Source organism: Photorhabdus sp. CRCIA-P01 (assembly GCF_003545805.1).
GTDB lineage: Bacteria > Pseudomonadota > Gammaproteobacteria > Enterobacterales > Enterobacteriaceae > Photorhabdus > Photorhabdus antumapuensis.
The window spans coordinates 57,672-115,342 of sequence record NZ_NMQR01000006.1 but is presented as its reverse complement, the minus strand read 5'-3'; the positions used below and the strand labels follow the sequence as shown (position 1 = coordinate 115,342).

The window sequence follows — 57,671 nt, the reverse complement described above, 5'->3', positions numbered from 1 at the left end:
CCAATGCTAATAGCCAGATGGTACAAGCTACCCGTGATATTATTTTCAGCCGTGGAGAACAGTTACAGGGAGATATTGCTGAAAAAGGGCAATTTTTTGGCTGGCAGAGTCTTATTTTATTTCTACTGAGTGCGTTATTGGTCGCGTTATTTACTCGCATGATTATCGGGCCGGTTAAAGGGATTGAACGCATGATTAACCGATTGGGAGAAGGGCAATCATTGGGCGTTCGCATAGATTCTTTTCAGGGGCCGCGGGAACTCCGCTCTTTGGCGCAACGAATTATCTGGCTCAGTGAACGCTTGGCCTGGTTGGAATCACAACGCCATGAGTTTTTGCGTCATATTTCTCATGAACTGAAAACACCGCTGGCAAGTATGCGGGAAGGGACAGAATTACTGGCTGATGAAGTGGCAGGGCCATTAACGGCTGATCAGCAAGAAGTGGTTGCTATTCTTGATAATAGTAGTAAACATTTACAGCAATTGATCGAGCAATTACTGGATTATAACCGTAAACTGGCGGATGGCCCGACGGAGCAACAGCAGGTTTCTCTGCGGGAAATTGTTAATGAGGTAGTTTTATCACACAGTTTACCTGCGAGATCGAAAAATATTCAGACGGAAATCCAGCTTGATGCTGATATTTTATGGGCAGAGCCTACACTATTAATGCGGGTTATTGATAATCTCTACTCTAATGCGGTGCACTATGGCGCCGAATCCGGTAACATCTGGGTTTCAAGTCGTCAGATCGGCAAATATGTTCAAATTAATGTTGCTAATACAGGTACACCAATCCCTGAATCAGAACGCAGTATGATTTTTGAACCGTTCTATCAAGGGACGCTCCAGCGTAAAGGTGCAGTGAAAGGTAGCGGCCTTGGGCTAAGTATTGCGCAGGATTGTATTAAGCGTATGGGGGGCGAACTGATATTAATTCAGAGCGAATTTGCTGACGTATGTTTTCGTATTAAATTGCCATTAGCTGCTGAGAATGAATAAATAATGCATAACAGGTCTATTTACCGTTTTGTACAAAAAACGGATCGGCAGAATATTGCAGTACAACCTGGGAAAAACGTGTTGGTTGCCAGATTGTTATTACCACGAGTTTCAGTTTGGGGTTTTGGCATGATTCTGCTGATCTTCGTCGTTTTTTTATTGGCGGGTTGCGTTAAAAATCCGGTTAATAATAATTTAGCGACAGTTACGCAAATGGTAATACCGGAGCAACGGGTGACGGATTACCGTATTGCCGAGTGTGAGTTAATGTGGGATTTAGAGACGCCGCCATCGATTGAGAATGCGCTTTACTGGCTGCGACTGATGGATTGTTCAGATCGTCTGACATCAGCGAAAGCACGTAATATGGCGAAATACACGCTCCCGACTACTTGGGATATGGCTTTTAAACAAAGTATTTTACTTAACAGTGCCGGGCCTACGTTGTCTGAGCGTCGGAAAATAATTGAAAACTTCAACAAATACCGGTTGAAATTCCCAGACCCGTTGCGACCGTTATTACAGTTATGGCGCGAACAGCAGGTTCAGCAAATTGCAGTTGCTGAGGAGCGGGCAAAATTCCAAAAATTACAGGCAGATACGGATAATAAACTTGATCGTCTGCGAGAAAGTCGTTCGCGGTTGGAATTTGAGCTACAGCAAACTTCTCGTAAACTGGAAAACCTGACAGATATTGAACGTCAGCTTTCTTCCCGTAAACAAAATCAGGGGAGTGTTGGATCAGGCAATTCGGATGAACATGTTGCAACGCCAGCGACCACGACATTACCTAACAAAAACAGTACGTCAAACAATACCTCTGAATCAGATAAAGGAGCAGCACAATGACAGCGCGTAAGCCAGCCCATCTTCTTCTGGTTGATGACGATCCTGGTTTGTTGAAATTGTTGGGAATGCGTCTTACTAGCGAAGGTTTTCGTGTCACAACCGCAGAAAGTGGCTGTGAAGCACTGAAACTGTTAGCGAAAGAAAAGATCGATTTGGTGATCAGCGATTTGCGTATGGATGAGATGGATGGTATGGCGCTGTTTGCTGAAATTCAGAAGCAGCAACCGGGTATGCCGGTCATTATTCTGACGGCTCATGGCTCCATTCCGGACGCAGTAGCGGCAACTCAGCAAGGCGTCTTTAGTTTTCTGACTAAACCGGTTGACCGGGATGCGCTTTATAAGGCGATTGATGGCGCATTGGCGTTATCCACGCCCGCCAGTGATGAACAGTGGCGGGAGCAGATAGTTACCCGCAGTCCTGCTATGTTGCGCTTGTTGGAGCAGGCGCGAATGGTTGCTCAATCTGATGTCAGTGTACTGATAAACGGTCAGAGTGGTACCGGGAAGGAAGTGTTAGCCCAGGCAATTCACCGCGCCAGTCCACGGGCGAAAAAACCATTTATCGCGATTAACTGTGGTGCTTTGCCGGAACAACTGCTTGAATCAGAACTGTTTGGTCATGCCAAAGGGGCATTTACCGGTGCGGTTAGCAGCCGAGAAGGGTTGTTTCTTGCCGCACAGGGGGGGACGCTGTTTCTTGATGAAATTGGTGATATGCCGTTGGCTTTGCAGGTTAAATTATTGCGGGTATTGCAGGAGCGTAAAATACGCCCGTTAGGAAACAACCGTGATCTGGATATTGATGTACGGATTATCTCAGCGACTCACCGTGATTTGCCGAAGGCAATGGCAAAAAATGAATTCCGTGAAGATCTCTATTACCGCCTGAATGTTGTTAACTTGAAAATTCCTGCTTTGAATGGCCGGGTTGAAGATATTCCTTTATTGGCGAACCATCTGTTGCGTGAATCAGCGAAGCGCCATAAACCTTTTGTCCGTAGTTTCTCTGCTGATGCAATGAAATGTTTGATGGCGGCAAGTTGGCCGGGAAATGTGCGCCAGCTTGTGAACGTAATCGAGCAATGCGTCGCGTTGACTACCGCCCCGGTTATTAGTGAAGCGCTGGTTACACAGGCGCTGGAAGGGGAAAACACGGCGTTACCCACTTTTGCCGAAGCCAGAAATCAGTTTGAGTTGAATTACCTGCGTAAGTTATTGCAAATGACCAAAGGTAATGTGACTCATGCTGCGCGTATGGCGGGGCGTAACCGGACTGAATTCTACAAATTACTGGCGCGTCATGAATTAGATGCGAGTGATTTTAAAGAATAACTTCTCTGCTGCTCAGGAAGTTTTTACACTGGTATAAAAATTGGTGGCTTGGGAGAGCCAAATTGTATGAGCCGTACTCTTAATATTGTCCTTGCACAGCTTAATTGGATGATTGGTGACATTGAAGGCAACTGTGAACGTATGTTGCGGACAGTACAGGAACAACAGCAACAAAGTGCTGATTTGGTGATGTTTTCTGAACTGGCGATATCCGGTTATTCTCCAGAAGATCTATTATTCCGCGCTGATTTTCATCAGCGTTGTTGCGAGCAGCTTACACGTTTACAAGCTGCCAGTTGCCAAACCGCTATTCTGGTTGGTCATCCTTGGGAGCAGGATGGGGAAATTTACAACGCGCTTTCCTTATTCTGGCAAGGGGAAATCCTGGCCCGTTATTTTAAACAGCGGTTGCCGAATTATGGCGTTTTCGATGAAAAACGCTATTTCAAAGCGGGCGATCAAAGCTGCGTGGTGCCATTCAAGGGATATAACCTTGGGCTGCTAATTTGTGAAGATTTATGGTTTAACGAACCGGTTGATACTTTGAAACAGGCTGGTGCGGATTTAATTCTTTCTATCAATGCTTCTCCATATAATCGTGAAAAGCCTTATATCCGTTATGAATTAATTAAAGAACATTGCCAGCGTACAGATTTACCGATGATTTACCTTAATCAGGTTGGTGGTCAGGATGAGCTGATTTTCGATGGCTGTTCTAAAGTTTTTAATGCAAGTGGTGAAATGACTCATCGGTTAGCCGCATTTAATGAACAAATCCAACAATGCCGCTTTAATGGATTAAAGATTGACCCTATGGTTAATCCGGCACCTGAATTACCGCCATTGCAGCAGGTATATCAGGCATTAGTCCTTTCAGTACATGATTACGTTCGCAAAAATGGCTTTCAAGGCGTGTTGTTAGGCTTATCTGGGGGGATTGACTCTGGCCTGACGTTGGCAATTGCTGTTGATGCATTGGGTAAAGATCATGTTCAGGCTGTTATGATGCCATTCCGCTATACATCTGAAATGAGTATAGAAGATGCTAAACAACAAGCTGATATGTTGGGTGTTGAGTTTAATGTGGTGTCGATCGAACCGATGTTTGATGCATTCATGGCACAATTTGAACCTCTGTTTGCCGGTATGACCAAAGATACCACCGAAGAGAATTTACAGGCGCGTTGCCGTGCCGTTATTCTGATGGCGATGTCTAATAAACGCCATCGTCTCGTGCTGACGACCAGTAATAAGAGTGAATCAGCGGTGGGGTATTCCACATTATATGGGGATATGGCGGGTGGTTTTAATGCGTTGAAAGATGTACCGAAAACATTGGTATTTGAATTAGCAAAATATCGTAATACCGTTTCGCCGGCGATACCTCAAAGAGTCATTGATCGTCCGCCATCGGCAGAGTTGGCGCCTGGACAGCTTGATCAGGACAGTTTACCGCCTTATGACATTCTGGATGATATTCTGGAAGGTTATGTGGAACAGGATAAGTCGGTTGATGAGCTGGTGGCGGCAGGGTTTGATGAACAGATTGTACGTAAAGTGGTTCGTTTGGTTGATATTAACGAATATAAACGTCGTCAGGCTCCGGTGGGGCCGCGTATTACGCCACGTAATTTTGGTAAAGACAGACGCTACCCGATTACCTCTGGTTTCGGCCGTAAAAACTGGTAACAACAGGAAAACTTCATGAAAAAGATTGATGCGATTATCAAACCTTTCAAACTAGATGATGTGCGTGAAGCTCTGGCGGAAGTGGGTATCACCGGAATGACGGTAACCGAGGTGAAAGGTTTTGGGCGCCAGAAAGGTCATACCGAGCTGTATCGCGGTGCAGAATATATGGTGGATTTTCTGCCAAAAGTGAAAATCGAAATTGTCGTGCCAGATGATATTGTCGATACCTGTGTTGAAACCATTATGCAGACGGCACAGACCGGGAAAATTGGTGATGGTAAAATATTTGTATTCGATGTGGCGCGTGTTGTGCGTATTCGTACCGGTGAACAGGACGAAGAGGCGATTTAGATAATTCAACTTTGGGGGGTGGTAACAGGCAGATGAAAGAGCCACCCTCGATAAGTGTGAAGTTGTTCGCAAGATGAGAATTGCACCCCGACTGAGGTTGGATGAAATTCATTCAGCAATGAAGAAGGCTGCAAAAATTTATTCCAGTGAGAATGTCGCCGGGCTTTCTCCAGCAGAATATGTGCAATTGACACACCGTGTCATTGGGCTGCCAGCGGGCATGATCGAAAGGTCCCTGATTGAAACGTCAGAAGTGCTTATGATGATGCCTGAGATAATCAAAGCTTCCATGCCACATGGTGCTATTTGGGATGTGGATGATAGCAGAGTTGCGGAAGGATGTGCTTTATTCAGCCGACGAGCGGATGTGCTGGCTGTTCTGACGGGTGGCAATGGGCCGGGAGCGCATGCTTTATGGCCACAATCCCTTGCTTTTGGTTATCGAATCTTAATTAAGCCTTCTGTTCGCGAACCATTCACAGCTCAACGATTAGTTTCTTCACTGATGCAGGCTGGACTCGGAAACTACGTTGCGCTGATACCAACAGATCATCAAGGTGCTGACGAAATAGTTTTTGCGGCAGACCTGTCTATTATTTATGGCGGGCAAGATGTCGTTAATAAATATCATTCGAATCCTAAAGTTTTAATACAAGGACCGGGGCATTCGAAAATTGTGGTGGGTTCAGATGTCAATATTGATGAAGCGGTTTCACTTGTTGCATAATCGGTTACTTCTCTTGGTGGTGCTGCATGTGTTTCTGCCAGCGCGGTATTAGTAGAAGGGGACCCTGTTGATTTTGGTAAACGTTTATTGGAAGCGTTTAATCAGATGAATGCCGAAGAGGTATTTCCATTAGGGTCATCGAATACCACGGCTTTATTACAGAAGTCGCTTTATCCTGAAAAGAATGAAGATCTTCGGCTGTTTGGTGAGCAAATATCATCAGGATATACCCTTAGACCTTACATTACTGTTGTCGATAATCCAATAGATCCTTTAATTCAACGCGAACTGCCATTTCCATGCGTCACTGTTGCACCTTATGACCGTTTGAAGAGTTCACAAATGCTATCAAATTCGTTAGTTGTCACTGTATTTTCGAAAAAGCCAGAAATTCTGGACGCTATTCTGAGTGATACGACTATCAGTAATGTTTATGTAGGAGATATTCCGACAACCTGGATGGCACCGCTTGTACCGCATGATGGATATTTGTCAGAATTTTTGATGCATAGCCGAGGGGTTCGTATTCAGAAGAATTGGCTTACTTAAAATGATAAAGGAAAATATGACGATATAAATCTATGCCAAAGACCAGTGACTGAATTGATCCACACTGAAAGATGAAGGGTATATACAAATACCGCGCCATGAATGACTTATAGTGCGGTGCTTTATTAAGTAGTAATGAGTAACCCAATGTCTTGAAATTAAAAACATGTCAAAATAAAATACATCTATTATTTAAAAATTAAACTTCTAGACGATATTCATCATTATTTTATTTCCCAAAATATACCAATGTATAGCTTATAATTAACCTGACTAATGTTAATGATGAGATTTAATGTATTCCAGAAAACATTCTACCTACTAATCATTTAATACTGATATGACCATGAGATTATCTTATTATTTTTACATCACTGATAAAGTTAAATATTTAACTGTTCGGAGTAAATGCTAATTTAAATTTTACCGATAAAATCATCTGCTATATAGACAGTCAAATAACCGTAATAATAAGGAAACAATAAAATGGCGCGAGTATATATAAACCCTAATCAGACTATTGATATTTATAAGAATGGCAGTATATTAGTTCCTGCTCATCAATCTCATATAACTATAAAAAACGTTAGCTTAGCGCTAGTTAAAGTGAGTGGCTACTGGGCATCCTTAGTTGGAGATTATACTCTGTATAATTCTATAGAGATCTACCCCGGCAGAAGTGAAATACTTGTACCGCCTCCTAACCTTATTTACTACTATAAAGTTACAGCCACCAATCTCGCCAGTTATTTAAACGCAGAAATTGAAGTGAAGGTTGGGTCGAATAATAATCCTCTCTTGTAATTACACCCAAATGGGACTTAAGAGTTAACCATATAAAAAGGCTTAGCTTAAAATTAGCGGAGAATGTCGTAAGATATTCTCTGCTAATATCCAATGTGAGATAACCGGTCTGAATTTAAGACTATTGGCTTTATATCTCAGATATAATCATTTATTTTCAACGTGATACCAAACCGCTCATTTTGTCATCCTGAAAATTCTACTCTATCTGCATCTTGCGGCTACAGGAAGATCGTAACGAGCCATAACATAGTTTTTTGAAAAGAGAGAGCCAGATGATTATCTTATTTCAATCTATTGCGGGACACAGCCTAGTATTAATAGTGATAACAATAAAATAAGAGAAAAATAATTCCCGTATGTTAAATATAAATTTTTGAGATATTTTATATTCCAAAATGTTGAACTGCTTATTTCTGCTAATGATACAAAAACGGTTAACCTTATAATTAATAAGAACACAGTATTATTTTTTCCCTGGGCTAGACTTTGATTTGCATGAATTGCAGGAGACTATTTCTACAATAATTCAATATGTTGATTATAAAATAACATTATTTAATTTAAGGAAAGTATATGAGTCACAAGAATGATTTTAAGGCTTTTTCTATTAGTAATAATGCAAATGTCATTAGCCAAGAAAAATATGAACAAAACCAGGGTTTGCAGACAGGATTCTCTCCGGAGAATGTTCCCATCCACTTGTTAAATAAGGTGTTACGTCAATCGTCAACCATATCATCTGTCGTCGCTGATTTTATCGCGACAGGATCTGGCAATGATGTTCTGGATGATGGAAATGTAGCCAAACTTACCGATCAATTAAATAAAGCGATAGAACAAAAAATTACAACAGATATTCCCAGTGCTTCATTAACACAAAAGGGGGTTGTTCAGCTTACAAATGTGATTGGTAATAGTGACACATTGGCGGCTACACAAAAGCTTGTTCAGGAGGTAATAAATTCATTACGTGAAGAGATTAATATACCCGTGGGTTCTCCTATTCCCTGGCCGTTACCTCATCCACCTTTCGGTTATTTCATTTGTAATGGTTCACCTTTTAATAAATTACAGTATCCGAAGTTAGCGGAGGCTTATCCTGGCGGTAGATTACCTGATTTAAGAGGAGAATTTATCCGCGGATGGGATGATAATCGAGGTGTTGATGGTGGTCGTGGGCTTTTATCTTGGCAGGGAGATGCAATCAGAAATATTACAGGGTCAACTCAAGCTATACACGCTCAGATGGGCGGTGCACCACAGACACCTATTTTGAGTGGAGTCATGGCATCGTCGCGATATGCTACGGCTGATACACGTTCAGCAAATAGCGGCAGTAGTACTGATCTTACATATTTTGACATTGATGCATCAAGACAAGTCCCAACCGCTAACGAAAATAGGCCCCGCAACGTAGCATTTAACTACATCGTAAGGGCAGCATAATTCTAGTGGCTGTAGCCGTTTGTAGTAAGAATAAAGCCGGTTATTCCGGCTTTATTTTTTTACTCTGAAATCAGAGAAAATATAATGTGCCGTATTTATGCCATTAAATGCCATTTTTTAGCTTTATGAATGCTGATTGATATTCTATTAAATAATTTATTTCATGGCTTTATTATTCATGTTTTTCATGATTTAACTGGTTTATAAAAAATTTATTCCTTGGTTGAAAATGTTATTAAAGCTAGTTATTTATGGAAAATAGATTGTCTGATTAACTATTCATATTTTTATTTGTCTTTTTTGGGATATATAAGCATTAACAAAGTCAATTTTTATTTCTCATTTTTCACTGATGGGTTTATGATGGATGGGTTTTAAGCGATTGTTAAAAGTCATGGTTTTAACTCCTGGATTTAATCGGTATAAGGTTTTAATAGTTGTTTTACCATTTTTTACGTCTGCTTTTTATTGATTTTAATCATTATGGTATATCGTGTTTTCTGTTTTCTGTTTTCTGTTTTCTGTTTTCTGTTTTCTGTTTTCTGTTTTCTGTTTTCTGTTTTCTGTTTTCTGTTTAGCCATCACCGACAAAATATTCCGCGATAAACTGCTATAAATTGGTTATTTTGTTTAGTATATTAAACAAATGTGCGCAAATTTTCGGACTAAAAACCAAAATTTTTGTTTTTTAAAACCATATACTAAACAGAGAGTCAGAACAATGAACCAGTATATTGATTTTAATTCAACCATTTATCCCTTCCCACCCAAACCTGCTTTTCTCAGTAAGGATGAAAAAAAACATTGCCGTGAAAAAATTAAACGCCTTCTGAAACAGCAGGATGCCGTTATGGTCGCGCATTATTACACCGATCCAGAGATCCAGGCTTTAGCAGAAGAGACCGGCGGGTGCGTCGCGGATTCATTGGAAATGGCGCGTTTTGGTAATCATCATCCAGCTTCTACTTTATTCGTTGCCGGTGTGCGATTTATGGGAGAAACTGCTAAAATTCTCAATCCTGAAAAGCGTGTTTTAATGCCAACGTTGGAAGCCGAGTGTTCGCTAGATCTGGGTTGCCCTGAAAGAGAATTCACTAAGTTTTGTGATGACAATCCTGATCGTACCGTGGTGGTTTATGCAAATACATCGGCAGCAGTTAAAGCACGAGCGGATTGGGTGGTGACTTCAAGTATTGCTGTTGAATTGATCGATTATCTGGATAGTCAGGGGAAGAAGATAATTTGGGCACCCGATCGCCACTTGGGGAATTATGTCCGCAAGCAAACAGGTGCTGATATTCTTTGTTGGCAAGGGGCTTGTATTGTCCATGATGAATTTAAAACTCAGGCTTTGATAAGGATGAAAGGTCTGCATCCCGATGCTGCGGTATTAGTTCATCCTGAATCCCCGCAAGCCGTGATTGATCTGGCTGATGCTGTTGGTTCAACCAGTCAATTAATCAAAGCAGCACAATCTTTGCCGCATCAGAAACTGATTGTGGCAACAGATAAAGGCATCTTTTATAAAATGCAGCAAGCCTGTCCTGAGAAGCAGTTATTTGAAGCCCCTACGGCTGGAGAAGGCGCAAGTTGCCGTAGTTGTGCTCATTGCCCGTGGATGGCAATGAATGGTTTACAAGCCATCGTTCAGGGATTGGAACGGGGAGGGGTTCAGCATGAAATATTAGTTGAAAAAGAATTGCGGGAAAAGGCACTTATTCCTTTAAATAGGATGCTTGATTTTGCAACTCAGTTAAAATAGATAATTGAATAGTGAGAGTAATATTTTGTTGTAGATAATAATAGGATATAACAGATGGATTTTTTCAGTATTAACAATATATTAGTCAATATACCTCTGGGAAAGGGAGGATATGATTTATCGTGGATTGAAGCGATAGGTACGATCGCGGGTTTGTTATGTATTTGGTTTGCCAGTCAGGAGAAGATAATTAATTATTTGTTTGGACTAATTAATGTCACATTATTTGCTGTGATTTTCTTCCAAATTCAACTTTATGCCAGTTTATTGCTGCAATTATTCTTCTTTGCGGCAAATATTTATGGTTGGTATGCCTGGAGCAGGGTTAATGATCAGCAGCAGATTGAACTTAAAATACGTTGGCTAAGTTTGAATAAGGCGGTAATGATTAGTCTAATTTCTGTGCTATTGATTGCCATTATGACTTTTAATATTGATCGGGTCTTTGGTTATCTGACTCAGATTGCCGTGACGGTTATGCAAAAGTTTGGCTTTAATGTTCAGATGCCGATATTGGAACCTGATGCATTCCCATTCTGGGATTCGACAATGACGGTGCTATCTATTGTGGCAATGATTCTGATGACCCGTAAATATGTTGAAAACTGGCTGGTATGGATGGTTATCAATGTGATAAGCGTTGTTATCTATTTCCATCAAGGCGTTCTGGCAATGTCGTTGCAGTATGTGATTCTCTTGGGCATTGCATTTAATGGCTCCCGTTTGTGGATTCAGGCGGCTAAGGAGAACCGTTCTTTGCCATTATCTCGTGTGAAATAGTTTCCTAACTATGCCAGAGAATTGTTTTGTTGATTTCTGGCATATTTTTAGGTATTTACTTTGATAATTCTCATTTCTAAAGATATTTCAACCATAAGAATAGAACTGACCACATTTGACTATATCTTGCTATGTCTTAAGTTAAGCATTGATTTATTTATTCTCTACAAAGAATATTTACAGTTTGGCTTATAACAGTTAGATTAAAATCACAAGATTGTTTTAATTAAATATACAAAGATGTTAGATGAGAGAGGGCTATGAATTATCAGAATGATGATATAAGAATTAAAGAGATAAAAGAATTATTACCTCCCGTGGCACTACTTGAAAAATTTCCAGCAACTGAAAAGGCTGCATTTACAGTACGTAAGGCGCGCAAAACGATTCATCAAATTCTGACGGGTGAAGATGATCGTCTGTTGGTTGTGATTGGGCCATGTTCTATTCATGATCCTAAAGCCGCAATGGAATATGCAGGGCGGCTGAATGAATTGCGTGAGGAGCTGAAAGAGGATCTGGAAGTTGTCATGCGAGTTTATTTTGAAAAACCGCGTACAACTATTGGCTGGAAAGGATTAATTAATGATCCTCATATGAATCATAGTTTTGATATTAATGATGGTTTGCGTTTAGCTCGCCAGTTGTTACGGGATATTAATGACATGGGGCTACCGGCCGCGGGTGAATATCTGGATATGATTTCTCCCCAGTATTTAGCCGATTTGATGAGTTGGGGAGCCATTGGCGCTCGTACAACGGAATCTCAGGTCCATCGTGAGTTGGCTTCTGGCCTTTCCTGTCCGGTTGGTTTTAAAAATGGCACCGATGGTGCGATAAAAGTTGCCATTGATGCGATTAATGCAGCGGGCTCCCCTCACAGTTTCCTTTCCGTCACTAAGTGGGGACATTCCGCGATTGTCAATACCAGCGGAAACAACGATTGTCATATTATCTTGCGTGGTGGTAAAGAGCCGAATTACAGTTCTGAACATGTCTCTGCCGTGAAGCAAGGCTTGGAAAAAGCCGGTTTGCCGACAAGAATTATGATTGATTTCAGTCATGCCAATAGTTCTAAGCAATTTAAAAAGCAGATGGATGTGTGTTCAGATGTGAGTCAGCAGATTATTGCTGGGGAGAAAGCCATTATCGGGGTGATGGTAGAAAGTCATTTGGAAGAAGGAAATCAGAATCCGGATAGCGGTCTGCCGTTGGTATATGGTAAAAGTATTACTGATGCTTGCATTGGTTGGGCTGACACTGAAATTTTGTTACGTCAATTGTCGTCGGCAATAAAAGCGCGTCGTGGCTGATAACATTTTTCCAATGTAAAAAAACCGGAATCGACAACTCCGGTTTTTTATGTTTGCTGGAAAATAGAGTGTCAGCAATTTTCTATAGGCAATGAATTATTTCGCCTTACCTTGGTTTGCCACTGCGGCGGCTTTTGCTGCAATTTCATCAGCGTTACCCAGATAGTAATGTTTGATTGGTTTCATGTTTTCGTCGAATTCATAAACCAAAGGTACTGCTGTTGGGATATTCAGCTCAAGAATAGCTTCTTCGCTCCTATTATCCAGATATTTAACTAAAGCACGCAAAGAATTACCATGCGCTGCGATAATCACTTTCTCACCTTGAGCAACCCGCGGTTTGATAACGTCTTCCCAATAAGGGATCACGCGTTCAATAGTCGTTGCCAGGCTTTCAGTCACGGGTAACTCTTCTGGTTTCAGATTCGCATAACGTGGATCATGGCCTGGGAAACGTTCATCATCTTTAGTTAAATCTGGTGGGGTGATAGCAAAACCACGACGCCACAGTTTAACCTGATCATCGCCGTATTTAGCTGCGGTTTCTGATTTGTCCAGACCTTGCAGAGCACCATAATGACGTTCATTCAGTTTCCAACTTTTTTCAACAGGTAACCACTGTTGATCAACTTGATCCAGAATGTTCCACAGCGTATGGATAGCGCGTTTTAGGACGGAGGTGTAGGCAAAATCAAAAACAAAACCTTCTTCTTTCAACAGTTGCCCTGCTTGTTGAGCTTCGGCGCGACCTTTTTCAGATAACGCGACGTCAGTCCAGCCAGTGAAACGGTTTTCTTTGTTCCACTCGCTTTCGCCATGTCTTACCAGAACCAGTTTAGTGACAGCCATAGCTTAAACTCCTTAAAAATCAAACTTAATGATAACTGAGCGCATTATATTGCCCTATGCACCAGAACCGCAATCTATACCCGTTATCTTTCAAGTTGCCTCTTTGTTGACTGCACTCACTCACCCCGATCACATAGTTATCTATGCTCCCGGGGATTCGCTCCCTTGCCGCCTCGATGCATCTTGAAATCCATAGGGTATATAGTCTTGTTCCAAACTTTATTTGTTTGAAGATCTGAATTTTTTGCAGATTGCTGAAATAGATACCGTGCAAGTTTGACACGTTATAGTACGGTTACCAACTTGATTGGGTAAGTAAAGAACAGCAAATGAACCAAATTGAGCGCGAAGTGGAACCCAACAGCAACCCAAAGACGGCCACTCCACATCCATGCCAGCCCGTATATTAATCCTGCCAGAGTAGCAAAAATCATCAGTAATGGGCCGCCGACGAAGTGTGCGCCACCAAAAATCAAGGCAGTGATGATCAGGGCAAAATAGGGGTTAATCCACTGACTTAACCTCTGTTGGATATAGCCACGGAATAGCGCTTCTTCTGCCAGAGAAACGAAGAAAATATTTGCCAGTATAAACATCGGTAACCATTGTGGCATATGCAGTTCAACCGCGAGCCCGCCTAGAGCTGTTGCTATGCTTAACAATACAGGAATAGCAATAGCTAAGATTATCCATGCATAAGGCCGAATTTTGGTCAGAGGCTTTGTTGTAAACAGGCCAGGCATGCAACATAGCAGCAGGAAAGGAATGAGTGCTTTATCAAAGTTGAAATACATTGAGAATGGGGCGCTATGAGGTCCTACCTGAACTTTATCGAGATATTTCAGGTTGTGAAAACCTGGGATCAGATGCAGGAATAACGCGATACCAAAAGCGAGCAATAGCAGCTCAGTGGTTATTTTAATGACGTTATTTTGCTGAAAATAGAGACGTAGCGCACCTAACAAAAAAATAATCGCAATAGTGGCAATTGCCGGATAAATCATAACTTGCGTGACGAATCCGGTAATAACCGCAACCAGTAGAACAATAAGTGCAGTAGTGCGGTGTATAGCTAATAACGCTAGTGATGTAGCAAGTAAACCCCAAATCATGTAATTTCCCTTTATTTTTAACAAATTAAAAAATGATCTGAAAAGCAGACCAAAAATCGATGATGGATGTTATTTAGTGAGCAAAAAATAATAATGTATGGTAATTAAATTGCGATGATTTTTTCACTGGTCGGAGAAGTTCTTCTGCTGGTAATAATCGTTCCTTAATTCAGATTATTTGGTTAATAATTGACCGGCTCATTAAGGTTACTGATAGAAATGGCTGTGATAATAATGTTGATGAAAATTGGCTAGACTCATGAGTAGATCCCCGCATAACGGGGAACTATCAGAAATCAATCAGAAACTTTCTCCGTTTTGTAGCAGTATAGATCACCATCAGGAATAAATATCAGTCGGTGAGTAATGCATTGCGGCGCATCTTCCTGATGATGAGAAACAAACAGTAGCTGAGTATCACCGTCAGCAATCATGATATCAATAAAACGTAATATTAACTGGCGGTTGAGGGGATCAAGCCCTTGCAGAGGTTCATCAAGGATTAATAAAGCCGGATGTTTAACCAGTGCGCGAGCTATCAGAACAAGTCGTTGTTGTCCCCATGAAAGGCTGTGAAACGGGCCGTTGGCAATCTGAGCCGATAATCCCAGTAAAGTTAGCCATTCATCAGCAAGTTGCTGCTGGTGATCCGATACTGTTTGATAAAGACCAATTGAATCGAAGAAACCGGATAGAATCACATTACGAACGCTGATACTGACACGATATTCCAGATGAATACTGTTGCTGATATAACCAATATGGCGTTTGATATCCCAAATGGTTTCGCCACTACCGCGTTGGCGGCCAAAAAGGATCAGCTCATTACTGTAGCCTTGAGGATGATCTCCGGTAATCAGACTCAAAAGCGTTGATTTTCCGGCACCATTTGGGCCAATAATCTGCCAATGTTCACCTGAATTTACTTGCCAATCTAGTCCATGCAAAATTGGCTGATCATTATACTGAACGATACCGTTACGTAGGATAATCAGCGGTTGATCGGGCGGTAGCTGATTATCGACAGGAAGTTCATCTGTTTCAGGTAAATCAATACCGTTCAGTTTTTCACTGTGTGCCAGTTGAGACACCAGTGAATCTGCCATCACTTTTTCTTTGATGCCAACAGAGGTTAGCTGGCAACCCGCTAGTACGCCAATCTGATCAACAAAATCTGGGATTTCACTGAACCGGTTAAGGATAAGTACCAAAACGATTCCTTTTGATGACAATTTTTCCAGTAATTCAGCGAGTTGACCACGGGCGAATGGATCAAGGCCATTAAAAGGTTCATCAAGAATCAGCAAATCAGGTGAAGCCATTAGTGCCTGGCAAAGTAATGTCTTGTGGGTTTCACCGGTAGAAAGATATTTAAAGCGACGGGAAAGTAAATCCATAATACCGAACTGTTTTGCTAGCTCTAGGCAAAGTTCATTATCTTTATGATAAATCTGGATAATTTCTGCCGCAGTGTGACCGGTATCATCTTCATCATCACTGAGCATATCAGTATTATTACGTTGCCATTCTTCTTCTGTCAGTTTTTGTAATTGTTCTTGAGAGACGCGGGCGCACCTGCGAAATGAGCAATTTCGTTCACCGGAAAGTAGGACTAATTCATTTGAAAGCGCACGGGCCAATGATGATTTTCCGCTACCATTAGCACCAATAAAAGCCCAATTTTCGCCGGAGGCTATTTTTAGTGATGATAACTGCAAGGTACGAGTATCACTTAAACGGAAGCAGCCTTGCGTTATTTGCAATTCAGACATCTTTTATTCCTTTTTAAGTAACGCAAATCTCTTCCCACAAATAAGCGGAATACCGCAGAATGTCAATATTAACTTTTAATTAACATTTAATATCGGACACTAGGGGATATGTAAGGTATGTAATACTATAATATTCCTGGATATTCCGAATTGCTCAGTGATAATAGGGTCAATTCTTAACATAGAGTTGCAATAATGACTTGGTCAGCATTAAAAAGTGCAGTGATTTTATCTCCAGCATGTAGTTTCAGGTTATTTGCTTCTTGATTGGGCAGAGTAGAGCAGAGGATTTCACCGCCATCAAGAACAATAATAATTTCTGTGTTCTCTTCGCCCGTTTCAATTTTACTGATCAGCCCTGTCAGGGCATTGTCGAAATGACTGATATAGAACTGCTCTTTAGTGAGTTTCACCCAAGGCGCTTTAATGAGTGCCAATACCTCCTTACCTGTTACCAAACCGAGACGGTTAGCGCTTTGTTCTGTTAATGCCGCATTCAGTGATGTTTGACCATCTGCCAGCAAGATGCGGATATGTTGTTGCACCTGATTATGGTCACGGTCAGTAATTGTGCCAAAGAATTGGTTACGGGCGCTGGTTTGCAGAGAAAAACGGGAAATTGCCGCTAACAGACTGTCGAGGGGAAGTTGGTCATCTTTTAGCACATCAAAGGCTTTTTGCTGAATTTGTGTCAGTAGATCGTAAAGTTGCAATAGACGTTCGCCATAATGGGTAAGATTTGTCCCGCCGCCTCCCTTACCACCTGTAGCACGGTCTACCAGTATTTCATCTGCCAACTGATTCATTTCGTTAATTGCGTCCCAAGCACTTTTATAACTGATGCCAGCCAGTTTTGCTCCCTGACTGATAGAACCCGTTGCTTTAATCTGTTTTAGTAATAATATTCGCCGTGGATCTGCGAATAACCGTTGTTGTAATTTCAGTGTCAGTAGAATTTCGGCTTGCATGATAGTTTTTTTTAGTAAATATAATCGTAAATTTTTATAGGCTAACCCGAAAAACGCACGTTTAGCCGGTTACAGTTGTCTGTCTTTGTCTAGAATGGTACTAATTATAGCGGTATTACCCGCTATGGTTAAAAATGTGTTATGTTGCTGGCTCATTTAATGAGCCATTGTGTGAGGCTACCATGTTTGAGTTGATTAAAAGTATGGCTTTCGCCCTGGTCATGGTACCGGTAGTGATGGCTGGAATTTTAGGTTTAATTTATGGTCTTGGGGAACTGTTTAATATCGTTTCCCGTATTGGCCGTTCCGAAAAGTAAAACTAATATTTTTTACACCAGATGCTATTCTGATTACCCGGTGATTAACCGGGTAATTTGTCTTAATTAATCATAATCAGTTCAATTTTATTCATTTGGTTTTTCTATTACAGTATTTTACTTCGAATTAAATTAGATATACCTAATAGATTTCGAGTTGCAGCGCGGCGGCAAGTGAATGAATCCCCAGGAGCATAGATAACGATGTGACTGGGGTGAGTGAAAGCAGCCAACAAAGCAGCAGCTTGAAAGATGAAGGGTATAGTAAAAGTTGCTCGCAATTTGCCGATTAATATTGGAACACTCTTCCAATTGACGTTATATCTTGTTATACACAACGAACTGATGGGTAAGAAACAGGTGGAAAACAAATGAAAAAGAGTTTTGGCAAACTGCTAGTCGGCGTTGTCGTTTCTTTTGCTTTGACGTGGCAAGTGTGGGCTACGGAAAAAGTCACGTTATTCGCGGCTGCCTCGTTGACTAATGCACTTGATGATATTGCGGCGCTGTATAAGCGAGAGCAAAAAGGTGAAGTGGTGGCTTCTTATGCTTCATCTTCCACTTTGGCTCGCCAGATTGAGCAAGGTGCGCCGGCGGATATTTTTATTTCTGCTGATCAACAGTGGATGGATTATGTTGCCGAGAAGAAACTGATTATTGATGAAACTCGGTTGACTATGTTGGGAAATCAACTGGTTCTGATCGCACCGAAAGCGAGTAGACTCAATAAAGTTGATATTAATAAAGAAACCAAATGGGAATCCTTATTAGAGGGCGGTCGTTTTGCTGTTGGTGATCCAGATCATGTTCCAGTGGGTATTTACGCTAAAGAGTCTCTGCAATATTTGGGAGCATGGGAGACGGTTAATCCCCTGCTAGCGCGGACCAGTAATGTGCGCAGTGGTTTGGCGCTGGTGGAACGTGCGGAAGTTCCGTTGGGCATTGTTTATGGTTCAGATGTCGTTGCGAGTGATAAAGTCAAAGTGGTAGGGATTTTCCCAGCAGAGAGCCACAAACCTATTGAATACCCAATGGCGATAATCAAAGACCATAGTAATCCCACTGTTCTCGATTTTTATGGATATCTGAAAACCCCTGAAGCCGTTGCAATTTTTAAACGTTACGGTTTTCACCCGCTTTAGGAATGGATTTTTTGGTTATGTTGAGTGAATACGAATGGCAAGCCATTATCCTGAGTCTGGAAGTTTCAGGTATGGCGGTATTACTTAGTCTGCCATTTGGGATTTTAATGGCGTGGATTCTTGCTCGTTTCCAGTTTCCTGGTAAATCATTACTCGACAGTATTATCCATCTGCCACTGGTGTTACCACCCGTGGTAGTGGGTTATTTGCTGTTGATCAGCATGGGGCGTCGAGGATTTATCGGTGAATGGTTATATGACTGGTTTGGGATCAGCTTTACATTCAGTTGGCGTGGTGCTGCATTGGCTTCGGCTATTGTTGCTTTTCCATTGATGGTCAGAGCGATACGTCTGGCGCTGGAAGGTGTCGATCGGCGGCTGGAACAGGCTGCTCGTACTTTGGGAGCGAATCCGTTTAAGGTATTTTTTACTATCACATTGCCGCTCTCTTTGCCTGGGGTTATTGTGGGCACTGTTTTGGCATTTGCCCGTTCATTGGGTGAATTTGGCGCAACTATCACTTTTGTATCCAATATTCCAGGCGAAACGCGGACAATCCCTTTGGCAATGTATACCTTGATTGAAATACCCGGAGCAGAAATGGCTGCGGCTCGTTTGTGTGTCATTGCTATTATTCTGGCGTTGATATCACTGATGATTTCTGAATGGTTAACCCGTTGGGGAAGAAGACGCCTGGGAGCAACATGTTAGAGCTGGATTTTGAGCAACAACTTGGTGATCTTCATTTACAGGTCAGCACACAGCTACCTACAGAGGGGATCACGGCTGTTTTTGGCCTTTCAGGCGCTGGGAAAACGTCACTGATAAATGTTATTGCCGGTTTGATACGCCCACATAAAGGGCGGATTGTCCTTAATGATCATGTGCTGGTCGATATTGCAAAGGGTACCTGCTTGCCACCAGAGCAGCGTCGTATAGGCTATGTTTTTCAGGATGCCCGGCTTTTTCCTCATTATCGAGTAAAAGGTAATCTTCAATACGGAATGTCTCTGGTGATGAAGCCAGAATTTGATAGCATTATTAGTTTGCTAGGAATTGAGCATTTACTATCTCGTTTTCCTCTTACCTTGTCCGGCGGTGAAAAGCAGCGGGTTGCTATCGGTCGTGCTTTATTGACGGCACCTGATCTGCTGTTAATGGATGAACCGTTGGCATCGTTGGATCTCCCTCGTAAAAGAGAACTATTGCCTTATCTTGAAAGGTTATCTGAAGAGGTCAACATACCGATTTTGTATGTCAGTCATAATCTGGATGAGATTCTTCGCCTGGCAGAAAATGTACTCGTCATGGATAGTGGAAAAGTCAGGGCAACAGGAACATTGGAAGAGGTTTGGTCCAGTAGTGCATTACGTCTTTGGTTACAAAAAGACACCCTTAGCAGTATTCTGAATGTTTCAATGGTTGAACATCATAATCGTTATGAAATGACTGCGGTAGCGCTAGCTGACCAGGCTTTATGGTTGCCGAAAATTGATGTTCAACCGGGAACTGATTTGCGTATCAGAATAGATGCTTCAGATGTTTCATTAGTATTGGAACCTCCTCGCGGCAGTAGTATCCGTAATGTTTTAGCTGTGAAAGTGGTTGAATTTTTTGATGATAATGGGCAAGTCGATGTCAAATTGGCACTGAGTGGTCACTATTTATGGGCAAGCATCACTCCGTGGGCAAGGGATGAACTTAATTTGCGGCCTGGGCAGTGGCTTTATGCTCAGATAAAAAGTGTTTCTCTTCATCGACAACTGTAATCTCAATGATATACCCAATGGATTTCAAGATGGATCGCGACGGCAAGGGAGCGAATCCCCGGGAGCATAGATAACGATGTGACCGGGGTGAGTGAGTGCAGCCAACAAAGAGGCAACTTGAAAGAGGACGGGTATAAATGACAACGGGGAGCCTATTGAGGGGGTCCCCGGACGGTGATTTTGTCAGACAAGCGATTAGAGCACGTACTTGCGAATAACTTCGGCAATACCTGGCTGAGTATTATCCAGTGTTACCAGATCGGCTTGTTCTTTAATCGCATCCACACTGTTACCCATAGCGACACCGAGTCCGGCGGTTTTCAGCATGCTCAGGTCATTAAAGTTATCACCAAAGGCAATGACATCTTTCATCCTCATTCCCTGTGATTCAACCCACTGTTTCAAGCGCATACCTTTACTGTTACCTTTCTTGGTAATATCCACCTGATCGAACCATGACCATTCACACGAAAGACCTGTGTCATTTGCGATTTGTGCAGTCACTTCCCGCAGTTTTACTAAATCAGGAGAACAGGTTGCAAATTTCCAGATAGACTGTACTTCGTCAAGAGCATGTTGAAAGCTATTAACATGTCGCATAGTTGGGCGTTGAGATTCAGGTAGGGTTTCAGACCATTTCATGGTACGGACAACTGTGTCATACGGTTCTTCATATAACATGGCATCATCCACATACATCAGACGGTGAATATCTGTGTTTTTTAAGTGGGTGAGAACTTTTATAGCTTCCTGAGTTGACAATGGATCTGAGGCTAACACTTTCTTTTCATGGTAATCATACAGATAAGTACCATTACAACAGATAACAGGAGTATCGAGTCGCAAAGCCTGATAAAAGGGGTGGATAGCGACATGATGACGGCCAGTGGCAATGAGCACCTTAATACCCGCTTTACGTGCTTCATTTAGTACAATGAGTGATTCTGGCAGGATATTCTTTTGAGGATCGAGTAGTGAACCATCCAGATCCAGTGCAATGATACGATATGACATAAATTAGCCTCATAACTATATATAATCTAAAGATATTACATTGGAGCTGAATAAAGCTACACCAATTGTGCGGTGAGTTTAACCGATAAAACCAATACAGCGTCGCGATAGCTCAATAAAATGGTAATGGATAATTAAGGAGTGAAGATGAAACAAGTGGTTTATACGGCGAGTCCAAACAGTTGTCAGATTCATGTTTGGAGCCTGAATAATGAAGGTGAGTTATCACTCATTCAGACAGTTGATGTACCGGGGGAAGTACAACCAATGGTGGTTAGCCCGGATGGTAAACATCTTTATGTTGGCATCCGGCCACAATTCAGTATTGTCACTTACCAGATTGGCTCTAGAGGGGAACTAGCACAACAGGGGATTTCATCAATACCGGGTAGTCCGACTCATATCTCTACTGATAAACAAGGTCGCTTTCTGTTCTCTGCTTCTTATAGTTATAACAATCTGAGTGTCAGTCTAATTGACGAACAGGGTATTGTGGGTGAACCTGTTCAGGTTATTGCAGGCTTGCAAGCACCGCATTCGGCTAATATTGACTGGGATAATAAACAACTATTGGTTCCTTGTCTGAAAGAAGATCGCATCCGAATTTTTGAGATGGCAGAAGAGGGTTATCTGACAGAAAAACGTGCTGAGGAAATCATTACGACAATGGATGCGGGTCCTCGTCATATGGAATTTCATCCAAATCAGCAGGTGATTTATTGTATTAATGAACTGGATTCTACGGTGGATGTTTACCGCAAGTGGGAAAAATACCGGACTGTTCAGACGATTGATTCATTGCCGGCAGATTTAGCGGGTGTTCGTTGGTCTGCGGATATTCATATTACACCGGATGGTCGTCACCTTTATACCAGTGAACGGACTTCAAGTTTGATCAGCCATTTTGTTATTTCGCCAGATGGTTTTAATTTGACTTTGGCTGGTTACTATAAAACCGAAACTCAGCCGCGTGGTTTTGCTATCGATCATAGCGGAAAATATCTGATTGCATCCGGTCAAAAGTCTGACCATATTTCAGTCTCTTCTATTGATAAATATACCGGTAAATTGACTGAATTGGCGCGCTATCCAGTAGGTAAAGGCCCAATGTGGGTAACGGTGTTGGCTTTGGTCGGAGTGTGAAGAGATTTTTCAAAAAAGGCTCCCGATTGGGAGCTTTTTTGATCGAGCTGAAATTCAGCTTTACTAACTGTTCGCAATAAATTCAAAAAAATTTGTTTAATAACAAAAAATTACAAATTAATTGCACTAGAGACGGCCTTTGTCAGACGTGAAAGTTGCTCCGGTTGAATAATATAAGGTGGCATCAAATAAATCAGTTTGCCAAATGGCCTTATCCAGACACCTTGAGAAACAAAATGGTGTTGTAGCGCCGCCATATTCACAGGCTGTTTCATCTCCACGATGCCAATTGCACCTAATATCCGAACATCAGCCACTTTTGCATGGTGTTTTAGTGGCATCAATTCAGTCTTTAATTGGTTTTCAATTGATTTAATACGTTGTTGCCAAGGGCTTTGTAATAACAAGTTCAAACTGGCTTCTGCTACGGCACAAGCTAATGGATTGCCCATAAACGTTGGACCATGCATAAAACAGCCTGCTTCACCATTGCTAATCGTTTCGGCTACCTTACGGGTTGTCAGTGTTGCTGATAGCGTCATATAACCACCCGTCAGTGCTTTTCCTACACATAAAATATCTGGCTCAATTTCAGCATGTTCACAAGCAAACAATTTTCCTGTGCGGCCAAAGCCGGTGGCAATTTCATCTGCAATTAATAGAATCCGGTGCTGATCACAAAGCATTCTGACCTGACGCAAATATTCAGGATGATAAATTCGCATTCCTCCAGCACCCTGTACGATAGGTTCAAGGATCACTGCGGCAATATCAAGGGAATGCTGCTCCAGTAAAGTGCGAAATGGCATGATATCCCGCTCGTCCCATTGAGAATCAAATCCGCACTGAGATGATTCGGCAAACAGATGGGGTGGCAGATAGCCTTTGTAGAGATTATGCATTGAATTGTCGGGATCACAGACAGACATAGCACCGAATGTGTCGCCGTGATAGCCGTGACGTAATGTCAAAATACGCTGACGCTTCTCACCTTTTGCTTGCCAGTATTGCAATGCCATTTTCAGAGCCACTTCCACTGCAACAGAACCTGAATCAGCCAGAAAAACACATTCCAGTGATGGCGGGGAGATTGCCACTAATTGTCTGGAAAGTGCGATTGCGGGTAGATGGGTAATTCCACCAAACATGACATGGGACATCTGATCAATCTGAATTTTAGCGGCTTGGTTCAGTACCGGATGGTTATATCCATGAATGGCAGCCCACCAGGAAGACATGCCATCCACCAGCTTACGGCCATCAGTCAACTCTAGTTCCACACCAGAAGCACTAACAACCGGATAAACCGGAAGAGGGCTAGTCATGGAGGTATAGGGATGCCAAATATGGCGTAGATCAAATTCAATATCAGAAGAAGTCATAAGGCTGATGTAAACTAATATTATTAAAATTGGTTGACAGTATAACGGCATTATTTAAACTGACTAGACTTTTTTCACATTGGAGATGTTATTGTGATTGAGCGTAAGCAATGGACAATTAAGCAGGCGCAAGAGCTGTTTGATAAACCTTTTTTCGAATTATTATTTCAAGCACAACAGATTCATCGTATCTACTTTGACCCACAGCAAGTGCAGGTCAGTACATTACTTTCCATCAAAACGGGGGCTTGTCCGGAAGATTGCAAATATTGTCCGCAAAGCTCCCGTTACAAAACCGGTCTCGAAAAAGAGCGGTTGATGGAAGTGGAACAGGTGATTGATTCTGCTCGTAAGGCTAAAAATGCGGGTTCAACACGTTTTTGTATGGGTGCCGCGTGGAAAAATCCCCATGATAGGGATATGCCTTATCTGGAGAAAATGGTTAAGGAAGTCAAAGCATTGGGAATGGAAACCTGCATGACACTGGGTATGCTCAATGGTTCACAAGCACAGCGACTGGCGAATGCAGGATTAGATTACTACAACCATAACCTTGATACCTCCCCGGAATTTTATGGCAACATCATTACGACTCGGACCTATCAAGACAGATTGAATACCCTTGATAAAATACGGGAGGCCGGAATAAAAGTGTGTTCTGGTGGTATTGTTGGTTTGGGTGAGGCGATCCGTGATCGGGCCGCATTATTGGTACAACTGGCAAATCTGCCAAAACCGCCGGAGAGTGTACCCATCAACATGTTGGTTAAAGTCAAAGGCACGCCATTGGCTGAGAACGAAGATGTAGATCCTTTCGATTTTATCCGCACGATTGCGGTTGCCAGGATCATGATGCCGTCTTCTCATGTTCGGTTATCCGCAGGTCGTGAACAGATGAATGAGCAGACACAGGCAATGTGTTTTATGGCTGGCGCCAATTCTATTTTCTATGGCTGTAAGTTGCTTACTACGCCTAACCCGGCGGAAGATAAAGATTTACAACTATTTCTCAAGTTGGGTATTAATCCTCAGCAGACTCAGACAGCATTCGGTGATAATCAGCAACAGCAGCATTTGGCAGAAGCCATCATCAATGCGGATAACGAACAATTTTATAATGCGGCATTATGATGAATTGGTCATCTTATCTTTCCCGGCAATTGTCTGAGCGTCAGGACACTTCGCTATGGCGTCAGCGGCAGGTCAATCAGAAATCAAATGGGCGTTTCCTGTATACCGCTGATGGCAAATATCTTAATTTTTCCAGTAATGATTACCTTGGGTTAAGCGCTAATCCCGCAATCATTTCCGCATGGCAGCAGGGAGCTGAACAATATGGTGTTGGCAGCGGCGGTTCAGGTCATATTACGGGTTATACAAAGGCTCATCAGCTATTGGAACAACAACTGGCTGACTGGTTGGGTTATCCAAAAGCATTACTGTTTATTTCAGGGTATTCTGCTAATCAGGGGGTTATTGCCGCGTTAATGACGGAACAGGATCGGATTATTGCCGATCGTCTGAGTCATGCTTCATTAATGGAAGCGGCTATGCATTCCCCCGCTCAGCTACGGCGTTTTCTGCATAATCAATCTGAATCACTTGCAAATTTATTGGCAACGCCTTGTGTTGGAAAAACGCTGGTGGTAACCGAAGGTGTGTTTAGTATGGATGGTGACTGTGCCCCGCTAGCCGATATTTATCGGCAAACCAGAACTTCTGGCAGTTGGTTAATGGTGGATGATGCTCACGGTATTGGTGTCTGTGGTAAGCAGGGAAGGGGAAGTTGTTGGCAACAGAAAGTCAAGCCGGAGATCTTGATTGTCACTTTTGGCAAAGCATTTGGATTGAGTGGTGCGGCGGTGCTTTGTGATGAGCAGACGGCAGAATATCTAATTCAGTATGCCCGTCATCTGATCTACAGTACTTCTATGCCCCCTGCACAGGCGCAGGCGCTTTCCGAAGCTGTTCGGCAGATACAATCTGGTGATGAATTGCGCCAACGCTTACAGCAGAATATCAATTATTTCCGCCAGCAAGCTCAGAAGCTGCCATTCGATCTGACAGATTCAACTACCGCAATTCAGCCATTGATTGTGAGTGATAATGAGCTGAGTGTGTCCTTGTCTCAGTATCTGCAACAAAAAGGGATTTGGGTTAAAGCCATCCGTCCACCAACAGTACCACCGGGCAGCGCCAGATTACGTATTACTTTGACGGCCAGACATATGCCACAGGATATTGATATGTTGATGGAGGCGTTGCATGGGTTCCGTAGCTGAATTTGCCAATAAACAGGCGATTGCTGGAGCATTTGGACGAGCGGCCGCCAATTATGATGTGGTGGCGAAATTACAGCAACAAACCGGTGAATTCCTCATGCAACAAGTTGGTGAGCATCCCGGCAAATTAGTATTGGATGCCGGTTGTGGTACGGGTTTTTTTAGTCACCGCTGGCGACAACAAGGGAAGCAGGTTATTGGGTTGGATTTGGCATCGGGTATGCTGGTTCATGCTCGTAAACAGTTGGCGGCTGACTATTATCTACAAGGGGATATTGAACATTTAGGGCTTGCTGACAGCAGTGTTGATATCTGTTTCAGTAATCTGGTTGTTCAGTGGTGTGATAATTTATCCAGTGCTTTAAGAGAACTTTATCGGGTAACCCGTCCTGGTGGATTGATTCTGTTTTCCACCTTGGCTAAAGGTTCATTGCATGAATTGAAGCAAGCTTGGAGTGTGGTTGATAACTACCAGCATGTTAATCAGTTCCTGCCGCAACAGACAATTAAAGATGCCTGTCAAGGGTTTCGGCATTGTCTTATTAGTCAGGTTCATCGTCAGCAATATTCTCATATATTACCGCTATTGGGTTCTCTGAAAGGGATTGGCGCGACCCACCTTCATTATGGGCGACGGCAAGGACTGATGACGCGTAGACGGCTGATTGCTCTGGAGCAGGCTTATCCACGGGAAAATGAACAGTTACCTCTTAGTTATCAGGTTGTTTTTGGAGTGATTCATCGTGACTAAGCGCTGGTTTTTGGCGGGTACAGATACCGAAGTGGGTAAAACAGTTGTAAGTTGTGCTTTGTTACAAGCGGCAACTAAAGCAGGATATAAAACAGCAGGTTATAAACCCGTTGCTTCTGGTAGTAAAATAACACCGGCAGGTGTTCGTAATTCTGATGCATTGGCATTGCTGGCAAATAGTTCTGTGTCTTTGCAATATGAAGAAGTGAATCCGCTAGTATTTGTTGAAGCAACATCACCCCATATTGCCAGTGATGACTTGAATCAACCTATTGATTTTGCTGTTATGTCTACGGGGCTGCATCAGTTAGAAAAGAAAGCAGACTGGGTTTTAGTTGAGGGCGCTGGTGGTTGGTATACCCCTTTATCAGAAGCGGTGACTTTTGCTGACTGGGTGGTTAAAGAGCAATTGCCGGTTATTTTGACCGTGGGGATGAAACTAGGTTGTATTAATCACGCGATCCTTACCGTGGAAGCAATTATAGGTTCAGGATTACATTTTGCAGGCTGGATAGCTAATGAGGTTGAGCCAGCAGGCAAACGCCAGCAAGAATATTTGGCGACACTAGAACGTATGTTACCTGCTCCTTTATTAGGTACGATTCCTCATTTAACGCAAGAATATTTTAATCATTTAGGGGGATATATAGATTTAAAATTACTGAATAATTAATTTCCAGATTTAATCTGGTGAAATATTATTTCAATGTCATAATGAATGATTACACCAATCTACCTTTGGTAAGGAATATATTTTTTTCCTTTTAATTATGTATAGACGGTTATTTAGGGCAACATGCCGGAATGATATTCCGGCATAAAATGATATTTTCTATATTCTGATAAAACTTGATCTCTATTTATACTTCGGCAAGTTTTTTATTCACTGGCGCATCTACTGGCCGGTTTATATAATTTCTGAATATCCTTCTTACCAGATAAATAGGGCCTACACCCAGGATAGAATAAGCCACTTTAATGAGAAACTGGGCAATAATCATTTCTTTTATGATATCTATACCGAGAACACCATAAAAAGCAATTGAGCAGAATATTATGCTATCGAATGCTGAGGCGATGACAGTGCTGGTTATTACTCGTAGGAAAAGATACTTTGAATTGGTGAGAGATTTTATTTTGCAAAGGAGATACGAGTTTATATTCTCAGAGATAAAATAAGCAAGAGATGATGCCAGTAATACAGATACGATGCTATTCACTATTCCATTATAAGTTGCACCAAACTCCCATCCAGGGACACTTGGCATCAGTGCGGTTCCCCAAAGACCTAGGACAAATAATAAGTTCGCTGCAAAAGAGATAATAATCGTTCTTCTTGCCAGACGTAATCCATAGAATTCGTTTAGAATATCGACCAGCAAGAAGGTGATAGGGTAAATGAAAACACCGGGAGGCGTGACAATATTAAGGATCGGGATATGAATGGGCTTCACACCACATATGGTAGAGAAAATATAGATAACACTGAGTGCGATGCTAATGAGTAAATAGGCTTGCCATGAACGCTCATGACGATCTCCAAGTTCATAAGCTGTTACGATATTACTGTGGCTGTATAATTTCCGATATATAGTACTGAGCTCATGTCTGCTCAGATCTTCTGAAATATCACTATCAACTAGCTCTTTTAACCCCATGGTAATAGTTTTACCTGTCGCGAGCACCATGACATTTGCCGATAATTTACCATATCTTGAAAATCCCAATAACTTAAACTTTTGATTTACTGTCATTTATACTCTTTCCCCTACGATATAGCCTAAAAAATGAGCGTCTCTGTAGGGTTTCCTATCGAGACAGTCATCGTTTTTTTCTTGCCGGATAAAGAACCCAATTTCCTTAGAGTAATACAATAATGGCGTATTGGTGACTAATGCAGGGGGACGTTTTATGATGATCACCTCACCGGGTATGAAGGTATCCTCTATTGCCGATTCGACTTTAAGAGCCAGCATGTTTGATTCATCACCAAAGAAATAGGTAAGAGGATACTCGGTAACAAGCTGACCTATTTTCTTCTCGGAAACGGCTAAAAATTCAGATTGTGGAACGATAGGGATAGCCGAAGGATTTTTATTGCCTTCGGTTGAGAGTGTTTCATTGAGGCGCTCTAATTGTTCAAGGTCATAATATTCTATTTCTTCACAGGAAACGCCGAAAAAATCGGAGATCCGAAGAACCGTGGATTGTTGAACGTTATTGACCTGTCCTTCCAGGATTTTATAAATGGTGGTACGGGTCAATCCTGTTCGGTTGGAAAAAGAGCTCTTGGTTTCTCCACGGGTACGTATCAAATATTCTATATTTTTAATGATATTTGTTTTTCGCTGTGCATTAGACGTTTTCATGAGAATCCTTTATGTAAAGATAACCGCATTACTATATATTACTTGATGATATTGTCCAGTGTGAAAAAACCACTCATTGTGATAATTTATTGATTTTACTTTTAATATCTTATTTTTATGATTATCTATATTAGCACATCCTATATTAGAAAATGCTCATGGATTTACCTTTATATTCTAAAAACGAAAGTTAAATCATATAATTAAGTAAAGTTCATTATAAAGTTTACACAAAACTGAACTTTATGTTTATTTTTATGTTGACTTTATGGATTTTATTATAATAATGTTAAGTTGTATTGATGTGTTTTTGGGTCATCAGATAGCATCAAACAAAATATTATTCTTATTATAAACCTCTCGGGGAAGAGCTACTTTATCCTTCGAGTTTGGAAGTGGATTATTTTTTTAGCACTAGGGAATCACCAGGAAAGAGAGGGAAGTAAAATAAACATCAGGACTGAAATTAATAAATCAATAAAATAGTAACACAGTTAACACACCAGGAAATGGCAGTATAAAGATGCTTTGGAACAGCAATCGATTGAAATTGTGAGTGATAGATACAAAGTAAGTTTTTCGATCGAAAATAGTCAGCAGAATATTGGACGTTTTATGAGGGCTATGTCGATTTGATATTTGTGTATCTATCATTTTTTTTGAGCGGGAATCTGCTATTGCTGAAAGCGTAGGAAACAGAGAATCCTATTTCCGCTTTGGTAAAGCACGACGCTCTCTTGAGTAACAGATTTCGTACAGGAAACTGTTCACCCGTTATCTCTTATTGAATAAAAATCCCAATCTAACCCGTATTATTTGCTGTTGCTTGATGCAGAAAAGGCAGTTTTTTTCGCTCAGTCTACAGAAAAAATCGATAATTATCTACCTTTAATGCTGGTAATATTGAACGAATATAATTTATTGATGTTTAATTCCTATGAGAAAATTCTTACTTTTGCAGCAAATTTATTCATTTTTTTGAAATGAATAATTGAGATAAAGGTCAAAAAAATAGTAAAAATTTTTATCGATAGAGGATACCTATTTTGTGGCATGATGTTGCAACCTCGTACAGTTAATAGGGTTTGTAGAGTTATCCACTATTCCTGTGGATAACCTTGTGTATTAGACTTAGAAAAGTTACGCGATGCAAGAAAATACGCGGCTTTCGTCAAGGTTGATGTTATTCTCGTCTTTGTTTTAATTATATTAAAAATCAATAAGATAACTAAAATCAAGCCCTATCTGACCTGTGATGATGTCTCATGTTGTCACCTTTCAGCCGATCATATAAAAAATGGAAAAATCAAGATAATTTTGGGGATAAAATGGTATTTATTTTGATATCAACGGATGTTTAATTGATAGGGAAGTGACCAACTTGAGTCCGTTTTTATAAAACCAACTTGAAGCTGGTTTTATATCCAGTATTATATGCCCTATGGATTTCAGGATGCATCGCGACGGCAAGGGAGCGAATCCCCGGGAGCATAGATAACTATGTGACCGGGGTGAGTGAGTGCAGCCAACAAAGAGGCAACTTGAAAGATGACGGGTATAGATGAATTAATGTTAGGAAAGTGAGATACCGATGAGTAAGGTGTTCAAATTACATTCTGACTTCCAACCGGGGGGTGATCAACCAGAGGCCATCCGTCAATTACAAGAAGGCTTGGAAGACGGGCTTGCCCACCAGACTTTGCTAGGGGTTACGGGGTCGGGTAAGACATTTACTATCGCCAATGTGATAGCCAATTTAAACCGACCAACGATGGTACTTGCTCCGAACAAGACACTGGCGGCTCAACTTTACAGCGAAATGAAGGACTTTTTCCCAGAAAATGCCGTAGAGTACTTTGTTTCCTATTACGATTATTACCAGCCGGAAGCTTATGTGCCGAGTTCCGATACTTTTATCGAAAAAGATGCTTCCGTGAACGAACACATTGAGCAAATGCGCCTGTCCGCCACAAAAGCTTTGCTGGAGCGGCGAGATGTGATTGTTGTTGCGTCTGTATCGGCTATTTATGGTTTGGGTGATCCTGATAGTTACCTGAAAATGATGCTCCACCTGACCAACGGTATGATGATTGATCAACGCTCCATTCTGCGGCGTTTAGCTGAATTGCAATATACCCGTAATGATCAGGCATTTCAGCGGGGGACATTTAGGGTACGCGGTGAAGTGATAGATATCTTTCCGGCTGAATCTGATGAGCATGCCCTGCGCGTTGAACTATTTGATGATGAAGTAGAACGGTTATCACTGTTTGATCCGCTAACAGGACAGATTCAATATCATGTTCCACGATACACCGTTTATCCGAAAACTCACTATGTTACTCCACGTGAGCGTATTATTCAGGCAATGGAAGCGATTAAAATTGAGCTTGAGCAGCGGCGTAAGGTATTGCTGGCAAATGGTAAGCTGCTGGAAGAGCAGCGTATTACGCAGCGTACTCAATTTGATTTGGAAATGATGAATGAATTGGGTTATTGCTCCGGCATTGAAAACTATTCCCGTTACCTCTCTGGCCGAGCTGAAGGGGAGCCGCCGCCGACCCTGTTTGATTATCTCCCTGCTGATGGTTTGCTGGTAGTGGATGAATCGCACGTTACCATCCCGCAAATTGGTGGAATGTACAGAGGGGATCGTTCCCGCAAAGAGACGCTGGTGGAATATGGTTTCCGTATGCCTTCCGCGCTGGATAATCGACCACTTCGGTTTGAAGAGTTTGAAGCACTGGCTCCACAGACAATTTATATTTCCGCCACGCCAGGCAAATATGAATTGGAAAAATCCAGTAGCGATGTGGTGGAACAAGTGGTGCGTCCTACTGGTTTGCTTGATCCGGAAGTGGAGGTGCGTCCTGTGGCGACACAGGTTGATGACTTACTGTCTGAAATCCGTATTCGGGCGGTGAAAAATGAACGGGTGTTGGTCACCACGTTGACTAAGCGAATGGCGGAGGACTTAACGGAGTATTTGGAAGAACACGGTGAACGGGTTCGCTATTTGCACTCGGATATCGATACTGTCGAACGTGTGGAAATTATTCGGGATCTTCGTTTAGGTGAGTTTGATGTATTAGTGGGGATTAACTTGCTGAGGGAAGGGCTGGATATTCCAGAAGTTTCTCTGGTGGCTATTCTTGATGCGGATAAAGAAGGTTTCCTGCGGTCTGAACGTTCATTAATTCAGACGATTGGGCGTGCTGCCCGTAACCTGCATGGTAAAGCGATCCTTTATGGCGATAAGATCACTGATTCAATGGCAAAAGCTATTGGTGAAACGGAACGCCGGCGTGCTAAACAGCAGATATTTAATGAAAAACATGGCATTGTTCCAAAAGGTCTGAATAAGAAGATTGGTGATATTCTGCGAATCGGGCAGCCAACGGGTGGCAAAGGGAAGGGCAGAGGTAAAGCGGTTGTCACGGCGGAAACATTCAGCAACCTGTCTGCCAAAGAGTTGGAAAACAAAATCTGCGAGCTGGAAGCGAAGATGTACCAGCATGCGCAGGATCTTGAATTCGAGCAGGCGGCGAATGTTCGGGATCAGGTTCAGGCATTGCGTGAGCAATTTATTGCCAATTCTTGATTAACGGGGTTTTAAAGTCCAATGGTACGGGTATGAGAAGTTACTCCAAGGTGTTTATTCTCCGGCATTGCGAGCAATTTTGTGTATTGAGAGCATGCCGGTGTGATGTACCGAGTTTTTCAACCGTACCGGCGGAATATCTGAAAATTACAGAGGGATGGAAGTAGTAAAAAAAACAGTCGCTTACTGTCACACTGGCTAAATGGCATCTATGACAAAGGTGTCAACAATCACATTAATATGAAAGAAGTTAAGCCATAGAGCCAAATCTGTGGTAGAAAGAAAATTATTAATGTTGGCGAGCGTTGTAAAATAAACATGACAAGTGCGAATAATAATGTAGAAAAATACTATGATAATGTATCTCGTAAATATGACGATCTTTATCTAGATGCCGTTAGTCGAGCTGAAGATAACATCATTCAAAAAAAACTATTAAAAATTACAAAGCCTGGAGACAATATTTTAGATCTTGGTTGTGGAACAGGATTAGGATATAGCTTATTAAATGGAATTGACTGTAATTATATCGGTATAGATATATCAAAAAACATGATATCAATAGCTCGGGAGAAATTTCCTGAAGTAACATTTCATCATGCAGATATAGTAGATCTTTCGAATTTTTCTAGTGGTAGCATAGATGTGATTATCTCACTAAATGGGGCGGTGTCTCATGTTGAGGATTATAAAAAGACGATTAATGAATGTCACAGGGTGTTAAAGAGAAACGGAAAATTGTTTATAATGCTTTATAATAAAAAGTATTTTCTGAAGCGCCAGAAAAATAGTGAGAAAATTTATTCTATAAGGAATTTTAATAAAGAAGAATCTACATTTGCTAAATTTTGGACAGAAGACGATGTGCAAAATGAATTTTCATCATATTCCAAAGTAAACATAAATGGATTCAATTTCATAGTGGATAAATTAAAAGGGAAGTTAAATTACCATATAGCATCTGCGCTTTTAAATATCGAATATCTGTTGCCTTGTTATTTTAATCGTTTCTGTCATTCATTAATTGTAGAGGCATCAAAGTGATATGGATAATTGTTATTTTAAGTGGTGTACAGTATATACCGTATTTTTTTTGATTTATATACTCAAAAAGTAATGCCTTTTGTAACTGGCTGGCTGGCTGGCTGGCTGGCTTTGTTTTGCTTTGTCTTTACTGGTAACAATAATTGCATCTGTCCAGCTGGGAACATATAGCATATTGTTATCTTGCGGCCTTAGCTTGATTTTTCAACTGGGTATTGTTATTTATGGTATATGAAATAATCTGGCAATTAAGCCGTTAACGTTTGAAAAGATAACTTTTGCTTTTGTCCTTTTGGGTGTCTTTTTATGGTTGTTTAGTGGCAATGCAAAGTGTGCTATATATATAAATATCATCATTGATTGTATTGGAAGTTTTTTTATTTTTAAAAAATTATTAAAAAAACCACTTACAGAGTCATATCTAACGTGGTTTCTAGGTAGTTTAAGTTCAGGTTTGGCTGTTTCAAAATTTTATAATGGATTTGATGCGAATACATTCTATTTGTTAATTGTTTTCGCCTTTAATTTATCAGTTATTTTTCTACTAACATTTCAGTATATTAGTAAAGCTAAGGCTTGCTTATAGTTCAAGCGGAATTTTGGTCTTTTTCGAAGGAAACTCAACAGGCAGGAAGAAAAACTAAATGGATCAAGAGGCCATTTTGGCGCTGTTGTGGGCGGGTTTTATGTACAGACAAATTCTGGTGATCGCCGGATACATGGAAGTATCTGGAAAGCCTGTCTATCGGGTATCTATGTTTCCGCTTCCAGGATAATTATTGTGTAGCACAATAGAAATACCCAGAGGATGTTTGAGTTCGAAATAAGAATAAAAGATGAAGAACGGTATCTTTTTGCTATTGGCTAGGACCTACCTACTTCTCAAAGTATTAAATTCGTACTGATTTTGAAAAAACGAAACGATAATAAAAGGTTTCGTCAAAGCACAAACTAATAATAAAGGACGATTTTCACCACTCAGCCATAAGTATGTCAATATGTTGGGGCACTATTTATTTACTTTGGCTGAGTAAGTTTCTCGTATCGTTGGATTAACCCCTTAACCAACGCCTTAATTAACCAAGGTTTTGCAGGGTATTCTCTAACGCTTGATGCAGTAATTCACGGTCGTGGCGGTAGGGAACATCCTGTGCTTCGAGTATTTGCTGAGTAATAATCCGGTCATTAAGTTCGCTGATATCTGTGCACGGGCCAACGATTACCGCGTCAATTATCCGGCTGCCAATTTTGTTTTCCATTATTTCCAGCTTATCTTTCAGTGTCAGTTTAGCGGCTGCGGCACTTAATTCTTTGCCAAGGTTACCGATATAAATCATATTAGCGTTGCTACGGCGTAGTGCTTGGGTGAGATCTTCAAGCAGAAGCAATGGCATCAGACTGGTGAAGAAGCTGCCTGGGCCGATAATAATCAGATCCGCCTGAGTGATAGCATCCAATGCCTCTTTTGTTGCGGTCGCAGGTGGATAAAGCATCAATTCCTGAGGAATACAATTCAATTGATCAACATTAACTTCGCCATAAATGGTGTTACCTTGATCATCTATCGCCATCAAGTCAACCGGCTGCTCAGACATTGGAATAAGATGAGCATTAACTTTCAGCAAACTGCGGATTAAATTAATCGCCTCAAGGGGTCTGACACTCAGATGATCTAACGCTTTAAGCATCAGATTTCCTAAATTATGCCCTGCCAGTTCGCCATTGCCACTGAAACGGTATTCGAACATTGCCGACGCGACACTGGGTTCGGTAATCAGCTGATTTAAACAATTGCGGGTATCACCCCAGGCAATACCGCCTTCTGAACGCCGGATCCTGCCGGTTGAGCCGCCATTATCCGTCGTGGTGACAATGCCTGTCAGGCGAGAGCCTAGTGATGAAAGAGAGGACATAACGCGCCCAAGGCCATGACCTCCGCCTAAGGCAACTACCCGATCTAAATCGGCTAATGTGCGGTTTCGCATAGAATTCCTATTACTGACTGAGCATATATTCGCTGAATAATTTTAGCGTAATTTATTATAAAACACGATTAACCGAACAAACGTTATGATTGGGTGCAATGTTTTCATTGATCACCAATAGAAATTGTCTGCGATTTATTCTGAACATTGGGTAATTCATTGTATATTCAATTATATAACGAAAGTGGGTATTCGCATTTTTCTTTGTTAAGCGCTAAAATCCATATAGAGAAGGTCGTTTTACATTAAATCATAGATGTTGGAATTAACTCCTAGCCTCTGCATCTAAGTCCCCTTTTACACAGCGATATGATGCTTTGGCCGTGACCACTGAGTCACCAGGATGTAAGGCAGAAATGCCCGCATCTCCCATATTTGGAAGGGCGTTATAGTGGAACAACTCATAGATGCTTTTGCCCGCAAATTTTACTATTTGCGGCTATCAATCACCGATGTATGTAATTTTCGGTGCACTTATTGTTTGCCGGATGGTTATAAACCCCGTGGACATCGCTCCTTTTTGACATTAGCCGAAATCCGTCTTGTTGGCCGGGCGTTTGCCGATCTGGGTACAGAAAAAATCCGGTTGACGGGGGGCGAACCGACCATGCGCCGCGATTTCACCGATATTATTTCCGTTATACGTGAAAATAAGTTGATTAAAACTCTCGCGGTAACCACCAACGGTTATCGAATGGAACGAGATATTGCTAAGTGGAAAGAGGCGGGTTTAACCTCGGTGAATATCAGTATGGATTCGCTCGATCCCCGTCAGTTTCATGCGATTACTGGGCAGGACAAATTTTTTCAGGTGATGCGTGGGATTGATGCCGCATTTACGGCGGGTTTTAATAAAGTGAAAGTCAATGTGGTGCTGATGAAAAATATTAATGATATCAGCCTGCCGGCTTTCCTGAACTGGATAAAGGATCGCCCGATCCAATTAAGGTTCATTGAGTTGATGGAAACTGGTGATGGCGGCGAAATGTTTCGCAAATACCACATTTCTGGCGAAACTATCCGGGAACGCCTGTTGCTCGATGGCTGGCATTTGCTTCAACGTTCACGCAGTGATGGCCCTGCACAGGTTTTTAGTCATCCTGATTATCAGGGAGAAATTGGTCTGATTATGCCTTATGAGAAAGATTTTTGTCGGAGTTGTAATCGGTTACGTGTTTCTTCAATAGGTCATCTTCATTTATGTCTGTTTGGTGAACAGGGGATACCACTGCGTGACTTGTTGGCGAGTGAAGAACAACTCGATGATCTGAAATTGCGTATTCAGGGCGGATTGCGACATAAACGGGAAACCCATTTTCTTCATCAAGGGGACAGTGGTATCACCCCAAATCTTTCTGTCATCGGCGGTTAATTTACCGTCTAGATATTGTTGTTTTTTCAGGAGCTGAGAATGTCTCAATTAACCCACATCAATTCTACCGGTGAAGCGCATATGGTTGATGTTTCCGCTAAAGCTGAAACATCACGCGAGGCACGGGCAGAAGCGTTTGTTGGAATGAAGCCGGAAACACTGGCAATGATTATTGAAGGTCGCCATCACAAAGGTGATGTGTTTGCAACCGCGAGGATTGCCGGTATTCAGGCAGCAAAGCGCACATGGGAATTAATCCCGCTTTGTCATCCATTACAGCTAACTAAAGTAGAAATCCAGTTGGAAGCACAGACAGAATATAACCGGGTGAGAATTGAATCCTGTTGCCGTCTGACTGGGAGAACTGGCGTTGAAATGGAGGCACTGACAGCGGCATCAGTCGCGGCTTTGACAATTTACGATATGTGTAAAGCGGTACAGAAAGATATGGTCATTGGGCCAGTTCGTTTGTTGGAGAAGATAGGTGGGAAATTAGGCCATTTTAAGGTGGATAAATGATTAAGGTACTGTTTTTTGCTCAGGTACGTGAGCTGGTAGGTACTGATTCACTGGATATCGATAATCGTTACACAACCGTTGACGGTTTGAGAAAAGCGTTAATATCAAAGGGAGAACGTTGGGCCTTGGCGTTGGAAGATGGAAAATTGTTGTCAGCGGTAAACCAATCTCTTGTTCATGGCGGGCACCCATTACAGGATGGTGATGAAGTGGCCTTTTTCCCGCCAGTGACTGGGGGATAATAAATGGAAAACACCCGCATTTTCGTTGGGCCGGAAAATTTCAATGTAGGGGAAGAATATCAATGGCTTGCTCAATGTGATGAAGATGGTGCTATCGTCACTTTCACCGGCAAAGTCCGTAATCATAATCTGGGTGACCGAGTGAGTGTCCTGAGACTGGAACACTATCCCGGAATGACGGAAAAAGCGTTACAAAATATTGTCACCGAAGCACGGGATCGCTGGCCATTGCAGCGTATCAGTGTTATCCACCGGATTGGTACGCTTTACCCTGGTGATGAAATTGTGTTTGTTGGCGTGACAAGCTCCCATCGTCATATGGCTTTTGCAGCGGCTGAATTTATTATGGATTATTTGAAAACAAAGGCGCCTTTCTGGAAAAAAGAGTTTTTGCCTGATGGTGAACGTTGGGTTGAATCCCGTGAGAGTGATCAGGAAGCCGCGAAACGTTGGTGATGAAAGTGTTGGCTAAATTCTGCGAAACGCTTCGAAAACTGATCAGATAGATGAACTGCTATACAAGTAATTATTGAATGGTTAATTGTTTTGATTATATTCTGTGATAATGTATATACCCAATAGATTTCGAGTTGCAGCGCGGCGGCAAGTGAACGAATCCCCAAGAGCATAGATAACGATGTGACTGGGGTGAGTGAAAGTCGCCAACAAAGCAGCAGCTTGAAAGATGAAGGATATAAAACTTGAGTGGGTTGTTGATATTAAACAGCCTGAATTTCTAAACACTGTCATAGAAGGTAAGCGCCATGGATCGTTATCCACGCTCAAATGGTTCTATAATCCAGCAAGCTGGAACCGGCTTGCAAACTTATATGGCCCAAGTTTATGGTTGGATGACTTGTGGCCTGTTGTTAACGGCGTTTGTGGCTTGGTATGTGTCACAAAATCAGAATGTTGTTGAATATATTTTCTCAAACTCGGTGGTTTTCTATGGATTAGTTATTGCTCAATTGGGATTGGTTTTCGTCCTCTCTGGCATGATTAACCGCATGGGAGCTTCGTTAGCTACTGGGTTGTTTATGCTCTACTCAGCGCTGACTGGGCTAACGCTTTCCGGTATTTTTAAAATATATACTGGTGGTTCCATTGCCACTACTTTTGTCGTGACGGCGGGGATGTTTGGTGCGTTGAGTTTTTACGGCTATACCACCAAACGTAGCCTGAGTGGCCTTGGTAGCTTCTTGTTTACGGGGCTGATCGGCATCATTTTGGCTTCTCTGGTTAACTTCTGGTTAAAGAGTGAAGCGTTGATGTGGGCGGTAACCTACATTGGTGTAGTTATCTTTGCGGGCTTAACCGCTTATGACACTCAGAAGCTGAAAGAGATGGGTGAAGATCTGGATGTGAATGACAAAGAGAATTTGCGTAAATTCTCTATTGTTGGCGCACTGACCCTGTATCTGGACTTCATTAATATGTTCTTGATGCTGCTGCGTATTTTTGGCGATCGCCGTTAATTGATATTTTCAGTGTAGTTAAATAACTTTAGCTACACTGACGCTTATTTTTATATGACGAAACTTATACCTGTATCCATTGGTCAGAATAAAAATACCACAACAGTATCTTTATTGATTGAGCCAATTACTCATATTAAGAAGACTATTCGTGGGAAAATGAGTTACCATTATTATTGGAATAATAGAACCAAGGAAGTAATTTTCGGATCAGGAACATTGAAAACAAAAGAATTTATATTTTCAGTTGCTCATATATTAAGATATATACCTAATAGATTTCGAGTTGCAGCGCGGCGGCAAGTGAATGAATCCCCAGGAGCATAGATAACTATGTGACTGGGGTGAGTGAAAGCAGCCAACAAAGCAGCAGCTTGAAAGATGAAGGGTATATAGTAAATAGAGCGTTACCTATTGGTGAATTGGCGTTTGTAGATTGTCATAAGATGTTATTTGGAAATATATACAATTGGGCTGGTCAATATAGAAAAGATGTTATTGTAGTCGGTGATAGAGAGAGGCCAACTATGGAACATTATTATGTATCGCAGTCAATGAAAGCTTGTTTACGAACATGTAATCGTAATGAGATGAATAAAATATCAACAAAATATGAACTCGTAGCTAAGTTGGTTATTATTCATAGAGAATTAGCGTGGATACATCCATTCCAAGATGGGAATGGTAGAACTATTAGATTGTATTTACAAATATTATGTTTATCTAAGGGATTTGATTTTAACTCAGAAATACTGGATGGCTCTGTAAAAAACAAACGTGTTTATCATTATGCAGTAAGAAGAGCTATTGATGGAAAGAGTAGAAATCTAACCGCCTTATTTAATAAGGCGGTTAGTGAGATTAGTTGATTTTTGTCAGGAATTGAGCTGCTTTGCTCATTTTCTTCCATGATTCATCACTGACTTTATTACCTTCGAGAGAAAAAGATGCGCGCAAAGAACGACAAATCCGTTCTTCTAGATTAGCATCAGAGATATATTTGGTTGTATTTTCCTTATCCCTAATTTGTATGGCAATTTGTGAGTGTGAGTTTTTCATAATCTTACCCTAATCAAGAGTCGTATTGTTGATATTATACACATTTTTTCTTCTTGGATATAACGACTTTTCATATAAGTTTGTACATGTGTAATCACATCAGGCAATTTTCCGCCGAAACAACCAATAAGCAAGATTACCGGTTGTGGTAGTAATGGCTAAAAGAGGCCATAGACTTCTCCAGATAACCGTGAAATCGGCATCTTTGAGATAAATTTGCTTGGTGATGTCATTAAAGTGCCAGATAGGATTAATCCAGGTGATATCTTGTAACCATCCGGGCATATTTTCAACCGGAGAAATATAACCGGAGATTAAGATGGCGGGCATGATAAAGACAAATACGCCAATAAATGCCTGTTGCTGAGTGTAGCAAAGAGAGGAGATTAACAGGCCAAATCCCACCAGCGATAAACTGTATATCAGCATAGCGCAGTAAAACAGCGCGAGTGAACCAGAAAAGGGGATTTGATAGCAGAAGATACCAATAGCGAGCACCAAAGTTGCCTGAAAGGTCGCGACAATCACCGCAGGAACTGCTTTGCCAATGAAAATCTGCCAGGTGGTCATGGGTGAAACTAGTAATTGGTCCAGCGTTCCCTGTTCCCTTTCGCGCGCAATTGATAGCGCCGTGACCGTCAATATCCCGACGGTGGTAATCAGTGCCACCAAAGAGGGCACGACAAACCATTTATAATCCAAGTTAGGGTTATACCAGTTGCGGATGACCAACTCGCTATTATTGGCTTTAGGCAGATGACCCATTAGTTCTTGTTGATAGTTCAGAATAATTTCTTGGATATAGCCCGCTGCAATTTGAGCGCTGTTAGAGTTGCGTCCATCCAGCAATACTTGGAGGGAAACCGGGTCATGACTGGCAATTTTAGCACTGAAATCTTGTGGGAAACGTACCAATAATAAGGCTTTTTGGTGATCGATTATCGGTTGTATTTCTTGTGAATGGTTCAGCAATATCACATCAGGAAAGGCTTTTGATTTTGCCAGCCGTTGGGTGAGCTCAATAGAGGCTTTGCCTTTGTCTTCATCAAAAATAGCAATAGTTGCATTAGTGACATCAAGGGTTGCTGATAAAGGAAATAAGATCATCTGGAAGATAACCGGCATAACTAGGATAGCCCGGGTTTGCGGATCTCTGAGTAGAGATTGCAATTCTTTAATAATCAGGGTGTAAAGACGATAAAACATGCTAATTCCTTCTTAATCCAGACGCCGCGGGGTTTTCCATGCCGTCAGGCCAATAAACACAATAGCGGAGGCGATCAGTAATAATAGATTTATCATCAGTACCGTACTGATATTTCCCGCCAGAAAGAGCGTATGCAAACTACTGACAAAATAACGAGCCGGGATGAAATAGGTTACTACCTGAATAAAGGCAGGCATGCTATTTATTTCAAAGATGAAGCCGGAAAGCATAATCGCAGGCAGAAAAGCGACATTCAGCGCTATCATGGCGGCATTAAATTGGTTGCGTGTCACCGTAGAGATCAAAAGCCCAATACCAAGGGCCGTAGCCAGATAGAGGCTAGTGATCGCAGACAATATCCACAAAGAACCTCGGTATGGTACATCTAGCACGAATACCGATACCAGCATACAGAGCAGCATAGCGAATGATCCAAGCACTTGATAAGGCAAGAGTTTAGAAAGCAGTAATTCGGTGCGGGTAATTTGAGTAGACAGCAGAGCTTCCATCGTACCGCGTTCCCATTCACGAGCAACCACCAGTGACGTTAGGATGGCGCCAACCACGGTGATGATAATGGTTATTGCGCCGGGAATGATGAAATGCTGGCTAATTGTTGCTGGATTGAACCAATAACGAACCTGCATATCAATTAACGGATTAACAGCGTTGCCCTGATCTTGTCCTCTTTGTTGCAGCCAAACCTGCCATACTCCTTTGGCATAATTTTGTACAAAGCTGGCGGTATTGGGTTCACTGCCATCAGTAATGACCTGAATTTGTGCTTTACCGTCAGGGCGGGCAAGCTGCGCATCGAAATTGACAGGAATGACAATGAGTCCACGTATTGCTCCTGATTGCATCATATTAATTAATTGCTGACGATTATCGCTGATTTTGGGTTCAATATAGGGCGAACCGGCAAAAGCCTGTATTAATTCACGAGCATCTTCACTTTGTTGTTCTACCAGAATCCCAAGACGGACGGTACTGGAGTCGAGATTAATACCGTAACCAAAGATAAACAGCAGAATCAATGGAATGACAATAGAAATTAATCCGCTGGTGGGATCACGCAAGATCTGTTTCGTCTCTTTTACACAAAGTGCTTTCAATCGCCACCAAGAGAAGCGGACAGCTTGCTGTGGAGCATGTTGCTTTGGGCTACTCATTATTGTAGCTCCTCATCATAATTAACGACCAGATCAATAAATGCCTGTTCCATTGATGGGTCAGGATTTTCATCAGTAGCAACCAATTGTTTCAAGTCATCTGGCGTTCCGGCGGCAATCAATTTACCACGGAATACCAGCCCTATTCGGTCACAATATTCTGCTTCATCCATAAAGTGGGTGGTCACCATAACGGTAACGCCTTTATCTACCATGCCATTGATATGTAGCCAGAATTCGCGTCGTATCTGCGGATCGACCCCCGAAGTTGGCTCGTCCAGGAACAGAATATCGGGCTCATGCATCAGTGCGCAGGAAAGGGCAAGGCGCTGTTTATATCCCAGAGGCAATTGGTCGGTGGTTTGATGTAAAACGGATTTGAGATTGAAAGCGTCGATCATGCCATCAATTTTTTCTTTTTGCTTGCGCCCTTGTAGGCCGTAAATGCCGGAAAAAAATTTCAGGTTCTGTTCAATTGTCAGGTTGCCATACAGAGAAAATTTCTGCGCCATATAACCCAAATGTTGGCGGGCTTTCCCGGAGCTGGTTTTCAGATCCATTCCCAATACCAGCGCCTTACCGCCAGTCGGCACCATGAGCCCGCACATCATTTTAAACGTGGTGGATTTACCGGCACCGTTCGGGCCAAGCAGACCAAAGATTTCTCCACGTTTCACCTGAAAATCAACATGGTCAGTGGCGGCAAAATCGCCAAATTTTTTGGTTAAATCTTGTGCTTCAATGACTGTTTCCGTCGGGTTAGCCGCAATCCGTGGCATGATCTCTGCTAGTTCCGAATGGCGGGTGGAACCACCACCGAGTAAATCGATAAAGGCATCTTCAAAGCGAGGAACGGCTTTAACGATTTCAGCATCAGGTAGATCAAGCTGGCTAAGTAATTCTTGCGGAGAGGCATCAGGCTTGAGAATAAGACGAACATATTTCCCCTGAATCACACCATCCGTTACTTGTGGCAAGGTGAGAGCGTGTTGCAGCATTTTTCTACGGGAGTCTTGTTTGGCACCAAGCAGAAAAGAACGCCCGGACATCTTTTGGGTCAGTTTTTGTGGTTGTCCGCTGTAGAGCAGTTTTCCTTGATTAAGTAACAGGACATCACGACATTGCTCGGCTTCATCCAGATAAGAAGTACTCCAGAGGATTAGCATACCATCATCTGCCAGTTCGTGAACCATCCGCCAGAGTTCGCGGCGGGCTATCGGGTCAACGCCAACGCCGGGTTCGTCCAGCAGCAACACTTTGGGTTTACCAAGCAGAGTACAGGCAAGCCCCAGTTTTTGCTTCATGCCGCCTGAAAGTTTGCCCGCCAGTCGCCCGGTAAAACGGGTCAGATCGGTAAACGTAAGTAGTTGCTCATAGGTTTTTTTACGCTCGTCACCCAGTACGCCACGCAGATCTGCATACAGATTCAGGTTTTCTAATACGGTTAAATCTTCATACAGGCCAAATTTCTGTGGCATATAGCCCAGTTCAAAACGCACTTGTACGCCATCTTTTATCGGATCAAGCCCCATGATTTCAATAGAACCGCTATCGGGTTTCAGTAAACCCGCTAACATGCGTATCAGCGTGGTTTTTCCTGCCCCATCCGGCCCTACAAGGCCAGTAACGGAGCCACCGTAGATCTCTGCGGTCAGGCTGGATACCGCGTGATTATTCAGGCCGGGAAAAGTTTTTTCGACTTTTTCTAACCTTATCGTATATGCAGAGCTGCTCATGACAGCCTCTTATTTATCTGAATCGGAAAAATGCAGTGTAACTGGCATACCTTGACGCAGGGCATCATCCGGGTCGGTGACAATGATGCGCAACCGATAGACGAGATCAGTACGTAGATCGGGGGTCTCTACATTCTTTGGTGTAAATTCGGCTGTGGGTGAAACAAAACCAATTTTGCCGTGATAAGGTTTATCTTTGCGGCTGTCGGTATAGAGTAAAATTTCACGTCCGGGCGTTGCCTGTCCGAGATGGCTTTCACTGATATAGGCTCTTACCCAAACCGGGTCAGTTAGAGAAAGTGTGAACACCGTATTGCCGGCTGACAGCATAGTGCCTGGTTCAATGGCACGGGTCAGGATAGTACCGGATGAGGGGGACGTCAGTTGAGTATCTTGTAAATCCAATTCAGCTTGAGCGACAACCGCTTCGGCTTGAGCAAGCTGGCCTCTGGCTTCTGCAATTTCTTCTTTACGATAACCGGTTTCGAACTGGTTCAGTTTATCTTTAGCCGCTTGTAAAGCCGCTAATGCTTGATTGTGATTGGTTTTAGCATCATCTAATTCGTTGGCCGAAATAACTTTACTTTGCCACAAACCTTGTTGGCGTTTGAAGAAACTATCAGCGAAATGCCAGGCAGCCTCGCGTTGTGCAACTTCCGAACGGACTTGGGCAATTTCTTCTGTGCGATAACCCTCTTCCATCATGGCTAAACGTGCTTTAGTGCTATCACGAGTGGCTTTTGCTTTATTGAGAGCGTTAATAAATGGCCCATTGTCCAGTTGGCCGATAACTTGATTGGCCGCAATGGTATCGCCTTCATCAACTTGTAGACTAGCGAGTTTACCCCCAACCCGGAAACTAAGATTAACAGTACGTATATCTACATTGCCATAGAGGGTCAGAATTTTATCATTTTTACCTTGATAATAGTAACTTCCTAAAATAGCACTAAGAATAATCGCGGTCACCAATATTGCCAGAGTGAGTTTTTTGTTGTACATGATATTCCCTGTTATTTTATTTATTCGGATTATGTTTCTTCAGTCCATTCAGTAATAAATCGATATGCTGGATAAGGATCTGATCAATCAATTTATATTCTTCGGGCCCGATATTATTCCAGCCTGTCTGACGTAATAAAGTTTCCCTCGCCATGCGGAAAGTGAGAACTTCTCCCATGAGAGCATGAGTGTGTAGCATGGTGGAAAGCTGATGTTCATCGGCGCCGATATAGCAGGCAATCAGTTTATTTAATCTGCTGTGAAGAGGCACGAGTGCTTGCTCATGGATTAGGGTATAAGCATCGGTTGGTGCAAGTTGTTCTCTGGCCATTATCCGGCTGATATTAATACTCTCTTTTTCAATCATCAGGCGGTTAATTCCAAGGAATCCTTCATGAATCATCCTCAATATATTTTCTGGTGAGTACGGTGCTGATGATGAAAAAAAATCATCAATTTTTTTAAAAAGATGAGTGAACTCAGTCTTAATTGTGTCAGTAATATACTGGGCAACTGCCTGATAAAGCCCCTCTTTAGAGCCAAAATAATAAGCTATGGCGGCAATGTTTTGTTGAGCATGTAATGTAATTTCCCTAGTCGTTGCACCGGTCAGTCCTGATTTACCGAAAATTTCAAGGGCTGCTTCGAGTAGCTGTTGTTTGGCTTGTTCGCCTCTGGCGGTTTGGGTGTTGTTGACTGACATGGACATGAATCCTGTTGCAAATAATCAAAAGACTTAAACAAAATATCAATCATGGGTTAACTCTATACTTATAGTAAATCAATGTAAATTGCATAAAAATGTTATGGATCATGAAAATTACCGGGTAAATAGCTGTTGTTTTAGTTGCATCATCAGAAAGTATATCTGGTATAATAGCCGAGATATGGCGCATTGCAGTTTGTGTTTTTTCCTTTGTGGTATTGACCACGTCTGATTTTCTTCCCATAAAACTGCCCCTGAATAGCGTTCAGGAATGGTGAAGTCTGGAGCATTTCTTATTTATGAATTTTAAATCACTTGGCTTAAGTGCTGATATTTTGCGTGCCGTTGAAGAACAGGGTTATTCAGCGCCGACGCCAATTCAACAACAGGCAATTCCTGTTGTATTAGCGGGTAAAGATTTATTAGCGAGTGCTCAAACAGGCACGGGTAAAACCGCGGGTTTTACCTTACCCATGCTGCAACGGTTAAATGATTCCCCTATTCAGATGAAAGGGCGCCGGCCAGTCAGAGCATTAATCCTGACCCCAACCCGTGAATTGGCTGCTCAAGTGGGTGAAAATGTACGCGACTACGGCAAATACCTCAGACTGCGCTCTCTGGTTGTTTTTGGCGGTGTCAGTATTAACCCTCAGATGATGAAATTGCGTGGTGGTGTGGATATTTTAGTCGCAACACCAGGGCGGTTACTGGATCTTGAACATCAAAATGCGGTTGATTTATCACGGGTAGAAATTCTGGTATTGGATGAAGCTGACCGAATGCTGGATATGGGGTTTATTCATGATATTCGCCGGGTGCTGAATAAATTACCACCGAAACGGCAAAATTTACTGTTTTCTGCAACTTTCTCTGACGATATCAAAAATTTAGCTAATAAGTTATTGCGAGATCCCGTCAGTGTTGAAGTTGCCCGTCGTAACTCTGCTTCTGAACAGATTGAACAGCTTGTTCACTTTGTCGATAAAAAGCGTAAAGGTGAGCTGCTCTCTTTCTTGATCGGCAGCCGTAACTGGCAGCAAGTTCTGGTATTTACCCGAACCAAGCATGGTGCGAACCGCTTGGCGGAACAGTTAAATAAAGATGGTATAACGGCTTCGGCTATTCATGGTAATAAAAGTCAGGGAGCAAGAACCCGTGCACTGGCTGATTTTAAAGATGGCCGGATCAGAGTATTGGTAGCGACAGATATTGCTGCCCGCGGTCTGGACATTGATCAACTGCCTTATGTGGTGAATTTTGAATTGCCTAATGTCGCTGAAGATTATGTTCACCGTATTGGTCGTACTGGTCGAGCAGATGCAACAGGGCAGGCACTTTCTCTGGTCTGTGTTGATGAGCACAAACTGTTGAAAGATATTGAACGTTTGTTAAAACGGGAGATTCCCCGTATGGCAATTCCCGGCTATGAGCCAGATCCAACCATCAAGGCTGAACCTATCCAAAATGGTCGTCAGGCACGTGGCGATAATCGACAGAAAAATAGCCATCGCCGTTCTGGGGCGCCTTCGCGTCAGCGTAGCAGCAGTCATGATGTATCCCATAAATCGTCTAACGTCTGGGGTTAATTAATGCGGGTTTTACTGGCTCCGATGGAAGGTGTGCTGGACTCTTTGGTTAGGGAACTTCTGAGTGAAATCAATGAGTACGATTTGTGCATTACGGAATTTTTACGGGTTGTCGATAGCCTATTGCCGGTAAAATCTTTTTATAAGCTTTGTCCTGAATTACGTAACCAAAGCCGGACACCATCCGGCACATTGGTAAGGGTTCAGCTCTTGGGTCAATATCCGCGATGGCTGGCGGAAAACGCGGCACGAGCGATTGAATTAGGATCTTATGGCGTTGATTTGAATTGCGGTTGTCCATCAAAAACAGTCAATGGTAGCGGTGGCGGAGCAACGTTGCTGAAAGATCCTGAACTGATTTATCAAGGAGCGAAAGCGATACGTGAAGCAGTACCTGCTCATTTGCCTGTGACGGTTAAGGTTCGTTTAGGTTGGGATAGTGTTGATCGGCAATGTGAAATTGCCGATGCGGTACAACAGGCGGGCGCGACGGAAATGACGGTTCATGGGCGGACCAGAGAGGATGGTTACAAAGCGGAGCGTATTAACTGGCAAGCGATTGGTGAAATCCGTCAACGTCTTTCTATTCCGGTTATCGCCAACGGTGAAATTTGGGATTGGCAAAGTGCGCAGGATTGCCTGAGTGTGACAGGTTGTGATGCGGTCATGATTGGGCGGGGCGCGCTTCATGTTCCTAATTTGAGCCGAGTGGTGAAATATAACGAACCAAAAATGTGTTGGCAGGACGTTGTTCAACTATTGCAAAAATATATCCGGTTGGAAAAACAGGGTGATACCGGGCAATATCATGTTGCTCGGATTAAACAGTGGCTTGGTTATTTACGCAAAGAATATGAAGAGGCGACAACGCTGTTTGAAGAGATAAGAAAGTTAAAAACGTCTGCTGATATAGCACATGTTATCTCTTTGGTGTGACCGGTGATGAAGAGCAACTTAGAACTTCCCATTGGGGTTATTATTTTCTTGATCGTATAGCGATATCATTCCTATTATTATTGATGGATCATCCTTCCTTCTTATAGTCCAAAACCATGCGCTTCCTTCTGCCATTGATGGTAGTGCGATCTTATTTATATATTCCAGGGTGCCATCATCTGGGTAGGGCCACGGGGTGTTTGCTGTAAGATAACGAACAATTTCCCACTTAGGAAAAATGTTTTGAATTTGTATATCATCTTTACTTTCTAAAGGAGGTAATATTAATCTTCTGGTTTCTAGCTTTTTTGCTTCCATTTTGGTTTCCTTTTGTCATATTTTGTTTTATAAAACGTCAGATGATAATGAATTTTATTACTATTACGTGATATTTTTGTCAAAAAAAATTTAATTGATGTGATAATGGTCATTATAAATGATTTTGACAGAAGGATGACTTGTCAGAAATAACTTGGTGGGGGGGTAATTATCTGGAATAAACTTTTATTGTAATAAATGGAACCTTTAATCAAGGTTCCATTTTGGTTAAATTATAAAAATAATCAATATGATGAAACTATTAGGTCTGGTCTTCATCTTGAACAATAGATGATAAAAATTCTCTAATATAGCGAGATTGACCATCGTTAATCACAACAATATCATAATCAGTTGGTGGATTAGCGCGATCATTAACGACTGTAAAACTCATGCCGTACTCTTTGGGATAAGCATCAATATGTTGAAGTACGAGTTTTTCAATTAAACCGGTAGAAGGTTTTAAATCAGGTGCAGTAAAAGGTAAATCTGGCGTAAGTTGAGTGTAATTCTTATCCTTCACGACTGAGATAAAACCGTTAACGATTAAAGTTGATATTGGATAGAGAGCCTTAATTTCTTCTAATCCTTTTACACTCCAGGCTAGGGTAACAATATCTTTACGGTTATGGATCCGGAGAAAATTACTTTCATAGCTAGATAGTAATGTTCCATTAAAAACAGATTCACTATAGGATGCGAAAACATCGTTACCCGCAGTTGGGGCAGCAAAGGAGGAAACATGAATACGAATATTATTATTTCCTCTATCAATATAACGTCTCTTTAAATACACACCAAGCGTAGAGGCCATTACACCGCCTAAACTATGCCCTGTAAGAATAATATTATGTACGCCTTCTTCCAGTGCAATTTTATCAATTGCCTCAATCAATGATTCTCCATAACCAGGAGGGTTATTGCTCTTTATTTGGTTGACAATATAGTCTAAAGTTATATGGGTTCCTTTTGAAATTTTAGCATCTTTGGGGGCTTTTGAATCCCAAATTGACCAGTTTTCAGTTGTGCCTACATTGAAATTCTCATCAAACCAGTTAACATTGGACCATGATCCGCGAATAACGATTCGATAATCGTTTGGATTTTTGAGATCTTTTACAATGAATAAAACGTGATCGTCTTTTTTATCTACAGCGCTTGTTTTCTTATTAACACTACCGACACGAAAAACAGCAGGTCCCCAAATGATGGAGAATCTATTTGCGGTAGCCTTACTACTTGCTAATGATTTTTGAATATTTTCTGAAACGATAGCCGGTTCTGATTGATAGGTTATTATACTCCCAGAGTTGATAATAAAGCCTAACGCAAGATTTATTTTTTGATCTTCAAGAGAAATTGTCATTTTTGTTTCCAATTTTTAATATAATGAATGCTGATCTGGTGTGTTAGCTTAAACACTAATGATCAATACTTTGGGTTTTTATTTAAATAACAGAGTCAAAGTTAATAATTATCTTTAAATCTGTTAAATGAGAGTATATAATTTTTTAAAGTTATTTTATTTAACAAAATAAATTATCTATTATGAACTTTAAAATAAATAGTAAAAATTATGTTATGATTTTTTAAGATTATATACCTAATAGATTTCGAGTTGCAGCGAGGCGGCAAGTGAACGAATCCCCAGGAGCATAGATAACTATGTGACTGGGGTGAGTGAAAGCAGCCAACAAAGCAGCAGCTTGAAAGATAACGGGTATATTAGCTATTGGTAATGATAACGTGAAGGGCATAGCTAATTATTAGCTATGGAAAATAATTAGATTTCGAGTTGCAGCGCGGCGGCAAGTGAACGAATCCCCAGGAGCATAGATAATGATGTGACTGGGGTGAGTGAAAGTAGCCAACAAAGCAGCAGCTTGAAAGATGAAGGGTATATATTGGTATCTACAAAAGTGAGTGATAGTGAATTACTGTAATTAGTTATAGGTAGGAAAAATAATTTATTTACTCTATTCAATTGTAATTTATTGCAATGAATGGAACCTTTAATAAAGGTTCCATTACTGATGAATCAGAAAATATATTACAATAGGGTAAGGTTATGTAATATTGCTCTAATCTTTAATTAGAGAGCTGAAACAGTTATGAATATGTTTAGATAAGTTATTATCAATCACAACAATATCGCAGCCAGTCGGTATCGTTGAATTGCCATGAATTTCTTTGTAACTCATTTGATAATATTTTGGATATGCATTGATATGTTGAAACCCTATACTATCAAGTAAGTTTTGATGTTTATTTAACTTCTCTGAAAAAGAGAACTCTGGGGAGAGTTGGGTATAGTTTATATGGCGGGTTTTGTGGATATAAATCTCAACTCCAATTATTAGTATTGGATAGAGTTTCTCAATTTTCTTCAAATCATTTTTAGCCCATGCTAGTGGAACGATGTCATGGTTATTATGAATTCTTAGAAAATTACTTTCATAAGAATCAGGGCTTAATGTACCTTTAAAAACGGAGTCGGAATAGGAGGCGAAAATATCATTACCGGCAGTTGGGGCTGCAAAAGTACATACTTGAATACGAATATTGTCGTTTCCTTCATTAAGGTATTTTCTCTTCAGATATAAGCCAATAGTAGAAGCGAGTACACCGCCCAAACTATGTCCCGTGACGGTAATATTCAGTATCTTATTTTTCCCTTCTTCTTTGATAATTTTATTAATTTTATCGATGAGTGGTTCATTGTCCTCATTAAGAGGACAGCCATTAATAAGAGAGGTTAATGCTAAGTCTGTTCCATGGGAAATTTTAGCGTCTTTAAATTCTTGAGGAATATTTGTGTCCCAGTTAGACCAGTCTACAGTTTTAGATACATGAAGATCTTCATTAATCTCATTAATCCTAGACCAGGTTCCTCGAATGACAATGCGATAGTCACTTGGATTATCGATATCTTTCACAATCATTACAACGTGATCATATTTTTTGTCATGGTGTTTTTCATCAATACGGAATATAGCCGGCCCCCAAACCATAGAGAATTTATCTGCTGTTGCTTTACTGTTCTTAAGTGATTTATGAATATCACATTCAATGACTTTTATTTTGTCTGGTTTGTCAGAAATTTCTCCAGAATTAATAATAAGGCTTAATGCAAGATTTAATTTTTGCTCTTCACAGGATATAGTCATTTTTATCTCTCCCATTTTTAAATGTTGATCTGATTTTTAGGTTAAAACATCAAGGTTTAATTTTTTGAAGCTTACGTTTAAATGGAAAATATAGTTAAAGTTAATAATGAATTTTGAATATGTCAAATGTGTGCAAAGGATTTTTTAATGTTATTTTATTTGGCAACATGTAAATTATTTATTATGAAATTAAAAATAAGTGATAAAGATGATGTGCCAAATAGTTACACGAAATATCATTACATCTTTGAAAGATTATATGAGTTACTTTGTATATCATACTGCTTATGGAAAGTAATTTATTGCAATGAATGGAACCTTTAATAAAGGTCCCATTTATACTCTGAGAGAAATATACATAATAATATAAAATTATGTGATACTGATTTTATCCTTGATTAAAAACTTGAAGAGATCAACAATACTTTCGGATAGGCTATCATTAATGACAACAATATCGTAATCAGTCGGTATGTTTAAATTATCATCAATGGTGATGAAACTCATATCATACTCTTTGGTATAGGCATGAGTATGTTGATTGCCAATATTAACCAGTAAATCATCAAACGACGCTATTGGTGATATTGGGATTTTTGAATGAATAGAGAAATCTGGGAAAATTTGCGTGTAATTCTTATCAAGGACAGAGAGGATAAGAGCATTAATTGTTACAGTTAACACTGGATAGATAGCTTTAACTTCCTCTAAACCTTTTATATGCCAGGCTAAGGGAACGACATCTATACTATTATGAATTCTCAGAAAATTACTTTTATAACCAACAACTGATATATCATTGAAAATAGATTCAGAGTAGGATGCGAAAGTATCGTTGCCAGCAGTTGGGCCGGCAAAAGCACAGACATTAATTCGAATATTGTTGTTTCCCTTATCAAGATACCGTCTCTTTAGATATAAACCAATGGTAGAAGATAGCACGCCTCCTAAACTGTGTCCTGTAATAGTAATGTTTTGTACCCCTTCTTTCTGGGCAATTTTATCAATGGCATCAGTGAGCGATTCTCCATAACCCGGAGGATTGTTGCTTTTCAATTGATTAAGAATATAGCCTAATGCCATGTCGGTTCCATGGGCTATTTTGGCATTTTTGGGTGATCTTGAATCCCATCGTGCCCAATCTTGCGTGTTACAGACAATAACATCTTCATTAAGCCAGTTAATATCGGACCATGATCCCCGAATAACCACGCGATAGTCGTTTGGGTCATGGCGATTTTGCGCAATGAATAGAACATGATCGTCCTTTTTATCTATAACGCTTTTTTTCCCATCAACGTCATCAACGCGAAACACCGCGGGTCCCCAAATGATAGTGAATTTGTTTGCTGTTGCTTTACTGCTTTCCAATGATCTTTGGATATTTTCCGAAACAATGCCCGGTTCTGGTTTGCTAGTTTTTATACCTCCAGAGTTAATAACGAAGCTGAGCGCGAGATTTATTTTTTGATCTTCACGAGAAATAGTCATTTTTACTCCCTATTTTTTCATGTAATAAGTGTTAATGCGAGGTATCGGTCTAAATATCAAGATTTAATTCTTTTGCTCTTCCATTTAGACAAAAACAGAATTTAACTTAAAGTTAATAATAACTTTCAGATCTGTCAAATAAGTACATAGGTTTTTTGATATTATTTTATTTGACGAAAATATAAATTATTTATTTTGAAATTAAAAATAAACGATTGGATTATATATTGAATAATTACATTTAAATATTATTACTATCTTTTTGGATTATGTTTTTGCTCAAGGAAACTAATGTATGAATAACGTTGATATTATCTCTGCGAATAATTTAATCTGGAATGATTATAAATCAGTGATATTCTAGTGATATATGGAGAAAAGTGGTTTTTTATTATGTTTAAATAATTATCGTTCAATGGAGTCTTTATAATAAGGCTCCATTAAGTTTAGATAAAATATAGATGAAGCATAATAAATTTATGCGACATTAATATTGTCATTCAGGCAGCGGTATCTGTAAGAAATAAGCGACGATATCTTGAGATAGATTACTATTAATAACCACAATATCATCAGTAGGTGGTTGAGTGCCGTCATTAACCTCCAATAAATTCATGCCATATTGGTTGGCATAGGCTTTAATATGTTGGAAAACAACTTGCTTATTGAGATCCAGTTCTGCAATAGGTGCTGTAAAAGGTAAATCTGGCGTGAGTTTGGTGTAACCTTTATCTTGCACGAGAAGAACAATCTTTTTAAATCTGTTAATTAATTTTTCATCTAATTTAATTAATGGTTCATAGATTGTTGGGATTTTCTCTAATCCATCCAGATTCCAGATGAGGGAAATAACATCTTTACGATTATATATCCTTAAAAAATGGCTTTTATAGCTGGTTGTTAAGGTGCCGTTAAAAACAGATTTAATATAAGATGCAAAAATATCATTACCGGTATTTGGATTGGCAAAAGAGCAAACATGAATACGAATATTATTGTTCCCTTTATTAAGGTATAAGCGTTTTAAATATAATCCAAGGGTAGAAGAGAGAATACCACCCAAACTGTGCCCGGTGATGGTAATATTATGTATGCCTTTTTCCGAAGCAATTTTATTAATTGCTTCGATGAGTGATTCTCCATATCCAGGAATATTGTTACTTTTTACTTGATTAACAATATAGTTTAATGCTATATGGGTTCCATAAGAAATCTTAGCATCTTTAAATTCTTCAGGAATATTCTGATCCCAAAGTGACCAATTTACTGTTTCATGTACAGCAAAATTTTCAACTTGCCAGTTAACATCAGACCATGATCCTCGGATAACGATGCGATAATCATGGGGAATCTTGCGATTTTTTACAATGAATAAAACGTGGTCGTCCTTATTACCCTTGGTGTTATTGCCGTTATCAACGCGAAAAACGGCGGGGCCCCAAATAATAGAAAATCTGTTGGCTGTCACTCTGCTCTTTTCCAGTGATGTTTGAATATCTTCTGCAACCATAGTCGGCTCTGGTTTTTCAGTTATTATACTCCCTGCACCACTGATAAAGCTGAGTGCGAGATTTATTCTTTGATCTTTAAGAGAAATAGTCATTTTTACTCTCCATTTTTATAATATAAATTTTGATATTATGCTTTGGTAAAAGTATCAATATTCAACTTTTTTATAATCCGTTGCATAAGGGTATTTTATTTTTATTTCTTTGTGGTAAAACGTGGAGCAGGGTAATATTCAAGATAAAAATCAATGGGTTTTAAACCCATCTTGGTGCTGATCTCCTTATGTATTTCCGCTAAAGGCAATCCCTATTGGAATAATATCTTAATCTTATTTACAAATAAAAAACAGAGTTGAATTTTAAGTTGATAATAATAATATTTAAATTTACAAATATGTTCGTTTGATTATTTTATGTAACTATGATTGATAAATGATAATCTTTATTGAGAAATTAATAGATAGAATTATGAAATATAACGATATGGAACTTATTTGATTGGATGCTATTTGATTACTGAAAAATATATCTATACCTAATAGATTTCGAGCCGCAGCGCGGCGGCAAAGGGCATAGAGTGAATATGCCCTATGGTATTTAATTATTTCTCAAGTGGTAGGGTATTGTCTGCTCCCCATTCAGCCCATGATCCATCATATAAATAAACATCTTTCTTGCCGATGATATCTAAACTCAATACTAAAACGGCAGCAGTCATACCCGATCCACAACTGGCGATAACCGGTTTGTTTAAATCGACGCCTTGCTTATGGAAAATATCTGTAATTTCAGTTTTTGATTTAAAGTGACCATTCTCTACCAACATGGTCCACGGAACGTTTTTACTGCCAGGAATATGGCCCATTCTTAATCCAGGACGCGGTTCTGGGGCTTTAGCTTGAAAACGGTCTGTTGCTCTGGCATCAACAATTTGGGTTTGTTGATCATTTAGCACATCCAGAATGTGTTCCAGGGATTTCACTTTGTTGGCATCGAAATCGGTATTAAAGATTTGGGGATTGCGTTTCACTTCACCTGATTCTGTTGGCAATCCTGCCTGTTGCCAGCCTTGTAAACCGCCATCAAGAATACGGACGTTGCGGCTACCGAATATCTTAAATGTCCACCATGCACGAGGGGCGGAGAACATATTGCCTTGGTCATAAATCACGACTAGATGATTTTCACTGATCCCCATTGCGCCAGCGGCCTGACTGAAAGTTTGCGGGTCGGGCAGCATGTGAGGTAATCCACTTTGATGATTGGCAATTTTGTCTAAATCAAAAAATTGGGCGTTGGGGATATGGGTATCCAGCCAAAGTTTATGACAATCAATCTGTTGAGGTGGTGGTGGGGCGGTTGCATCAAGGATGACAAGATTCTTATCATCAAGATGATCTTTTAACCATTGTGGAGTGACAAAGTATGCGTTATTCATGGAATCCCTCACTTGATACGAAAATGAATTAGATACAAAGATAAGTCAATGTCACGGTCCGCTATTGTTATTGTACCGGCGCCGTGGTGGTTTCTTGTTGTTGACTGGTTGGTGATTCTATCGGTGTGGTTGAACGGGTATACATATTAAGGCCCGCCAAGAATACGCCGCCAATTGAACCAAATGCAAAGATAGCGATGAAAATGATAAGGAGCTTTTTCATTATTGTTCTCAGGTGTTGTAGAAAATAGGCAGTATATAGCGTTCTGAATAGCTGACAAGATGCTCACTAATTTAACGAATGTGGAATTAAATTGTGGGTTGACCGATTGTTGTCTCGGTATGAAGCTGATTTCATTTTTGCTCTGTGGGACAATAGCGCTCCGATTTCATGGTAGTAGAATCCAATGGCACTTTCCAATTCAATAAAAAATCAGATAAGTCAGTGGTATAAGACATTACCTCAACATATTAATGGTTTTATTTCTCGTGCTCCGCAGCGACAGATGATTGCCGAAGTTGCAAAAACCCTTGCGGATCAGGAAGGGCGTCATTTGGTTATTGAAGCACCAACGGGAATCGGTAAAACCCTTTCTTACCTGCTACCTGGCATTGCTATCAGCA

The 57,671-nt window shown here is 41.0% G+C and carries 55 protein-coding genes, 1 pseudogene and 1 riboswitch (2 of these 57 cut by a window edge); of the genes and pseudogenes, 33 read left to right on the top strand and 23 right to left on the bottom strand.

Annotated features, from left to right (window positions below; genetic code table 11):
* The 8 genes from D3222_RS06270 to D3222_RS06240 all read left to right on the top strand — a co-directional run.
* Nucleotides 1–1,004, top strand: the 3' portion of a protein-coding gene (locus D3222_RS06270; RefSeq protein WP_198672757.1) for a sensor histidine kinase. The gene continues 436 nt to the left of window position 1, outside the view; 1,004 of the gene's 1,440 nt are visible here — the last part of the coding sequence; the start codon falls outside the window, past its left edge; its stop codon occupies nt 1,002–1,004.
* A 3-nt stretch (nt 1,005–1,007) separates the two neighbouring features.
* Complete coding sequence (qseG, locus tag D3222_RS06265; RefSeq protein WP_232832422.1) at nt 1,008–1,853, top strand: two-component system QseEF-associated lipoprotein QseG; 846 nt, start codon at nt 1,008–1,010, stop codon at nt 1,851–1,853.
* A complete protein-coding gene (glrR, locus tag D3222_RS06260) occupies nt 1,850–3,187 on the top strand; it encodes a two-component system response regulator GlrR (RefSeq protein ID WP_118985391.1) in 1,338 nt (445 codons plus the stop codon). The genes qseG and glrR overlap by 4 nt, the downstream gene beginning before the upstream one ends.
* Nucleotides 3,188–3,253: 66 nt before the next feature.
* Nucleotides 3,254–4,876: an NAD+ synthase gene (locus D3222_RS06255; protein ID WP_118985390.1), complete on the top strand. Its 1,623-nt coding sequence runs from the start codon at nt 3,254–3,256 to the stop codon at nt 4,874–4,876.
* Between the two features lie 15 nt (nt 4,877–4,891).
* Nucleotides 4,892–5,230, top strand: coding sequence for a nitrogen regulatory protein P-II (gene glnB, locus D3222_RS06250; protein WP_011147501.1), 339 nt, complete (start codon nt 4,892–4,894; stop codon nt 5,228–5,230).
* Nucleotides 5,231–5,348: 118 nt separating this feature from the next.
* Nucleotides 5,349–5,957, top strand: a complete 609-nt coding sequence (locus D3222_RS25845) for a hypothetical protein (protein WP_232832421.1) — start codon at nt 5,349–5,351, stop codon at nt 5,955–5,957.
* 87 nt (nt 5,958–6,044) lie between these two features.
* On the top strand, nt 6,045–6,506 hold the full coding sequence (locus D3222_RS25840; protein WP_232832420.1) for a hypothetical protein: 462 nt from the start codon (nt 6,045–6,047) through the stop codon (nt 6,504–6,506).
* A 486-nt stretch (nt 6,507–6,992) separates the two neighbouring features.
* Nucleotides 6,993–7,310, top strand: coding sequence for a hypothetical protein (locus D3222_RS06240; RefSeq protein ID WP_118985389.1), 318 nt, complete (start codon nt 6,993–6,995; stop codon nt 7,308–7,310).
* A 48-nt stretch (nt 7,311–7,358) separates the two neighbouring features.
* Here D3222_RS06240 and D3222_RS26955 read toward each other — a convergent pair.
* A pseudogene (locus D3222_RS26955) lies at nt 7,359–7,478 on the bottom strand (IS4 family transposase); the annotation flags it as partial.
* Nucleotides 7,479–7,886: 408 nt separating this feature from the next.
* Here D3222_RS26955 and D3222_RS06230 point away from each other — a divergent pair.
* The 4 genes from D3222_RS06230 (at nt 7,887) to aroG (ending at nt 12,614) form a co-directional block, all read left to right on the top strand.
* Nucleotides 7,887–8,759 (top strand): phage tail protein, encoded by an 873-nt coding sequence (locus D3222_RS06230; RefSeq protein ID WP_118985388.1) that lies wholly within the window; start codon nt 7,887–7,889, stop codon nt 8,757–8,759.
* A 721-nt stretch (nt 8,760–9,480) separates the two neighbouring features.
* Nucleotides 9,481–10,521 carry a quinolinate synthase NadA gene (gene nadA / locus D3222_RS06225; protein ID WP_118985387.1) on the top strand — a complete coding sequence of 347 codons (1,041 nt, stop codon included), beginning with the start codon at nt 9,481–9,483 and terminating at the stop codon, nt 10,519–10,521.
* 54 nt (nt 10,522–10,575) lie between these two features.
* Complete coding sequence (gene pnuC, locus D3222_RS06220) at nt 10,576–11,301, top strand: nicotinamide riboside transporter PnuC (protein ID WP_118985386.1); 726 nt, start codon at nt 10,576–10,578, stop codon at nt 11,299–11,301.
* Nucleotides 11,302–11,561: 260 nt separating this feature from the next.
* Entirely contained in the window at nt 11,562–12,614 is a 1,053-nt protein-coding gene (gene aroG, locus D3222_RS06215) for a 3-deoxy-7-phosphoheptulonate synthase AroG (protein ID WP_118985385.1), read from the top strand.
* A gap of 96 nt (nt 12,615–12,710) precedes the next feature.
* Here aroG and gpmA read toward each other — a convergent pair whose 3' ends face one another.
* The 4 genes from gpmA to modE form a co-directional block, all read right to left on the bottom strand.
* Nucleotides 12,711–13,463: a 2,3-diphosphoglycerate-dependent phosphoglycerate mutase gene (gpmA, locus tag D3222_RS06210; RefSeq protein ID WP_118985384.1), complete on the bottom strand. Its 753-nt coding sequence runs from the start codon at nt 13,461–13,463 to the stop codon at nt 12,711–12,713.
* Nucleotides 13,464–13,747: 284 nt separating this feature from the next.
* The gene (locus D3222_RS06205) at nt 13,748–14,572 is read right to left on the bottom strand and encodes a CPBP family intramembrane glutamic endopeptidase (protein WP_198672758.1); all 825 of its coding nucleotides are present in this window, start codon (nt 14,570–14,572) and stop codon (nt 13,748–13,750) included.
* Nucleotides 14,573–14,871: 299 nt separating this feature from the next.
* Nucleotides 14,872–16,347, bottom strand: a complete 1,476-nt coding sequence (gene modF / locus D3222_RS06200) for a molybdate ABC transporter ATP-binding protein ModF (RefSeq protein ID WP_118985382.1) — start codon at nt 16,345–16,347, stop codon at nt 14,872–14,874.
* Nucleotides 16,348–16,523: 176 nt separating this feature from the next.
* A complete protein-coding gene (modE, locus tag D3222_RS06195; RefSeq protein ID WP_118985381.1) occupies nt 16,524–17,315 on the bottom strand; it encodes a molybdenum-dependent transcriptional regulator in 792 nt (263 codons plus the stop codon).
* Between the two features lie 182 nt (nt 17,316–17,497).
* On the opposite strand from modE, the gene D3222_RS06190 reads away from it, so the two are divergent.
* The 4 genes from D3222_RS06190 (at nt 17,498) to modC (ending at nt 20,542) form a co-directional block, all read left to right on the top strand.
* Nucleotides 17,498–17,632 carry an AcrZ family multidrug efflux pump-associated protein gene (locus D3222_RS06190; RefSeq protein WP_118985442.1) on the top strand — a complete coding sequence of 45 codons (135 nt, stop codon included), beginning with the start codon at nt 17,498–17,500 and terminating at the stop codon, nt 17,630–17,632.
* 371 nt (nt 17,633–18,003) lie between these two features.
* On the top strand, nt 18,004–18,774 hold the full coding sequence (gene modA / locus D3222_RS06185; RefSeq protein WP_118985380.1) for a molybdate ABC transporter substrate-binding protein: 771 nt from the start codon (nt 18,004–18,006) through the stop codon (nt 18,772–18,774).
* Nucleotides 18,775–18,791: 17 nt separating this feature from the next.
* Nucleotides 18,792–19,484 carry a molybdate ABC transporter permease subunit gene (gene modB, locus D3222_RS06180; protein WP_118985379.1) on the top strand — a complete coding sequence of 231 codons (693 nt, stop codon included), beginning with the start codon at nt 18,792–18,794 and terminating at the stop codon, nt 19,482–19,484.
* Nucleotides 19,478–20,542 carry a molybdenum ABC transporter ATP-binding protein ModC gene (modC, locus tag D3222_RS06175; protein WP_198672756.1) on the top strand — a complete coding sequence of 355 codons (1,065 nt, stop codon included), beginning with the start codon at nt 19,478–19,480 and terminating at the stop codon, nt 20,540–20,542. The genes modB and modC overlap by 7 nt, the downstream gene beginning before the upstream one ends.
* 195 nt (nt 20,543–20,737) lie before the next feature.
* Here the strand turns inward: modC and D3222_RS06170 are convergent, their stop codons facing one another.
* Nucleotides 20,738–21,556 carry a pyridoxal phosphatase gene (locus D3222_RS06170; RefSeq protein ID WP_118985377.1) on the bottom strand — a complete coding sequence of 273 codons (819 nt, stop codon included), beginning with the start codon at nt 21,554–21,556 and terminating at the stop codon, nt 20,738–20,740.
* 147 nt (nt 21,557–21,703) lie between these two features.
* Here D3222_RS06170 and pgl point away from each other — a divergent pair, with 147 nt between their 5' ends.
* The gene (gene pgl, locus D3222_RS06165; protein ID WP_118985376.1) at nt 21,704–22,699 is read left to right on the top strand and encodes a 6-phosphogluconolactonase; all 996 of its coding nucleotides are present in this window, start codon (nt 21,704–21,706) and stop codon (nt 22,697–22,699) included.
* Nucleotides 22,700–22,809: 110 nt separating this feature from the next.
* Here the strand turns inward: pgl and bioA are convergent, their stop codons facing one another.
* Nucleotides 22,810–24,081 carry an adenosylmethionine--8-amino-7-oxononanoate transaminase gene (gene bioA / locus D3222_RS06160; RefSeq protein ID WP_118985375.1) on the bottom strand — a complete coding sequence of 424 codons (1,272 nt, stop codon included), beginning with the start codon at nt 24,079–24,081 and terminating at the stop codon, nt 22,810–22,812.
* Nucleotides 24,082–24,174: 93 nt separating this feature from the next.
* Between bioA and bioB the strand changes: the two genes are divergently transcribed.
* The 4 genes from bioB to bioD are packed head-to-tail and all read left to right on the top strand — an operon-like array spanning nt 24,175 to nt 27,787.
* On the top strand, nt 24,175–25,212 hold the full coding sequence (bioB, locus tag D3222_RS06155) for a biotin synthase BioB (RefSeq protein ID WP_118985374.1): 1,038 nt from the start codon (nt 24,175–24,177) through the stop codon (nt 25,210–25,212).
* A complete protein-coding gene (gene bioF / locus D3222_RS06150) occupies nt 25,212–26,363 on the top strand; it encodes an 8-amino-7-oxononanoate synthase (protein ID WP_118985373.1) in 1,152 nt (383 codons plus the stop codon). Before bioB ends, bioF begins: the two co-directional genes overlap by 1 nt.
* Nucleotides 26,347–27,114 (top strand): malonyl-ACP O-methyltransferase BioC, encoded by a 768-nt coding sequence (gene bioC, locus D3222_RS06145; RefSeq protein WP_118985372.1) that lies wholly within the window; start codon nt 26,347–26,349, stop codon nt 27,112–27,114. The genes bioF and bioC overlap by 17 nt, the downstream gene beginning before the upstream one ends.
* Nucleotides 27,107–27,787 carry a dethiobiotin synthase gene (bioD, locus tag D3222_RS06140; protein ID WP_118985371.1) on the top strand — a complete coding sequence of 227 codons (681 nt, stop codon included), beginning with the start codon at nt 27,107–27,109 and terminating at the stop codon, nt 27,785–27,787. The genes bioC and bioD overlap by 8 nt, the downstream gene beginning before the upstream one ends.
* Before the next feature lie 187 nt (nt 27,788–27,974).
* Here the strand turns inward: bioD and D3222_RS06135 are convergent, their stop codons facing one another.
* Together D3222_RS06135 and D3222_RS06130 are read right to left on the bottom strand one after the other, a co-directional pair.
* A complete protein-coding gene (locus D3222_RS06135) occupies nt 27,975–28,868 on the bottom strand; it encodes a queuosine precursor transporter (protein ID WP_118985370.1) in 894 nt (297 codons plus the stop codon).
* Nucleotides 28,869–29,483 carry a helix-turn-helix domain-containing protein gene (locus D3222_RS06130; RefSeq protein WP_118985369.1) on the bottom strand — a complete coding sequence of 205 codons (615 nt, stop codon included), beginning with the start codon at nt 29,481–29,483 and terminating at the stop codon, nt 28,869–28,871.
* A gap of 1,591 nt (nt 29,484–31,074) precedes the next feature.
* Here D3222_RS06130 and uvrB point away from each other — a divergent pair.
* From uvrB to D3222_RS26430, 3 genes are all read left to right on the top strand, one after another.
* Nucleotides 31,075–33,084 (top strand): excinuclease ABC subunit UvrB, encoded by a 2,010-nt coding sequence (uvrB, locus tag D3222_RS06125; protein WP_118985368.1) that lies wholly within the window; start codon nt 31,075–31,077, stop codon nt 33,082–33,084.
* 318 nt (nt 33,085–33,402) lie between these two features.
* Nucleotides 33,403–34,128 carry a class I SAM-dependent methyltransferase gene (locus tag D3222_RS06120; RefSeq protein WP_118985367.1) on the top strand — a complete coding sequence of 242 codons (726 nt, stop codon included), beginning with the start codon at nt 33,403–33,405 and terminating at the stop codon, nt 34,126–34,128.
* 644 nt (nt 34,129–34,772) lie between these two features.
* Entirely contained in the window at nt 34,773–34,904 is a 132-nt protein-coding gene (locus tag D3222_RS26430; RefSeq protein WP_255417015.1) for a hypothetical protein, read from the top strand.
* Between the two features lie 300 nt (nt 34,905–35,204).
* Here D3222_RS26430 and yvcK read toward each other — a convergent pair whose 3' ends face one another.
* Nucleotides 35,205–36,113: a uridine diphosphate-N-acetylglucosamine-binding protein YvcK gene (gene yvcK / locus D3222_RS06115; protein ID WP_118985366.1), complete on the bottom strand. Its 909-nt coding sequence runs from the start codon at nt 36,111–36,113 to the stop codon at nt 35,205–35,207.
* A gap of 257 nt (nt 36,114–36,370) precedes the next feature.
* Nucleotides 36,371–36,515: riboswitch (molybdenum cofactor riboswitch) on the top strand.
* Here yvcK and moaA point away from each other — a divergent pair.
* The 6 genes from moaA (at nt 36,505) to D3222_RS26425 (ending at nt 40,590) form a co-directional block, all read left to right on the top strand.
* Entirely contained in the window at nt 36,505–37,485 is a 981-nt protein-coding gene (gene moaA, locus D3222_RS06110; RefSeq protein ID WP_118985365.1) for a GTP 3',8-cyclase MoaA, read from the top strand. Its footprint overlaps the riboswitch before it by 11 nt.
* Nucleotides 37,486–37,524: 39 nt before the next feature.
* Nucleotides 37,525–38,004 carry a cyclic pyranopterin monophosphate synthase MoaC gene (gene moaC / locus D3222_RS06105; protein WP_118985364.1) on the top strand — a complete coding sequence of 160 codons (480 nt, stop codon included), beginning with the start codon at nt 37,525–37,527 and terminating at the stop codon, nt 38,002–38,004.
* Nucleotides 38,001–38,246, top strand: a complete 246-nt coding sequence (moaD, locus tag D3222_RS06100; protein ID WP_118985363.1) for a molybdopterin synthase sulfur carrier subunit — start codon at nt 38,001–38,003, stop codon at nt 38,244–38,246. Before moaC ends, moaD begins: the two co-directional genes overlap by 4 nt.
* 3 nt (nt 38,247–38,249) lie before the next feature.
* Nucleotides 38,250–38,702, top strand: a complete 453-nt coding sequence (gene moaE / locus D3222_RS06095) for a molybdopterin synthase catalytic subunit MoaE (protein ID WP_118985362.1) — start codon at nt 38,250–38,252, stop codon at nt 38,700–38,702.
* Between the two features lie 308 nt (nt 38,703–39,010).
* Nucleotides 39,011–39,721 (top strand): Bax inhibitor-1/YccA family protein, encoded by a 711-nt coding sequence (locus tag D3222_RS06085; RefSeq protein ID WP_118985360.1) that lies wholly within the window; start codon nt 39,011–39,013, stop codon nt 39,719–39,721.
* A 344-nt stretch (nt 39,722–40,065) separates the two neighbouring features.
* Entirely contained in the window at nt 40,066–40,590 is a 525-nt protein-coding gene (locus tag D3222_RS26425; RefSeq protein ID WP_255417014.1) for a Fic family protein, read from the top strand.
* Here D3222_RS26425 and D3222_RS06075 read toward each other — a convergent pair.
* The 6 genes from D3222_RS06075 to cecR all read right to left on the bottom strand — a co-directional run bounded on the left by D3222_RS06075 (nt 40,583) and on the right by cecR (nt 46,600).
* Nucleotides 40,583–40,780, bottom strand: coding sequence for a hypothetical protein (locus tag D3222_RS06075; protein ID WP_088372395.1), 198 nt, complete (start codon nt 40,778–40,780; stop codon nt 40,583–40,585). The genes D3222_RS26425 and D3222_RS06075 overlap by 8 nt on opposite strands.
* Before the next feature lie 99 nt (nt 40,781–40,879).
* On the bottom strand, nt 40,880–41,986 hold the full coding sequence (locus tag D3222_RS06070; protein ID WP_118985359.1) for an ABC transporter permease: 1,107 nt from the start codon (nt 41,984–41,986) through the stop codon (nt 40,880–40,882).
* Nucleotides 41,987–41,998: 12 nt separating this feature from the next.
* Nucleotides 41,999–43,159, bottom strand: coding sequence for an ABC transporter permease (locus D3222_RS06065; RefSeq protein ID WP_118985358.1), 1,161 nt, complete (start codon nt 43,157–43,159; stop codon nt 41,999–42,001).
* Nucleotides 43,159–44,895 carry an ATP-binding cassette domain-containing protein gene (locus D3222_RS06060; protein WP_118985357.1) on the bottom strand — a complete coding sequence of 579 codons (1,737 nt, stop codon included), beginning with the start codon at nt 44,893–44,895 and terminating at the stop codon, nt 43,159–43,161. Before D3222_RS06060 ends, D3222_RS06065 begins: the two co-directional genes overlap by 1 nt.
* 9 nt (nt 44,896–44,904) lie before the next feature.
* Nucleotides 44,905–45,897, bottom strand: coding sequence for a secretion protein HlyD (gene hlyD, locus D3222_RS06055; protein WP_118985356.1), 993 nt, complete (start codon nt 45,895–45,897; stop codon nt 44,905–44,907).
* Between the two features lie 16 nt (nt 45,898–45,913).
* The gene (cecR, locus tag D3222_RS06050) at nt 45,914–46,600 is read right to left on the bottom strand and encodes a transcriptional regulator CecR (protein ID WP_118985355.1); all 687 of its coding nucleotides are present in this window, start codon (nt 46,598–46,600) and stop codon (nt 45,914–45,916) included.
* 302 nt (nt 46,601–46,902) lie between these two features.
* Here cecR and rhlE point away from each other — a divergent pair, with 302 nt between their 5' ends.
* Together rhlE and dusC are read left to right on the top strand one after the other, a co-directional pair.
* The gene (gene rhlE, locus D3222_RS06040) at nt 46,903–48,189 is read left to right on the top strand and encodes an ATP-dependent RNA helicase RhlE (protein WP_118985353.1); all 1,287 of its coding nucleotides are present in this window, start codon (nt 46,903–46,905) and stop codon (nt 48,187–48,189) included.
* Nucleotides 48,190–48,192: 3 nt separating this feature from the next.
* Entirely contained in the window at nt 48,193–49,125 is a 933-nt protein-coding gene (gene dusC / locus D3222_RS06035) for a tRNA dihydrouridine(16) synthase DusC (protein ID WP_118985352.1), read from the top strand.
* Between the two features lie 18 nt (nt 49,126–49,143).
* Here the strand turns inward: dusC and D3222_RS06030 are convergent, their stop codons facing one another.
* The 7 genes from D3222_RS06030 to D3222_RS25410 form a co-directional block, all read right to left on the bottom strand.
* Entirely contained in the window at nt 49,144–49,443 is a 300-nt protein-coding gene (locus D3222_RS06030) for a GNAT family N-acetyltransferase (RefSeq protein WP_232832419.1), read from the bottom strand.
* A gap of 262 nt (nt 49,444–49,705) precedes the next feature.
* Nucleotides 49,706–50,809 carry a lipase family protein gene (locus tag D3222_RS06025; protein ID WP_198672755.1) on the bottom strand — a complete coding sequence of 368 codons (1,104 nt, stop codon included), beginning with the start codon at nt 50,807–50,809 and terminating at the stop codon, nt 49,706–49,708.
* A gap of 715 nt (nt 50,810–51,524) precedes the next feature.
* Nucleotides 51,525–52,610: a lipase family protein gene (locus D3222_RS06020; RefSeq protein WP_118985350.1), complete on the bottom strand. Its 1,086-nt coding sequence runs from the start codon at nt 52,608–52,610 to the stop codon at nt 51,525–51,527.
* Nucleotides 52,611–52,982: 372 nt separating this feature from the next.
* The gene (locus D3222_RS06015) at nt 52,983–54,101 is read right to left on the bottom strand and encodes a lipase family protein (RefSeq protein WP_118985349.1); all 1,119 of its coding nucleotides are present in this window, start codon (nt 54,099–54,101) and stop codon (nt 52,983–52,985) included.
* Between the two features lie 496 nt (nt 54,102–54,597).
* Nucleotides 54,598–55,704 carry a lipase family protein gene (locus D3222_RS06010; protein WP_118985348.1) on the bottom strand — a complete coding sequence of 369 codons (1,107 nt, stop codon included), beginning with the start codon at nt 55,702–55,704 and terminating at the stop codon, nt 54,598–54,600.
* 506 nt (nt 55,705–56,210) lie between these two features.
* Nucleotides 56,211–57,047, bottom strand: coding sequence for a 3-mercaptopyruvate sulfurtransferase (sseA, locus tag D3222_RS06005; protein ID WP_118985347.1), 837 nt, complete (start codon nt 57,045–57,047; stop codon nt 56,211–56,213).
* A 67-nt stretch (nt 57,048–57,114) separates the two neighbouring features.
* Complete coding sequence (locus D3222_RS25410; RefSeq protein WP_198672754.1) at nt 57,115–57,270, bottom strand: hypothetical protein; 156 nt, start codon at nt 57,268–57,270, stop codon at nt 57,115–57,117.
* A 184-nt stretch (nt 57,271–57,454) separates the two neighbouring features.
* On the opposite strand from D3222_RS25410, the gene dinG reads away from it, so the two are divergent.
* On the top strand, nt 57,455–57,671 hold the 5' portion of the coding sequence (gene dinG / locus D3222_RS06000; RefSeq protein ID WP_118985346.1) for an ATP-dependent DNA helicase DinG. It continues 1,919 nt past the right edge of the window; the window shows 217 of its 2,136 coding nt (coding positions 1–217); the start codon lies at nt 57,455–57,457; its stop codon lies beyond the right edge, outside the window.

Coding starts and splice junctions, on each gene's coding strand:
- qseG (WP_232832422.1), top strand. CDS start 1,008: ATGCATAACAGGTCTATTTACCGTTTTGTACAAAAAACGGATCGGCAG.
- glrR (WP_118985391.1), top strand. CDS start 1,850: ATGACAGCGCGTAAGCCAGCCCATCTTCTTCTGGTTGATGACGATCCT.
- D3222_RS06255 (WP_118985390.1), top strand. CDS start 3,254: ATGAGCCGTACTCTTAATATTGTCCTTGCACAGCTTAATTGGATGATT.
- glnB (WP_011147501.1), top strand. CDS start 4,892: ATGAAAAAGATTGATGCGATTATCAAACCTTTCAAACTAGATGATGTG.
- D3222_RS25845 (WP_232832421.1), top strand. CDS start 5,349: ATGAAGAAGGCTGCAAAAATTTATTCCAGTGAGAATGTCGCCGGGCTT.
- D3222_RS06240 (WP_118985389.1), top strand. CDS start 6,993: ATGGCGCGAGTATATATAAACCCTAATCAGACTATTGATATTTATAAG.
- D3222_RS06230 (WP_118985388.1), top strand. CDS start 7,887: ATGAGTCACAAGAATGATTTTAAGGCTTTTTCTATTAGTAATAATGCA.
- nadA (WP_118985387.1), top strand. CDS start 9,481: ATGAACCAGTATATTGATTTTAATTCAACCATTTATCCCTTCCCACCC.
- pnuC (WP_118985386.1), top strand. CDS start 10,576: ATGGATTTTTTCAGTATTAACAATATATTAGTCAATATACCTCTGGGA.
- aroG (WP_118985385.1), top strand. CDS start 11,562: ATGAATTATCAGAATGATGATATAAGAATTAAAGAGATAAAAGAATTA.
- gpmA (WP_118985384.1), bottom strand. CDS start 13,463: ATGGCTGTCACTAAACTGGTTCTGGTAAGACATGGCGAAAGCGAGTGG.
- modF (WP_118985382.1), bottom strand. CDS start 16,347: ATGTCTGAATTGCAAATAACGCAAGGCTGCTTCCGTTTAAGTGATACT.
- modE (WP_118985381.1), bottom strand. CDS start 17,315: ATGCAAGCCGAAATTCTACTGACACTGAAATTACAACAACGGTTATTC.
- D3222_RS06190 (WP_118985442.1), top strand. CDS start 17,498: ATGTTTGAGTTGATTAAAAGTATGGCTTTCGCCCTGGTCATGGTACCG.
- modA (WP_118985380.1), top strand. CDS start 18,004: ATGAAAAAGAGTTTTGGCAAACTGCTAGTCGGCGTTGTCGTTTCTTTT.
- modB (WP_118985379.1), top strand. CDS start 18,792: ATGTTGAGTGAATACGAATGGCAAGCCATTATCCTGAGTCTGGAAGTT.
- modC (WP_198672756.1), top strand. CDS start 19,478: ATGTTAGAGCTGGATTTTGAGCAACAACTTGGTGATCTTCATTTACAG.
- D3222_RS06170 (WP_118985377.1), bottom strand. CDS start 21,556: ATGTCATATCGTATCATTGCACTGGATCTGGATGGTTCACTACTCGAT.
- pgl (WP_118985376.1), top strand. CDS start 21,704: ATGAAACAAGTGGTTTATACGGCGAGTCCAAACAGTTGTCAGATTCAT.
- bioA (WP_118985375.1), bottom strand. CDS start 24,081: ATGACTTCTTCTGATATTGAATTTGATCTACGCCATATTTGGCATCCC.
- bioF (WP_118985373.1), top strand. CDS start 25,212: ATGAATTGGTCATCTTATCTTTCCCGGCAATTGTCTGAGCGTCAGGAC.
- bioC (WP_118985372.1), top strand. CDS start 26,347: ATGGGTTCCGTAGCTGAATTTGCCAATAAACAGGCGATTGCTGGAGCA.
- D3222_RS06135 (WP_118985370.1), bottom strand. CDS start 28,868: ATGACAGTAAATCAAAAGTTTAAGTTATTGGGATTTTCAAGATATGGT.
- D3222_RS06130 (WP_118985369.1), bottom strand. CDS start 29,483: ATGAAAACGTCTAATGCACAGCGAAAAACAAATATCATTAAAAATATA.
- uvrB (WP_118985368.1), top strand. CDS start 31,075: ATGAGTAAGGTGTTCAAATTACATTCTGACTTCCAACCGGGGGGTGAT.
- D3222_RS06120 (WP_118985367.1), top strand. CDS start 33,403: ATGACAAGTGCGAATAATAATGTAGAAAAATACTATGATAATGTATCT.
- D3222_RS26430 (WP_255417015.1), top strand. CDS start 34,773: ATGGATCAAGAGGCCATTTTGGCGCTGTTGTGGGCGGGTTTTATGTAC.
- yvcK (WP_118985366.1), bottom strand. CDS start 36,113: ATGCGAAACCGCACATTAGCCGATTTAGATCGGGTAGTTGCCTTAGGC.
- moaC (WP_118985364.1), top strand. CDS start 37,525: ATGTCTCAATTAACCCACATCAATTCTACCGGTGAAGCGCATATGGTT.
- moaD (WP_118985363.1), top strand. CDS start 38,001: ATGATTAAGGTACTGTTTTTTGCTCAGGTACGTGAGCTGGTAGGTACT.
- moaE (WP_118985362.1), top strand. CDS start 38,250: ATGGAAAACACCCGCATTTTCGTTGGGCCGGAAAATTTCAATGTAGGG.
- D3222_RS06085 (WP_118985360.1), top strand. CDS start 39,011: ATGGATCGTTATCCACGCTCAAATGGTTCTATAATCCAGCAAGCTGGA.
- D3222_RS06075 (WP_088372395.1), bottom strand. CDS start 40,780: ATGAAAAACTCACACTCACAAATTGCCATACAAATTAGGGATAAGGAA.
- D3222_RS06070 (WP_118985359.1), bottom strand. CDS start 41,986: ATGTTTTATCGTCTTTACACCCTGATTATTAAAGAATTGCAATCTCTA.
- D3222_RS06065 (WP_118985358.1), bottom strand. CDS start 43,159: ATGAGTAGCCCAAAGCAACATGCTCCACAGCAAGCTGTCCGCTTCTCT.
- D3222_RS06060 (WP_118985357.1), bottom strand. CDS start 44,895: ATGAGCAGCTCTGCATATACGATAAGGTTAGAAAAAGTCGAAAAAACT.
- hlyD (WP_118985356.1), bottom strand. CDS start 45,897: ATGTACAACAAAAAACTCACTCTGGCAATATTGGTGACCGCGATTATT.
- cecR (WP_118985355.1), bottom strand. CDS start 46,600: ATGTCAGTCAACAACACCCAAACCGCCAGAGGCGAACAAGCCAAACAA.
- rhlE (WP_118985353.1), top strand. CDS start 46,903: ATGAATTTTAAATCACTTGGCTTAAGTGCTGATATTTTGCGTGCCGTT.
- dusC (WP_118985352.1), top strand. CDS start 48,193: ATGCGGGTTTTACTGGCTCCGATGGAAGGTGTGCTGGACTCTTTGGTT.
- D3222_RS06030 (WP_232832419.1), bottom strand. CDS start 49,443: ATGGAAGCAAAAAAGCTAGAAACCAGAAGATTAATATTACCTCCTTTA.
- D3222_RS06025 (WP_198672755.1), bottom strand. CDS start 50,809: ATGACAATTTCTCTTGAAGATCAAAAAATAAATCTTGCGTTAGGCTTT.
- D3222_RS06020 (WP_118985350.1), bottom strand. CDS start 52,610: ATGACTATATCCTGTGAAGAGCAAAAATTAAATCTTGCATTAAGCCTT.
- D3222_RS06015 (WP_118985349.1), bottom strand. CDS start 54,101: ATGACTATTTCTCGTGAAGATCAAAAAATAAATCTCGCGCTCAGCTTC.
- D3222_RS06010 (WP_118985348.1), bottom strand. CDS start 55,704: ATGACTATTTCTCTTAAAGATCAAAGAATAAATCTCGCACTCAGCTTT.
- sseA (WP_118985347.1), bottom strand. CDS start 57,047: ATGAATAACGCATACTTTGTCACTCCACAATGGTTAAAAGATCATCTT.
- D3222_RS25410 (WP_198672754.1), bottom strand. CDS start 57,270: ATGAAAAAGCTCCTTATCATTTTCATCGCTATCTTTGCATTTGGTTCA.